Genomic DNA, 57,671 nt, shown 5'->3' on the forward strand with positions numbered 1-57,671 from the left:
TCAAGCTCTTATGATTCGCCTTCGCCCGAGAAGTGTTGAAACAGAAGGATAGCGGGGATAACCGGGATGGACCTTTTTGCAGTAGCGCCGCGTTGATTTCTATGGACACAACAAACTAAACTAGGCCCGACAGTAATGATCAATTTGGCACGTTCGTGGAGTTGTAATGTTTGTTTGAAAACGGACTCAGACTGTCACGAAACCGTCTTCAATGACACTACAGCTTGAGGCAGGAGGAATATATGGCCGAAGGAAAAAAGCCCGAACAGATGCGTGCGATTTCAATAGTTGCATCCGCAGCAGCTTATTGGAGTGATATCGAACTACAGCATCCGGCTGCGGAGTATTTAGCGGCTCAGCTTTCTGAAACACGAAAGGGTTATGCGGATGTGCGTGGAACAATGGCTTTTGAGGATGAGCCGTCAAGCTTTGTGGCAGCCATATTTGAAACCCGGGATACGGGCGAATGAGAGCTATGAATCCATCTAGGAGTGCTCTTTTAGACCTCACACTTGTCGAGGCGGCCAACGCTATTGCTACTGGGGCGGTGACTTCTGTCGCCCTTACCGAAGCCGCCTTGGACGCTTTTGAGATCTGGAACCCATCGATCAACGCCACAATCTGGCTTGACCGGGAAGAAGCGCTTGAAAAAGCTACAGCGCTCGACGCCAAGCGGGCAGCGGGCGAAACGCTCGGGCCCTTGCATGGCGTTCCCCTTGCGCATAAAGACATGTATTATCAAACCGGAAAATTATCTACCTGTGGCTCAAAGATCCGCGCAAATTTCAGACCGGATGTCACAGCAACGGTCATTGACCGCCTACACTCCGCCGGGTCAATCACTCTTGGTGGCTTGAACATGGCCGAGTTTGCGCAAAATCCGACTGGTCATAATACCCACTTTGGTGATTGCCATAATCCATGGAAGCGAGACTATTGCACTGGCGGTTCGTCCTCAGGGTCAGGTGCGGCGGTGAGCGCTCGGTGTGTTACGGCTGCCCTTGGGTCAGATACCGGCGGCTCAATCCGCCTGCCTGCAGGCATCTGTGGCGTAACCGGTATCAAAGCCACGCAGGGCCGTGTGTCACGTTACGGCGTAATGCCGTTGTCACATTCCTGTGACAACGTGGGACCCCTAGCACGTACGGCACGAGACTGCGCACGTGTGCTCAGTGTGATAGCCGGACCAGATCCAAGAGATCCGACAGCGCTCGCAGATCCACCGCCCGATTATGAGACCGCTCTTACCGGCGATATCAGAGGTCTGAAAGTTGGTGTGCCAACCAACTATTACCTCGAGGGTGTAAATGAGGAAGTGCAAGCGGCATTTGATGCTGCACTAGCTACAATGAAGGATCTTGGCGCGACAATCATTTCCGTCAAACTTCCATTAATGGATACCATTTCGACTTATGGCAACATACTTTCGCGCTGTGAAAGCGTGACAATTCATAGCGATTGGCTCCGCATACGGCCACAAGACTACTCAGTGCATGTAGGGTCACGAAACTTCCCTAGCGCAGCAATCCCCGCATCTTACTATCTGGAAGCATTGAACCGTCGCGGTCCGATACTACGCACTTTTGCAAAAGAGGTTTTTAGCAAGGTTGATGTGTTTGCCAGTCCAACTATTCGAACAAAAGTTCCGACACTGGATGCAACGCGCATGGACACTGGCGAACCAGAAAACATAAAAGCCTTCAGCGCAGTATCACTAAATACACGACCTGCAAACTATCTTGGTTTACCGGCGATAAGCACGCCTTGCGGTTTTGATAGCGATGGACTACCAATAGGTCTGATGATACACGGGCGCCCGTTGGGTGAAGCACGCACTCTAAGGGTAGCTGACGCTTTTCAAAAAGCCACTGAGTGGCACAAGCGACGGCCCAAGCCAACAGTGTAAACGAATCTTTCGGCATTTGCATAAGCTCTAATAATCCTGATAATACGTATTTAAACAAAAATGCACCGGGGAGTAAGCTAATGACTGATAACTGGCCCAATGTCTTGGCCCATGCAGACTTAGAAAAAACCTATGAACGATTCCCAGACGATGTGCGGGAGGCACTGGTCTCAGCACGGAAATTTACTGATCAAGTGCAGTTTGAATTGGGATACGGCGATGAGCCTTCACATGTGTTCCAAGCTAAGCTTGCCGCGAAACAATAATTAGGGAAGGTTTGATCATGGATGAAGATCTCTTCTTCTTAAGTGCGGCTGAAGCTGGTCGAAAAATTGCCTCTAAAGAATTATCCTCGACAGAATTGACCACAGCATTGTTGGCCCGGACCGATGCCATAGATGGAAATCTCCACGCCTATATTCGTTTACTCCGCGATGAAGCATTGGCGTCTGCGAAGGCCGCTGATGAAGCTTTAGCAAATGGTGATATAAAAGGGCCACTGCATGGTGTGCCGGTGGCCCTGAAAGATATAATTGATTTGCAAGGCGTGCATACGACCGCACATTCCAGACTGCTGCTGGACAACATTGCCACGGCTGATGCGTTTGTTACCAGCAAGCTAAAACATGCCGGTGCCGTGATTACTGGCAAGCTTGCAACCCATGAGTTTGCAATTGGTGGCCCAGCATTCGACTTACCCTTTCCACCTGCGCGTAACCCCTGGAATCGAGAACATCACCCAGGCGGATCTTCATCTGGCGCTGGTGCCAGCGTGGCAGCAGGCATGGTACCTGCCGCGCTCGGAAGCGATACGGGCGGCAGTGTACGTAATCCAGCCTCCTGCTGCGGAATTGTTGGTATCAAGCCAACTTATGGACGGGTCAGCCGACGGGGAGTGATCCCCCTATCTTTTTCGCTTGATAACGTTGGTCCATTGACCCGCACCGTTGAAGATAGTGCCCTCATTTTGTCTATCATCGCAGGACATGATCCGGCTGATCCCGCGAGCGCATCGAGACCCATTGATGATTATTTTAAAGAACTCAAAGATGGAGTGAGAGGTCTAAAAATTGGCTTGATCCGGCATTTTTACAATGAAGATATGATTGCGGATGCGGAGATGGCAGAGAGCATTGAAAGCGCCGCAAAACTACTTTCCAGCCTTGGGGCAGAGGTGAAAGAGATCCGGTTACCAAATCTAGAACAATACTCAGCATGTAGCCGCATTATTATGCTGAGTGAGGCCTACGCAATCCACCAAAAAGACCTAAAATTCAAGCCAGATAGTTATTCTGCTTCAAGTCGGCGCCGCATCTTACCGGGCGCCTTTTTTAGCGCAGCTGATTATGTCAACGCTACTCGCAAGCGCACGCAACTGATTGACGCGTTTCATGACGCAATGACAGGCATGGATGCGGCGATTACGGTTTCTAGCCACGAAACACCTGCAAACCTCTCGGATATGCAAGAGGTTGAGCGGACTTATGGCCGACAGGCGCGCACACCGTTCAACTTAATCGGGAACCCGGCGATTGCGATACCGAGCGGTTTTCATTCAAATGGCCTCCCATTAGCACTTCAGATTGTTAGCCGAGCTTTTGATGAGGCTATGTGCTTTCGAATTGCTTGGGCGATTGAGCAAGAACTCAACTTAGGAATGAAGCGGCCGCCTGTCTAAGTCCCCCTACCATTAATTAAAGTGCCAAATGCTTTTGAAGGAGAACTTTAATTATGAAATTCTCAAATCTTTCGCTTTTTGCGGTGGCTGTCACTTTATTTCTTTCAGGGGTTTTTATCTCAACAGAGACCCTAGCAGACCATGGACCTGAGAGGATGTGGCAACGGCAAATTAAGCCGTATTTCAAAGCGCATGAAACAGGGATGGTAGGACCATTTAAGGTGAACATGGAGAGTTTTGGAAGGGAACTACCGAGTACGGTAAAACAAATAAAAAAACAAAATTTCGACGAATTCTTTGACGATGAATACAATCTCGCCGCAATAGTTAGAAAAAATAACAAAGTTGTCTATGCACGATTTGACGATAATAGAAAAATCAATTCTCAAACGCCTATTCAGGGAATGTCGATGTCAAAAACAGCATTAGGTGCTGCGGTTGGTAGCCTTGTATGCGATGGGTCTATTAAATCACTTGACGATGAAATTGGTACTTATGCCGTTGGATTAAGAGAAACAGCTTATAATAAAATATCGATACGTAATGTTTTGCAGATGAATAGTGGTGTAACCCCGCTAGGGCGAAGAGACGTAAGACTGGCCAATCAAATGGCTATGGGAATGAAAAAATTTGCTGGGAACGCGGATGTTCTGGCGGCTGTACACCATTTCAAAGGTACATCTCGCAAACAAGGCGAACAGCATAATTATCATTCCGCAGACCCTTTTGCGCTCTCGGTACTTGTTTTTGAACTTACGGGTAAATCGGTTGCACAAATTTTTTATGAGACCGTCTTTAAACGATTTGGGCCTAATGGACAAATGCATTGGGTAGCGGACAACAAGGGCCGGACAGTTTCTCAAGCCAGGTTGGTAATGACCGCTCCTGACTGGAATTCATTTGGTCAGTTTATAATTGATGAGGTTAAGTCTGAGAGTTGTATGGGCAGATTTTTTAAGGAAGGAATTTCCTCTTCTGTATCCACACATCGTGAAAACGTAAGATATGGTTTTCAGTTTTGGGTTTATGATGTTGATGGTGAGAGCGCAATCACCATGACTGGTCACGGTGGTTTTTTCAATATCCTTAGCGTAGAAAAAAACACTGTGATTTCTATTTTTTCAGTAGATGAAGAATACGAAGCAGGTAATTTATTCAGTAACGGCGTTTTGGCAAAAATTGCTTCAGAGATTGTCAGATGATCATTGATCATCTTTATAAATACGCTTTAGTAACATTTAAAAGTTCTTACTCTTGAAGATGAGATACATCGAATGACAGACAGGACAAATCGCAAGCTTCAAAGTCTAAATTTAACAAGTGACCCTATACTGCGAGGATAGGCTCGCCTTGGAGAGAGATAGACTCCTTTCCATCCACGCCCACCGGCACGTCGCCAACAAGTGTCACTCGGTAAAACTGACGGTCGAAATCAGATGCAAATATGTCTTTCGGTGCCAAATGAGACACGGCCCGATTATCCCAAAATGCAACACTACCGGGTTCCCATTTAAAACGAACGGTAAATTCTGGCCGGACTATGTGTCCCCATAATATTTCGAGGACCCCTGCACTCTCCGTTGGCGTGAGATCGACAATATCCTTCAAGTGGGTTGGAGCAACATAAAGTGCTCGTTCACCGGTTTCCGGATGAACCCTTACCAATGGATGCTCGGATTCCAACGTTCGGTTTTTTATTTGTTCTGCATATTCCTTGGAAACGTTGGCGCCACCTGCCATACCATTTCTAAAAATGCCTCGCAAACCGCACACAAAGGCCTGCAACGCAGGTGATAAGGCGTTATAGGCAGCCATGAGATTCGTAAACTGTGTATCGCCTCCATAGGGCGGCACGATATCACCACGCAGGATTGAAGCCATCGGCGGGTTAATTGCTGCAGTAATGTCACAATGCCAGCCTGTCCAGGGACGTTGCCGAACCTGCTCGCGAAAATGATTAGCGCTGCGATTTTTAGAAATTGGATAAATTTCTGGATATTCACTATCGCTACCATACACAGCATGCCCTGGTGTGCATTCACCAAATTGTTTTGCAAAATCTATGTGTTGTGCATGTGTCATAGCTTGGTCACGGAAGAAAACTACGCGCCACTTAAGTAAAGCCGCTCGTATTTCATCGATTTGTTGCTGCGTTAGCGGACGCGTTAAATCAACACCGCTAATTTCTGCACCAATATGAATTGTTAGAGGTGATACTTCTATGGATTGCGATGCGACCTCAGCCGGTTCTTCGGAGATTTGTAAAGACACGATAAATTTTCCCTCGGATATATGATGTGGTGGTTAATTTGCACCACCACTAATAATCTTTTATCACCAATAAACCACAACGGTGCGCTCATAGATAGAGAGCAAGAGTCAAACACCATTATTAGTTTGCCGGGATAAAGGACATTACATAATAAGCAGGGCCCCTCTCCACTGCAACATTACCCGCTGCTGATATCTGAATTATTGTACATTTACATGCCCCTACAAAGCATTTTTGCTGTTATTTATCCGGATCAAGTTGCATGGAGTATGCTGGAGGACATTAGCAAAATATCCGGCTAGATTGGTAACTGTTCCAAAGAATGCCACGGGCCTGTTTTACCCTTTACGAGAAGATTACGCTTTTCAAGAAGCTTACTATCTTTCCAGGAGCATCCGCCAGACGGCCCTTCTCCAACATTATCTAATATTGGATTTAAGACAGTGCCCACTAAGTCTCTCTGAGACCAATTGCCTGGAGTACATTCTTGCCGTTCAAGCACACCGGACTTATCGACTGACCCCTCGCATTCTGCATCGCTTGATGAGTTATGATGTAAGCACATGAATGTTATATCTACAGTTGCGGAATAGCGTTTTCCGTCCTGGGAGTAGACAATAACCAGCTCGCAACGCAACGGACCATCTACACTACTATCGTCCGTCGTGGCCACTAAAGCCGCTTTATGGCCAGTCCAGTATGGTAATTTTGCGCTATCGTTGCGGTCTTCACCAAGTATCTATGAAGACAAAAACATAAACAAAAATCCGCCTATAATGGTTTTTTTCATTTTGAAACCTTGTTTGCCTGCGCCCCCGGAAAAGCTATCACCTAACACCGCATTATGACAAAAACTCCATATAAAAATTAGGTATTAGAAACTTTTATGGTAGAATGAGAACCAGACATCAATAACAATATCTACGAATTCCACCTCTGAATAATCGATGAAACCCACTGAGCAGTGGGTTTCTTCATTTAGACACTAGGGTTCGACAGTTTGCCTGAGATTCCACCCTAACCTCCCCGGCCAGCTGTCCGTACTACGCTCTATTGGAACTTAATTTAATGAAGCGCTGTCTTGTCCCAGTTTTTGTGCTATCTCTCTTGTTCCCCTCATTTGCGAGCGGTGAAACGCTGATTTGTAGAGTTACCGGATTGACCTGCTCCCGGATTGACTCTGAGGGCCTGGTTGAACGGGAGAACCTTTTCTACTATAGGCTTTCTGAGACACCCTTTACAGGGAAGGTGGCAGGCAAAGAGCGCGGGTCAATTAAGAACGGTAAGTGGGATGGCCCCTATATTCGTTACTATAACGATGGCGGGGTGCGGGTAAAGGGAACCTATTCGAATGGTCTATATCACGGCGTTTGGCTTTGGTATTTTCAGAGCGGGCAGTTGGAGACCAAACAAACCTATGAAAGGGACAGCAGGGATGGTCCCTATCTCAATTATTACGAAAATGGACAGTTACGTGCCAAAGGAAGTTTCAAAAGTGATAAGTATGACGGCCCTTTTGTTTGGTACTACCAAGATGGGCAACTGTGGTCTAAAGGAAACTATAAGGACGGTTTAAGATACGGTTCCTGGTTAAAGTATCACAAAAATGGACAATTACAGGAGAAGGGAAACTTTAAGGGTGGAATAAAAGACGGCTTGTGGAGTTTCTTTTTAAAGGATGGCACAAAACGAACTGCCCCATGCAGCCGCGGCTTTGATGAGGGTTCTGGCATGTACAAAGATGGAAAAAAAATTTCCAACTAACCCGTGCCGCCCATGTTAACTCACATTGCCGGCGTGCCAGAGAAATATATGGCAGCATAGGATGTCACGATCACTGTTGCCGCTCACCTACATCGTTCACGGTTGTGCCTATTTATTGAAAACATTATTCCAAATGGAGTTACCAGAAATGTCAAAAGCAGCTAACTTGATTTTCTTTCTTACGGACAATCATGCGCGGTCCATGCTCGGGTGTTACGGGCATCCAACCGTAAAGACGCCTAACCTAGACAAGATCGCTGAGATGGGTGTGCGTTTTGACAATGCCTATTGCGCTAGCCCGCTTTGCTGCCCATCGCGCGCTGCTATGGCGAGCGGTTTATATCCTCATCAGAGTGGCTATTGGGATAATTACTTTGCATATGATGGAGTTCAAACATCGTGGCATGGCCAGTTGCGTGACGAAGGACGTGCCGCAGTTGCGGTCGGCAAACTTCATTACCTTTCCAGTGAAATTGCCCAGGGGTTTAGCGACGAAGTCGTTACCATGCACATTCATAAGGCAACGGGGGACCTAGTTGGCTTGCTGCGGGGGACAGACGAGGGTGTTCCTGAACGAATTAGCTTTCGCAACATGTACGGTGAGTCGGGAGTTGGAGAAGCGCCGTATCAAAAGTATGACCTTGATGTCACCAAGTGTGCAATAGAGTGGTTGAACAATGAAGCTCCAAAAATTAAAGAGCCTTGGGTTCTACTTGTGTCCTACGCCAGCCCGCACCCACCGTTCACAGTTCCTGAGCGTTTCTTTGATATGTATCCACTCGATAAAGTACCTATGCCTGTACAATGGGACGAGCGCAGTCGGCCAGATCACCCTGCCCTGAATCATATACGTCGAGTAGATTGCCTTTCAGAGCCGGTCGATGAAAATTTCGTGCGCCGCACCGTGGCAGGCTACTGTGGTTTGGTATCACACATTGATGAGCAAATTGGTGAGGTTATTCGCGCAGCGCGTGAGGGGGGCATTCTAGAGACCACGCGTTTACTTTATACGAGTGATCATGGTGAAGCAGCTGGCAATCATGGTATGTTCGGAAAATCAACGTTGTATGAACACTCACTTGGCATCCCCCTAATGATGTGTGGCCCTGATATCCGGAAAGGAACAGTTGTTAATGAAATCGTATCTAATGTGGATCTGTTTGATACCATTATTGAAAGTGTCGGGTCTTCGGTAAGAGGAAGCAACAATGATCGCATGGGAGCATCTCTTTGGCCCCTTATCGATGGCGTTCCAAATCCTCGTCTAGGCTTTGCCGAAGTTCATGTGAAGTCAACTAAGGATGCAGCGTATATGTTGCGAGAGGACAATATAAAGTTGATATACCACGTTAATTCTCCATCACAAATGTTTGATCTTAAAGCTGATCCCTTTGAAACTAATGACCTAGTTAACGACCCCGCCTACTCCGATACTTTGGGTCGCTTGGAGCGCGAACTGCGGAAAATTATTGATCCAGAGGAAGTAGACACGCGCGCAAAAACTGCTCAATTAATTCACGCAGAACGTAATGGTGGCGTCGATGCCATACGCATTCAACAAAATATCACTATGACACCACCCCCAGCATAACACTATTCGGGTTACCACGATTTGATAAAAACAACCGAATTTTTTACTGAATGAAAATCATTTGCAGAAGGCAATCGAGGATATGCATATTCTGTTAGTGCTTTTCTATATTTATAATTGTGTTTAATCATCTAGTCACGATATTTAGAGAAAGATTGGTCCCGCGCTGCTTGCTTATTCTGCTTCGCGATTTCTTTTTTTCTCCAATTCGGGCCATCTTTTTCTACTGTAAAGATAGGCCCTCATTGCAGTTTTTATGTCAGATTTTAGAGCTTCACAGTAATTTTTACTGTCTGTTTTATCCATACCACTGCCAACATTTGGGAAAGTCACAAGAAATGCAACCATGCCAATAGTTAGACATTTTTTCGTGAACATATGGATCACCTTTATCTGTGAAAGTTCCGCCCCAGTCCTTTAGCAGCGGAACACTTCGGCTAAAAATTTATTACCCCTTATTTTAAGATCGGTAAAATAAATATCTCCGTGTCTACCAAGAAAATAATGAACCTGGGACGGCTTCAAATTCTAGGTCTTTCGGAATACGCTCAATCATCGCTTCAAGATGAGGCATAGCCTCTGTTAGGTTGGCTAGTTGCGGCTCGTCGAGTTGCATACCTTGAGACTCAATCCGTACTCGGTATTTCTCTAGCGCAGTTGGGTCAATCGTATCTAAACTAACGTCAGTAGTGATTGGATCGACATAACTCTCTGGATGTTTAAAAGCTGGACGTGTGTCGCGCCATTTCGTTGCACGCTCGTAGGCGTGACCTATGCGGAGAATAGTTGCTTCATCAAAGGGTTTTCCAACGATTTGCATTCCCAACGGTAGTCCCTCTGGCGCAAAGCCGTTGCACACACTTAACGCTGGTAGCTGTGCCGCATTGAACGCACCGGTGAGCGGAGGTTTCGCAAAATTTGCCTCCGCACGCATCTGTGACTGTACAGGCGCGGGTCCATAAGTTGTAGCCGTAAGAAGCGCATCAAGTGTTTCCATCGCGCGTACAGTCTTATTTGCGAGGACCCGCTGAAACCTGAGCGCATTAGTATATTCAACTGCAGACACTAATGCTCCGGGCATAATACGATAACGTGTCACTGCACTGTATAGTTCTGGCTTTGAGAGCAGGCTTTCGCGGTGAATGGCGAATGCCTCGCTCACAATAATAACACGCGTCACTGCTTGGTAGTCTGCTAGAGGTGGCAGGGTTACATCCACGACCGTTGCACCGAGCTCCTCTAGGGTCTGAGCAGCATCTTCCATTGCTGCCACTGTTGTATCATCGGCTGGTGTGTCCCTCTGATAGAAATGACGAACCATACCGATCCGCATACCCTTCAGATCCTCCTGTAACGCGCTTTTATAATTGGGAACCTCACGCTTCGCGGAACACGGATCAAGTGAGTCATGCCCCGCAATGATCTGCAGCATAATTGCTGAATCCTCTACCGTCCAAGTAAGAGGACCACAGGTATCCAGGGTCCAAGATAATGGCAGGACGCCACGTTTACTTACCCGACCGTAAGTCGGCTTTAATCCGGCGACACCGCAGAACGCTGCTGGCAGACGAATAGAACCTGCCGTATCGCTGCCAAGAGCGCCCGGGACCATACCTGTTGCCACAGCGGCGCCCGAACCACTGCTGGATCCGCCAGGAAAACGGTCCAATAGCCAAGGGTTTGATGCAGGCGGCCAGGGTAAGTCGTATGCTGGACCGCCTGTGGCAAACTCATGTGTAGCAAGCTTGCCTAAAAGCACAGCCCCTGCGCCGTAGAGACGCTCGGCACATGCCGAATCATGTACTGGAATACGGTTCTGATATAGAGCAGAGTTCCCCGTAGTAGCGATATGACGTGTGTCGTATATATCTTTAAGGGCAAAAGGTATGCCGTGCATAGGGCTGCGTGGACCGATGCGTCGGATCTCTTCCTCTGCGGCTCGAGCTTGGTCTAAAGCGAGATCGGCCGTTACCTCAAGGAAGGCATTTACATCCGGATTATATTTTTCAATCACATTCAGACATGCTTCCGTCAACTCAACCGGTGATAGTGCACCAGATGCTATTTCACGGGCGCACTCAGCTATATTCCGGAAATGTAAAGGTTTTTTCATTCGGGCAATCCTCCGACCTATGTAAACTGAAACACCAAGATAAACCTCTACCACGAGACTCAACTGCAGCAATATACTTGAGAATTATATATTTTTTATTGTGCCTGCAGTGCTATTTTCACGAGTCAGGGAAATTTTAAGCAACGGCGCTGACAGAGCGTTGGGCGAGAAAAAGTGCTACACGCACCTAGGTTTTATTCAAAAAGCAGGAGGTCGGTGCTTCAAGAGGTCATTATTGGTAACGTCGCTTTTGATAATTCAATTTGATGTTTTTGCTTTTAAAACCGCTCGGAGTAGTATCCCGACTTGGCCTGCTTTTACCTTCTTTTTTGTCCATTTCCAATCGCTGGTGTGAACTACCACTATGTCGAGACTAGGAGCCACAATAATGAATTGTCCTCCGTTGCCTCTCGCCGAAAATGCGTCATCACCGAGGTGGTTTTTAAAGTGGCGACGACCAGGACGCACTGTCCACCACATTAAACCATAACCTACACTTTTACTGTTTCGTCGGCTTGTTATTGAGTGAGTTCTAGTACTCTCCCTAATCCAAGCCTCTGGTATGATTTGTTTTCCACGCCACCGCCCTGAGCGGGCAAAAAGTAACCCAAACCTCGCCATATCGCGAGCAGTTACGCGAAATGGATAAGCCGGGTAGCGGGAAAGGTACTCTTTGTGAAAACGGCCATCTGAAATTTTAAAGTCCTGCATCCCAATAGGTGAAGCTATTTCATTGTAAAAGGCACTGAAGATATCGGTTTTGATTAGCTGATGGAAAATTGTTGCTAGCACATTAAAGTCCCAATTATTGTAAAACCAATATTCACCAGGTTTATAAGAACCTCTGTCGGGCCGCTGAATTATCTTTTTAAAGGATGTGTATGCCGCCGGATGGTAAACACCAGACCTAGATCGAAGTAAATCGATGATGCGGGCAGATTTTTCTGTTGCAGAAAGCTTATCATCCTCGTCAATACCCAGAGCTTCGAGGCTAGCATTTAAATCGATCTGGCCCGTTTCTGAAAAAACTCCGAACAATGAACTTAAAAAACTTTTACGCACCGAAAAAACATCGAGTTTTTCGTCTGTGTTGCCCCACGAAATAAGAAGCTTTCCGTTATAAACAACAATGAAAGCATTTGAATCCATACGTTCAAATATTCTTTTGGCCTGTTTCAACATGACACTTGAGAAACCAACAGATTCAGGTTCTTCAACCACATCCCATTTTTTGCCAGGGTAAATTTCACTCGCTGCCAAATCGCTTAATAACACCGTAAATAGAACAACAATGGCTAAACGTGACATGAATGGTCAACTTTCATTTAATGTTAGTCCCGCTTTATAAATTTTAGCTCGCCCTTCAGTTCTTCTGCTTTGATTGAGAAAATCAGAGCATTCGAAATCTTTAAGTACAGAGACCGAGTTTTTTGTTGGTGCTTTAATATCTGCTGCTGCTTTAATAATAGTAATTAGCTAATCTAACAATGTAGGTATTTACATAAGTATTGCTTTCCTTAGACAAAGCACTGCTATGCCTGAATGGTCAGCATATGCTTGTGAACAATTGATTGGTACGCCAGCTGTGCCTGATGATTGAAAAAATAGGCAGTAAACCATAGACTTTTAAAACAAGAATGCACAAACATTGTAAAAATTAAATATTAGTAACAATGCTCGATCTTAAACTCGCTACTAACACTTTTGATGCGTTGCATAAAAACTCGCTGAACCCACCCGGGGTAACTCGTGCGCCATATGGCAAGGGCGAGGATATGGCACACTCGTTGATCCACGAGATAGCTAGCAATCTTAATCTTGATATTTCTGTTGACTTCGCAGGCAACCAATACATGACCCTACCGGGACGAGACCGCAATTTGCCTGCGGTTTTCATCGGCTCGCACATGGATACAGTACCCCATGGTGGTAATTATGATGGAGCGGCTGGTGTAATAATGGGATTGACTGTTCTACAGCATTTTCGAAAGATTGCTTGGCAACCCCCTCAAGATATTACCGTAATGGCAATTAGGGCAGAAGAAGCATTATGGTTCTCAGCGCCATACATTGGCAGCCGAATGGCATTCGGACGCTTGCCAATCGAAGATTTTGATACCCTAGAGCGCTTTGATACGGGCTTAAGTCTCGGCAAACATATAGAAGAGGCAGGCTTTGATATGTCCCCACTAAGGTCTGGCAAGTCATGGCTAACTGCAGATCATATTCGTTGTTTTATTGAACCGCATATTGAACAAGGGCCTACTTTGGTCAACGCTGAAGTGCCAGTTGGAATAGTAACCGGCATTCGCGGTAATCTTCGTTATCGAGATTGTAAAGTCCAGGGAGTATATGGCCACGCCGGCGCAGTTCCGCGAAAAAATAGAGGTGACGCTCTATTTGCCGCTGTCGACTTCGCAAATGCTCTCGAGAGATATTGGGATGATTACGACGCGTCGGGCATTGATTTTGTATGTACAATTGGCGAGTTTTCTACGGACCCGGAGCATCACGGCATGACCAAGATTCCGGGTGACGTAAGGTTCACAATGGACATTCGTAGTCTTGATTCAAAAATACTGATTTCCACCGATAAGGCCCTTCAAAAAAAGGCTAAACAGATTGCATCGAGCCGAAATGTAAAAATTGAGCTTGGCCAATTTCGCGAAGCCAAGCCAGCAATAATGGATAAAAAGTTACGTGAAATTTTTTATCAATGCGCGGAAAAACTCGATATCGCTGTAATGCCAATTTCGAGTGGTGCGGGGCACGATTGTGCAACTTTTGCTAATGAGGGAATTCCCTGCGCAATGATTTTTATAAGAAACGAAAATGGCAGTCATAATCCAAATGAAAAGATGGAAATGTCAGATTTTGGTGAAGCAGCGCAACTGTTAACATCCTTTATTGAGTCACTCGATTAATGACGTGCTGTAGGCGAATTTATTCGGGTTCTCATTAGAAATAGATCAATCAAACCTTGGACTTGCAAAGCCAGGTCCGCAAGGTTCAGCTCGATTTACAATTTATAGAAAATGTTCTTGAAAATATGGACAGTTCTGCCACGCAAATAAAGGGGCGCAGGACGACAACTTAATAGCAGAATTATTCCCAGACACCTATTCTTAGGCAACGTGAATAACGTTCAACGCCTAACTTCACATTTTCTGGCATTGTATTTTTACATGTTTCGTTGGCGAATTCACATCGTTCGGAAAACGAACAATTACTCGGCGCATTTGACAGATTTGGGGGTGAGCCTGGGATGGCATGTAAACGCTTACCAGAACTATTAGCGTGGATTGTCGATGACAAAAGACCTTTCGTGTAGGGGTGTTTAGCATCGTTAATGACATCAGAAAGATTTCCGGTTTCGACGATCTGGCCGCCGTACATTACCGCAATGCGATCACCGATTTCGATTGAGACCCCGATATCATGAGTAACAAAAATAATACTGAGACCAAGTTCTTTTTGAATATCTTTCAAAAGTAAAAGTATCTGAATTTGCACTGTTGCATCAAGCGCTGTAGTCGGCTCATCCGCGAGCAGAATCATAGGATCACAGGACAATGCTAATGCGATCATCGCACGTTGCCGCATGCCTCCTGACATTTCGAATGGGTAATTTTTAATCCGATCTTTTGGGGATGGGATCCTGACGAGATCCAGTAACTCCAGAGCCTTTTTATTTGCTTCGTCCTTGCTACATCCAGTGTGATGCCTTATCCCTTCGGTGATTTGCTGACCGACAGTAAAAACAGGATCAAAGGATGTAGCAGGCTCCTGAAAGATCATAGCAATTTGTCCACCCCTTAGCCTATTTAATCGTTTAGCGGGCATGGTTAGAATTTCTTCATCATTTATTTTAATACTACCTGCAATGCTAGTAATGTTTTCCGGTAATAGACGCTGAATAGCGCTAAGCGTTACACTTTTTCCAGATCCTGACTCACCCAGCAAGGTAAGAACTTCTCCACGCTTTAAGTCGAATGAAACATTGTTAACTGCGTGCACAGAATAATCCGGTGTGACAAATTTAACGCTGAGGTCCTTTACTGTGAGGACTTTTGGGTCGCTAATGATTGAGTTTTTATTCAACTGTTAATACCTTTTGAACAATCAGCATTAGAGCTTCCTGTTGTGTTTTAAGCTAAATGACATGCCGATAAATGATTGCCCACATTTGTAGATTGGAGATTAGGATTTACGGTGCGACACATATCTGTCACCTTCGGACATCGGGTATGAAACTTACAACCTGAAGGCGGATTTATTGGATTGGGTGGATCGCCGGTAATGGGGACAGTGTCCAGCTTCCGAGATGGATCCATGGATGGCTGTGAAGCAAGTAAGGCCTCGGTGTAGGGATGTTTTGGAGAGTGGTACACTTCCTCTACTGTGCCGTACTCGACAACCTCGCCTAAATACATAACCATCACTTTGTCGGAAATATATTTAACTACGTTCAAGTCGTGGCTGATGAAGATATATGTCAATTTCAGATCTGATTTCAGGTCTGTCAATAAGTTTAAAACTTGCGCCTCTACCGATTTGTCTAAAGCAGATACCGCTTCATCTAAAATTATGACTTCTGGCCCCATTGCTAACGCTCGGGCTATATTGACTCGTTGTCTTTGTCCTCCTGACAATTCATGGGGATACCGATGTAGATAAATATTCGGGTCTAAACCAACTTGATCCATAACATGCTTGCTTTCGAGCATGGCTTCTGAGGGCTTTTTTCCATTAGATATGGGACCAAACGCGATGCTTTCTTCTATCGGCATACGGGGATTTAATGTTGCATAACTGTCTTGAAACACCATTTGCATTCGATGCCGCAGATCCCGGGTGGAGATACCTCCACGCTTTTCAACGGCTAAACCATCAATGATTATTTCTCCCGCATCTGGTTTTATTAGCTGAATCAGAAGGCGCGCGACGGTCGATTTTCCGCAACCAGATTCTCCTACGACACCAAGTGTTTCTCCTTTAAAGACATCAAAAGAGACGTTTTCAACTGCTTTAACAGCGGGGGAGGATTTCAAAAAAGGTATTTTGGTGCCGGTTTGGAAATACTTTTTAAGATTCCTAACTTTTACAAAACTTTTATCAATCTTTGCCATGCTTTTTTCCGCTATCCAGAAAATAATTTGAAAGATTTCTTGAACCTGTCCGATACTGGAAAAAAGCCCAAATCCACATTACAGGACATATTCACATCTTCACATCCATTGCACTTCTCAGCCCGTCACTCATTAGATTAAAGCAGAGAGACGTAGTAAATATCATGACGCCTGGAAGCGCACAGACCCATGGGTTCACATATATCGATTGTCTTAGTGTGCTCAACATGAGACCCCAATCCGCCTCCGGAGGACTTACACCCAAGCCCAAAAAACTTAATCCAGACGCTATAATAATGCTCACACTGACTAAACTTGTGCAGTAAATAAATATGGGGCCAAGCGCATTTACTATGATGTGGGATAGTATAATACGACTGGTGCTAGCCCCAGTTGCCCGCGCTGCATCAATAAAATCAAAGCTCTTAATTTGAACCGTAATGCTTTCAGAGACACGGGTGATGGGGGGTATAAAAACAAGTGTAAGGGATAGAAGTCCATTTTCTATTCCAGCACCAATAGCTCCTGAAATTGCAATCGCCAGCATTATCGACGGAAATGCATAGAATATATCCATTGTCCGCATTATCAGCATATTAGTTCTTCCACCAACATAGCCCGCGATAATTCCACAGCTTGCACCAATCAGTAATGCAAGAAATACTGGGAGTAAGCCCATAATTAGCGATATTCTCCCACCGTATATCAACCGCGAGAGCATATCGCGGCCAAGCTCATCGGCACCAAGAGGGTAGCCGGGTGAACCTATCGGTGCGAGCCTATTCAGCATATTTGTATCATAAGGGTTTGCCGGCGCAATCAGCGGAGCAAACATTGATAGAAGAACAATTCCTATGATAATCCCAGCGCAGGATAAGGTGACCGGATCCCTCCTGAGACGGGACCGCACCGACTGCCAATAGGTACGTGGCTTATTAGTATTTGCACTCATTACTTTTGCTTCATTATTCTAATTACCAAAACAAGAGCCTGCTTTACGTTCTGATTATCCGCTTATCTACAAAGGTCTGGCTAATATCAACAATAAGGTTCAGAATGACAAAAAACATCGCCAAAACTAAGATTGTTCCCTGTAAAACAGGCAAATCTCGGCGAAAAATAGCCTCGTTTAATAAAAAGCCGGTACCCGGCCACGAAAAAATTGTCTCGATTAAAATTGACCCGCCCATAAGGCTACCGATTTCCAGTCCCACTACTCCAAGAATTGACGGTAAGGCATTCTTCATGACGTGGTAAGCTATTCTACTTTCGGATAGACCTTTTGAGCGGAGAGCTCTTACGAACTCTTGGTTGAGAATTTCAGCAACAGCTGCTCGCATGCTTCGCGCAATGATACCCATGGAGATGATGGACCCGCCTATAACTGGAAGTATCAAATGCTTTGCATGAGCCCAATCTAAGGTCCAATCCTCGGAGCCGCCAGGCCCCATCCCCAGAGACGGGAGAATATTTAGTTCCACCGAAAAAACTATAACCAGAACAATTGCAAGCCAATAGTGAGGGACACTAACTCCAGTGATCGCAAAACCAGAGACTATTTTGTCTGCCCTTTGTCCGTGGTAATACCCTGCTAAAGTTCCCAGAAACACAGCAAAAGGAAACCCGGTTAAGGCAGAGCAAATTGCTAAAATTAATGTATTTACTATAGCCCTGCTAATTTCGTCAGCAACAGGTTGCCCTGTCCCGATAGAGGTTCCAAAATCTCCGGTTATTGCACGGCCTAACCATGTGATATATTGCACAGGCAAGGGTTTGTCGAAACCATAAATCTCTTTTATCTCTTGAACATCTGCCGCTGTTGCATCGTCAGGCAACACCGCATCCAGTGGGTCTCCACCTAGGTAAACGAGAGAAAACACAAATACGGTTACGCCAATAGCAATTGGCAAAGCGTAGAGTAATCGTTTTATGAAATAAACAAACATATTAAAATGAAGACCCGAAAGCCACAAGCCATTATGACTTTCGGGTCATACATCCTTGTCTCGAAGATTGTTATTTCTTGTGAACACCAGTTAAGTCGAGATACCAAGACTGGGCAGGAACCATGCCCTTGACATTCGCCGCTAGTGCGCGTGGGTTAAGGTCCTTAACAATCCAAATCCAAGCAGCTTCATCCACAAGTCTCTCGTGCAATTCAGCACAGAGCTTGTTTTGCTTCTCAATGTCAAATGTTACGAGAATCTTATCAATCATCTCGTCGGCCCACTTTGCTTTATAGTGGCCCCAGTTTCTGCCCTTCGGAGCAACACTTGATGAATGGAAGAAACGAACAAATGCGTTGAACGGATGAGTTGTCGAATAGCTATTGTTTATAGCATGGAAACCCTTCTGATCCGGAGTTGTTGCTCCAGCTCTTGAGATTGTCCTCATGCGTGCCCACTCAACAACTTCAAGTTGCAAATCAATACCAACTTTTTTCATGTTTTGTTGAATGTACTCGTTCATTGGTAACGGTTGCATTTGACCAGATCCACCTGTGGAAATGACTAGCTTCGCCTTCAGCGGTTTTTCCGGTGTGTAACCGACTTCTTTCATCAATCTACGAGCCTCGTCCGGATCGTACTTTATCTGAAATTTAGGATTTCCACGCCATGGATGCCCTTTTTCGACCGAGCCAGTCGATGGCTCAGCAAGGCCACCAAGCAACTTAACCAAACCGTCGCGATCGATAGCCAAGTTGGCCGCCTTCCTAACCCTTATGTCAAGCCAGGGAGAGTCTGGCAAATAGCTAAGGGTGTAAGGCCAAATGTGTGGGTAAGTATTGGTAACAATTTGCTTACCGGCCTTTTTCAATCTTGGTATTGCGTCCGGGGCAGGTGCCTCAATCCAGTCGGTTTGCCCAGATAACAACGCTGCAGTTCTTGCTGTTGCCTCCGGAATAGGCCTCAAGACTATAGTAGACTTTGCTACCCTTTTCTTGTCCCAATAATCTTTGAAAGGAACCATAACGGCCTTCTCTCGAGGGACTAATTTTGTGAGCTTAAACGGACCAGTACCAGAAGGTTTGAAAGCAAATTTTTTCCAATCCTTTCCGACCTTTTCCCATTGAGCCGGACTGGAAATCAAAAACCAAGTTAACTGGTAAGGAAGCATCGCGTCGGGCGCCGGTGTTGAAATCTCAACAGTGTATTCATCAATTTTTTTCCATGCTTTGACGCTTGGGATCCTTGCACGTATCTGGGCAGCACCCTTAGGGTCAAATTGTGGAGAATTTTTATCTTTAATTTTTGCCAGATTAAAAATAACGGCGTCCGCGTTGAACGTCGATCCATCATGGAATTTTACCCCCTTCCGTAGGGTAAAGATCCATTTTGTCTTATCTTTTGGATTAACTTTCCAACTTGTCGCTAACCCCGGCGTTAGTTGTGCCGGCACATCTGATCTGGTTAAATCCCAATTGATTAACCCATCATACATTGTGAAACCAGTAAACCGCAGACCTTCGCCACCCTGAGAAGGGGCACCTGTGGTCATCGGGATATCGGCAGCCGTCATTCCGATTGTAACAGTTGAAGCGGCGTTAGAGTTGCTACTGGAAAATGTGATCAACGCAGCCAGCGCTGTACCAACAACGGAAAGATGCCCTGACTTCCTGAATGACAAATAATTCTTGAATCTAAGGACTTCTGATAAACCCCTCATACATCCTTTTGATTTTTTCCAAGCCTGAAATTTCATATTAAACTTACTCCAAAACTTTATAGTTTTTACTCGAATTCGAGCTTTAAAAGCTCCCGACAAACACCGTAAGGTTTTATAATAACGACCTAATGGAAAGCTCGTGCTGCACTTCTTTCGTCACCCCACATGAGCATTCCAGTGTCCGGCGATAAAGCTACTCGTGTCTAACTCTGCCATATTCATGCCAAAAAAGAAAGGAGCCGTTGGAATGCACTAAATAACTAATATTATTAGGTAATTTTTTTCTCGAAAAAAAACGAACACCACAAGAACCGAAAAAACGCTCAATGTGTTAGCACCCGCCCTCAGCTTTGATTAAACTTTAATCAAACTAATTCGATTGCAAGTGCAAAAATCCATAAAGGCCTTACCACCGGAGCTCCTTTTCCAATCGTTTGATGCACGAAAGAATTTTTCAGCAGGTCCAGTCAAATGCTACTCATCGCACTGTGGAGCTGTTCTGTGTTTAGCTCATTTAGGTCTCAGTTATCTAGGCTTAAATCAGCACAGTTTTTCGCAGCGCCTAGTGCATCAACCGTTGCTTATCTTCAACAAGTATTCACTGAAAAAATATGATCATTGCCAAGTTACCAATGATCAAATAGAGGGAAAATAGAGACAGTACCCCCATGATTCCGGTCCATGTAAGTGCAAGGGCATGGTCTAACTTCCAAAGTTTGTTGTCGTCTGAAGGTTTTATGGACTGAGTTTTTGTCATAAACCGGTCTTTGATAAGAAACCAGCAAGGGATTACCGTTAGGGGCGGAAGCAATGATAGATGAGCGAATCTAACTTTTTGGAAGCCAATTAAATACCAAGGGGTGATTGACAGTGGTGGAATAATAAAAGGCCACAATAAAAAGACAAAGATCCCTCCTCCCTGGCTGTTAAGCACTTCATAGAAAGGTTGCCCAAGAGCTAATGAATAGGCGGTTGTGGTATACAAAACGGCTCGAAAACATATTTTATTAGAAATCTTCATTTTATCAAACCTTGTTCATCACGATTGCTAAATCTCATAATTCGTTGAGATAAATAAATAAAGCCGCCTACCAAAAAATGGTCACATTAGCTCATTTTAAACTTTCCTCTGGTGCCCAAAAATTAATCAACTTACAAATATCCAGTACATGCTAAAGATATTAATAATGGGGCATTTAGATTACTAGTTCTGTTAGAAAACGTACCCGAAATAGAAGCAGCATTGTGACATGGTGTTGGAATGACCAAATCTATCAAAATACTCTGTCTATCGTTTACCCTGGTAATTGGAAGCGTGGGGATGAGTGCCCGAGCTGACTACCAAAAAGGCGCCGCCGCCTATGGAAAAAAAGATTATGCAACCGCGCTTGAGCAGTGGACAATTGTCGCTGAACAGGGCGATGCTGTTGCTCAGTTTAATTTGGGCACGATGTACTACAGGGGAATAGGTACCCAAAAAAATCTTAAAATGGCAGCAAATTGGTATAATTTGGCTGCCGCACAAGGGTATGCCAAAGCGCAACACAGTTTGGGCATACTATACGAAAACGGGACAGGAGTTCCAAAGGATCCTGAGAGTGCGATTAACTGGTACAAACTTGCAGCGAAACAGGGAAATGCCGATGCCCCTCACAATCTGGGGGTCATGTACAGAACTGGCAATGGCGTTCCTCAAAATAATCAAACAGCACTGAAGTGGTATAGAGTTGCTACAGAGCACGGGAGCGCTAACTCTGCCTTTGCATTAGGTCTAATGCACAGCAAAGGAGATGGTATTCCACAAGATTATGACAAGGCGGTAAAGTGGTTCAGGCTGGGATCGGAAATGGGTCACATACCTTGCCAATTCAATCTCGGCAAAATGTATTATTTTGGGAACGGCATTCAAAAAGACTACATTCGCGCTTTTATGTGGTGGGATATTGTTGCAAGATCCGGCGATGAAGCTGGAATTAAGACTAGAGATGTAGTCGCCAAGAAAATGACTCCATCACAGATTGAAAAAGCTGAAAAACTGGCCCGCGAATGTATTTTCAAGAAGTACAAGGATTGTTACGCAAAGCCAGGGTCATCTTCACAAACCAAGCCTTTTGGCAGTGTGAGTTTAAGTGGGACCGCTCAACCTATTGCAGGTTTCTGTCTTTCGGGAACCAAGCATTCTCACTCACCCATTGCGTCTACCTGTTCCTCTGCTTATGAGAAAGGAAAGTATCAAACCGCGTTCGGCGAATTTCAACTTCCTGCTAAAGCGGGAGATGCTGATGCTCAATTTAATATTGGACAAATGTACCTCAGAGGACATGGCGTTCCTCAAGATTTGGAGACAGCGATAAGGTGGTACACCCTCGCTGCGAAACAGGGACACAGTAGTGCGGCTTACAATTTAGGGGTAATATTTAGAACCGGAAAGGGCGTTCCAAAGGATATTAAAACTGCTTTGAAGTGGTACAATGCTGCCGCAAAACTAGGGGATCCAGATTCCGCTTTTACACTAGGCCTGCTGTATCAGAAAGGAGATGGTGTTCCAAAGGATTATAAAGAAGCGGTGAAATGGTTTAGGCTCGGCGCAGAACAGGGACATACATCATCCTTGTTTAACCTCGGTAAATCGTATTTGTTGGGTCAAGGCGTTCAAAAAGACATTCTCTATTCATATATGTGGTTTGATGTTGCCGCAACATCGGCAGATAAAGCTGCAGTCGAGGCCCGCGATACTGCCGCGCAAAAGATGACAGCTGCACAAATTACGAGAGCAAAAAAACTTGCCCGTGAATGCAGCCTCAGGAAATATAGGGGATGCGAGGACCAGAATACTTTATTCTAGCACGAGTGTAAGTCTGGGGTTGCTGGTTTGTTACTTCAAAATAGTCAGTCCCCTAATCTTGAGGAGTTGTCGGGCCTCAATATATGACATTGTGGAGGGAGTGACGGAATTCGAACGAAATTAGATGAGTATCGTCATTTATTTACAAGTCCCAAAACCTCAATAAACCTGGCTTTTTCCTAACGCAGGTGTTTACAGTAGTATCAACTAATATCGGCTATTTTCGCTAACATTGGATACAATAAGGGTACAGAACTTGCCCGATAAATGGCATACATCGCAATAATCATTTGCAGAGAGCACCCCAGATGTTTGCCTCATCTTTTGATTGGTATTTAGTTTCTTTGGACTTCCCTTTTCATCAAACTCTGTCTTTTCCAATGGTAGATTTTTAACTTTTAATGAGGTAGCAACCTAACTGCCCGCGTAGCCGCAGCTCAAAAACCAACGACCCGATCACGGTGGCGAAAAGCGAATTAAACGGCCACGCGGCCCATCTTCCAGAACCCATAGTGCGCCGTCCGGCCCTTCTTCAACCTCACGCACCCGCCGCTTCCATCGAAAACGCTCGGCCTCACGCGCTTTGTCGCCGCGGAGCGTGACGCGGATTAATGCACGACTTCGCAATCCTCCAATGAAAGCCGCGCCAGCCCAGCTCGGAAACAGTTTGCCTGAATAAATGACCAAACCAGACGGAGCGATAGTGGGAACCCAAAAAGCCCGTGGCGCAGTAAAGTCGGGCCGCGTTCTGTGGGAAGGAATCGGCAAACCACTGTAATGGTTACCCTCGGAGACCAACGGCCAGCCATAATTTCGACCGCTCTCTATGAGGTTCAACTCATCGCCATGGGCCGGCCCCATTTCATGAGCCCACAGCCGGCCGGCACCGTCAAAGGCGATACCCAATGAGTTACGGTGACCGAGGGTCCAAAAACTACGAGCCAGCGCACCTCGACCTTTAAATGGATTGTCAAATGGTACCCGACCATCATCATGCAGGCGAATAATCTTACCCAAAGAATTATCCCAGCCTTGGGCCGAGGTCTGGGCTCGGCGATCGCCGGAGGTAATAAATATTTTGCCAGCGTGGGGCCCGCCCTTCGGGCCAAAGACTATTCGATGAGCGAAATGCCCGCTACCTGCCATCTTTGGTGACTGTGTCCACATTCGCTCGACATCGGTTAACACAGGGCTTTCAAGATCTCGCAGGCGGCCACGCACAACCGCTGCTCCCCGAGTTTTGCCGCCGTCATCGCTCTCCACATAAGACAGATAGATCCATTTGTTAGTGGCGTAATCAGGATGCGGCACAACATCCCCCATACCGCCCTGTCCCCCCACCGCGGCTACAGGCACCCCCGCGACTTTAATTTTCTGGCCATTTGTAGAAACCAGCCAAACCACGCCGGTCTTAGCGGTGACTAATAGGCGTTGCGGGGTAACGAAAGTCATTGCCCAAGGACTGCCGATGGATGCGATGACTTCTCCACGCAAGCGATTGCCGGCGGTGCCGTCGATTAAGCCCAGAGCACCTGTAGCAGTAGGCAGCAAAGTGGTCAGCGTAATGAGTAAAAATCTAAAGATTGGGGCGATAACTCCCTTTCGTGTGTCGTGCCACTATTATTGAAATTGCTGGTTTTGTGATCTTCAATAATCAATCCCCCAACCTTGAGGAAAGGCTCTTTCTAACCTTATAGATTACTTCTTCAATGGCGCCCACAGCAAATGTCCTCTTGCGTCGCCGACGAGAAGATGTGACTGAGGCTGATTGATTGCAATTGCTGTTACCTCGTTGCCGGTTGGACCCCTGAGCGCCATAACATCCTTAGAGTCTTCGATTTCCGATACAAGCACGGCGCCATCTTGAAAACCAACAAAGACAGCATTCAGCAGTGGGAATGCCTCTACACAAGTTGCTACATTTTCACCGTGTTGAGCGACACAAAGTGGTGGTCGTTCCATGGGGCCCTGCGGGCCGTCAAATGGCCAACAAATTGCTTCATAACCGCCAGAGGTGGCAAGGTAGGGGGTTTCACCTACCCAGGCAAAACTTTTGGCTTTAGCTGGGTAGCCTGTCATTGCGAGGTCAATTTTACCGCGCAGGCGCCAGCCGTGAAGTGCATTTTCCTGCATTGCCGTCACAATAAATTTGCCGTCCGGGCTGAAAGTTATTGCGCCATGGGACCCTTGCCAAAAAAGTTTTGACTTTTTCCATCTGTGTTTTTTCTGCTCCCAGACTGTTACTCCACCATAATGCGCAACTGCAAGGCGCCTACCGTTTGCATCGAAAGCCAGGCCACCAACAGTGCTTGAATGCTCTAGCTCTGCCGCTTCTGACCTGTCAGAGGTCCATATATAAGCTACTCGACCTGAGGAGCATGCAGCCAACCCGTTGCTTGCCGCAACACAATCAACCCACTTTGACCCGAAATTAGCGAGCTCATTGACAGTGCCATCGGGGGCAATTCTAAGAAACTGCCCATCATCTCCGCCAGTAAGCAGGTGATTTCTATCAGCCGCACAACAAAGAACAACACCATTGTGCGCATGCACTTCGGCAGGTGCATCCTCACTAGGATCAAAGAATCGAACAATGCCATCCCCAAAGGTCGAAGCAACTGTATCACCGATTGCAACAGCGCCTGTTACAGGTGCGCCGCTATCGAATTTGAGTGCCCTCTCCTCTAACGACGTTTTTCTATATCCTGGAGGTGGTTTAGTGGGTGGTTGATCCATTGTTACGCAGCCTTACAACTCTCAAACCCCTCCTTCAGCCCCATACTGTCCAGATTTCGCCCGATAAACACAACCCTGGAGTTACGCGGTTGCCCTTCTGGCCAAGCACCCATTGTAGATGCATCCATTAACATATGAACACCCTGGAACACATAACGATCATTCGTGTTCGAAAAATTTAGAATGCCTTTTGACCGAAGAATGTCTTGCCCTCGAGTCTGCAAAAGCTTGCCAAACCACTTCTGAAATTTCTCAATATCCAGTGGTGTTTCTGAAACAAAAGAAATGCTGGTGATATCATCATCATGCTCGTGGGCATGGTCTGACTCCAAAAAGTCCGGCTCAAATTCCATGACACGATCAAGGTTGAATGCATCCAGTCCAAGTACTGAATTGAGCTCGGCCTCACAATGCGTGGTTCTAATAATTTTACTATACGGGTTAATTTTTCGAATACGAGTTTCAACTGCATCAAGTCGCGCAGCATCCACCAGATCAGTCTTATTCAGAAGAACAACATCAGCGAAGGCTATTTGCTCTTCCGCCTCGTGATGCTCACCCAATTGTGCATCAAGGTGGACGGCATCGGCGACGGTAACAATAGCATCAAGTTTCGTGCGGCTTGCAACATCGTCATCCACGAAGAATGTCTGCGCTACAGGCGCAGGATCAGCAAGGCCTGTCGTCTCAACAATTATGGCATCAAGTTTATCTGCACGCTTCATAAGGCCACTTAATATCCTTATTAAGTCGCCACGAACAGTGCAGCAAATACAGCCATTGTTCATCTCAAATACTTCCTCGTCTGCATCCACTACCAGGTCGTTGTCTATACCCTCCTCCCCGAATTCATTGACAATTACAGCATACCGATGGCCATGCTGCTCTGTTAAAATGCGGTTCAAAAGGGTGGTTTTCCCTGCGCCTAAAAAACCTGTTAAGACTGTTACTGGAACCTGTTCAGTGCTAACCATTTCTGTAATTTCCTGGTTGTTTGTTTGCAAATGAAACCTGTCGAAGTATTACGGTTTAAGCTCTATCGACAAATGCTATAATATAACATTTATTGATGTATAAACCCAATGCTTAGTTTCAACCTTTTACGTAAAGCCGTTCTCTCTAGGATGCTGTCGAGAAAAAATTAGGCGAAGAAAGGAGCCATTTTACAGCATGTTCGAATTTACAAATAAACCCAAGGTTAATCATACACAACGCGTAAAAGATTTAGTGCGTAATACATGGGGTATAGATGATAATGTTGTAATCATGGTATCGGAACTGAAGTGTCACGAGGATGGATGTCCGGATGTAGAAACTGTGATTGCACTGATGCCTGAAGACCAAAATCCAACAAAAATTAAAATTGCAAGTCCGATTGCCGAAGTGGATTCTAATACAATAAAGAAACACAAACCCAAGTAATTTTAAAATTTTATGAAAATGACGAAGCTTACCGTGACGCCTACTCCATCAATTTCTGTTCTTTTTGAAAGCAGAGATCCAGAATTTAAATGCACTCTCTGCATGCCGCGGTATAAGCGTAGAAGCGTTGTGTACCAAGCATATGATTGAGGGGATAAGCGCCGTCACTTTCGCCACGCATGACATGAAGCGGGCAGTTCATTTTTACAAGAGTTTGGGTTTTGAACTCAAGTATGGTGGCGAGGATGCCTCTTTCAGTAGCTTTTTCGCTGGAGACGGTTTCGTCAATCTGACCGTTCAAGCGCCAGAAAAACAATGGTCATGGTGGGGGCGTGCTATATTTTATGTAGCTGATGTCGACGCTATTTATAATTTAGCGGTAAAATCTGGCTACACTCCAGATACCCCTCCGAAGGACGCTACTTGGGGGGAGCGCTTTTTTCACATCACAGATCCTGATGGACATGAATTAAGCTTTGCACGCCCTCTTTAAAAGGATAGGCGAAATGATTGCACACAGTTTGAATGCTACTAGCACCTCAGTTTGCCGACAAATATAGAATAAACACTGTTAGGGCCCATAAAGCAGCAATCCCCAGTATAACCGAAATTAAGGGGACAAACCATTTCTTCATCTACCAACCCTTTCTGCTAACCCCAAGCGGTGCTATCACTTTCCCCATGGATTACATCGTGGGTACCCTATAGGGCAAGGTGGACGTTAGTGAATGTACGGCAAGAGTATTCACTTATGAACTAACGATTTTAAGAAAGCTAAAATCTATGACTAAAAAAGGTATTATGATTTGTGGACACGGCAGTCGGTCTAAAAAAGCTGAAAAAGAGTTCGCGTTACTTGCGAAGGGCTTAAAAAAAAGGTTTCCAAAAACCCCAGTGAGATATGGATTCCTAGAATATTCTGCTCCTAATATCCATATGGGTCTTGATGAGCTACGAGATATGGGCGTCGAAGAAATCTTAGCCGTGCCGGGCATGCTCTTTGCTGCGACACACGCAAAAAATGATATTCCATCTGTTCTTACAACTTATCAGGAAAAGAATATTGGAATTAAAATAAAATATGGGCGTGAATTAGCATTACACCCAGAAATGATTGCTGCTTTTCAAGCCAGAATTCTGGAGGCTTTGGAGATTACTGATATCAACCAGAACACTTTTTACGATACAATGTTAGTGGTTGTGGGGAGAGGCACCTCAGATGCTCAGGCTAATGCCGAGGCTGCCAAGTTAACCAGAATAGTTGCAGAAAATATGGGTTTCGGATGGTCGGAAACCTTTTATTCAGGGGTGACTTTTCCATCCGTGGGTCAGGGTTTGGAAATTATAACCAAGCTTGGATACAAAAAAATTGTCGTGGCCCCTTATTTTCTTTTCACGGGGAGACTAATTGACCGTATTAACAAATACGTAGATATTATTGCGCAAAAACACTCGGATATTCAATTTTTTAAAGCAAAATATCTAGCCGATCAAAATCACGTGATCGATACTTTTGTAGAGAGAATAAAAGAAGCCGAAACCGGTATCTTTTCAGATAACAACGATCTGATGTCATCGTTCAAGAAACGCTTGAAAAAGGGCATGGTGTCGGTCCATCATCATCACGCAGAATACAAACAAATTGTGGATCCTGAAGATGATGATGCGATTGAGTCAGATAGCGATTCTCATGACCACGGGCACTCTCATGACCACGGGCACTCTCATGGCTTTTATAAGCATATTGCTCATCCAAATGGCCCTAGAACTATGATTGATGAGGGAGTTTGCTGCTGCTTTATGAGCCAATTTCCTCCAGAGGTAATTGAGGATGAACGGAAGCTAAGACGCAACAAAAAGTAAAATTCGTCATTCATGTACCGAAAATTCTTTTCAGGATACCTTGCCAGTGAACACAGCAAACTGCGGCAATGCGGGCTCCATAAATTTTTTGAAGTTTTGATTGTAATAATTTTAGTTCGAAAAAATCTGTGTCCACTTGGACTGGCGCTAACAATATTATTCTTAGTAACAATAATCCCAGTTCCGTCGAATGCAGAATGGACAAAAGTTGTAAAGAATGAAAATGGAAATACAGTTTTTGTCGACTTTGAGCGAATTCGGAAAAAGAACGATTATATATTTTTCTGGTCGTTAATAGACAGACAAATACAAATCATCTCGGGTATCTATCAACTCAAGTATATCGCCAAGCGGATTGTAAGATGACTCGGTACAAAATATTAAAATACATTTTCCACGAGAAGCGGATGGGTAATGAAAGTGGCACTTCTATTGATCCAATAAAACCAAATTGGGAGTTTCCTTCACCTCTATCAGAGGAGGAATTACTCCTAAACGTAGTATGTAGCCGCTGAAATTTGGAAGACTATGAGCCTGATATCTTGCACCGACCATACATTGATTTCTATTACGGTGGCCCTTTAAAATAAAAAACAATATAACTGTCGTGTGCAGAAACTAGATTGTAAGTCGGAGGATTGCGATGTTGAAAAAACTTGCTAGCGTGATAATTGCGATTGTAGTTTTTTATGGGCTTTCCCCCGTGGACGCTAAAGCGGGAATTAAAACACAAACTGTTGCGTATACGGTAGGTAATGAAAAATTTACCGGCTATCTCGCCTATAATGATGCAACTTCAGACAAACGACCTGGTATCATTGTTGTACATGAATGGTGGGGCCATGATGCTTACGCTCGAAAGCGCGCAGAAATGCTGGCGAAACTTGGATATACCGCACTTGCGCTTGATATGTATGGTACTGGAAAATTGGCTAGCCATCCAAAGGATGCCCAAAGTTTTATGACAGCGGCAACTAAATCCGTTGATCAAATGAAATCTAGGTTTCTCGCAGCTTATGACCTTTTAAAAAAACACAATACGGTAGAAACAACAAAAATAGCAGCCATTGGTTATTGTTTCGGCGGCAACGTGGCTATTAACATGGCGCTCGCTGGTGTCGACTTAAATGCTGTCGTCGCCTACCACAGCACGCTAACACAGTGGGTGAAGAAAACACCTAAGGATCTCAAAACGAAGGTCCGCGTATTTAACGGGGCAGACGACCCATTCCTTAACAAATCCACAATAGATGCTTTTGATGCTGTTATGAAAGCTTCAGGAGCCGACTACAAACATATTTATTATCCCGGCGTCGTTCATAGCTTCACTAATCCGGGTGCTACTGAAAAGGGGAAAAAGTTCAAATTACCGCTCGCGTATAACGCGAAGGCGGACAAGGATTCGTGGCTAGAAACACTAAAGCTGTTTCGTGAGGTTTTCAACTAGCCGTTTCATAACGCTTCAGCCGTTACCAACATTTAAAACTTCAGTATCATATCCTTACACAAGATGATTAGTCGCACAATAAAACGAGCTAATGCACAGAGACAATGAGCGGAAACAAAGCTACTTAGGATAGTGGAAAGCTCTAGGCCATGCTTTAGATCAGAAATTCTTTGTAATTGGGCCCAATAGTGACCCCAAAGGATGTTATGCCAGAAACTCAAAAGGCCAATAATGTTACGAAACCCCAGGACCATTATACCCACCCAAATCGCCTGATATTCTGCTCGCCGGCATCCTTGTGTAGGTTAACGCATTCTTGACAGCACTTAAGTATTCTTACAGATATTCAGTTTGATTATCTGGCGCCGGTGATAGTTTCCGACGATTTTAGAGCAAATATTTGCTATAAGAAATCTGTATCCATACTTTTGGCGCAAAAGGTTAAAAGCTGCATCTATTTCATTATTTTTATCAACTAAAAATGCATCCCCGCTAAACCATTCACTACTTAGTTTTCCAATAGCATTGCAGCTCGCCAATCGTACTCTCTTAAAATTCCGTATTCTTTTTACTTTGCCTGAATTTTGTACCGAATAAACATAAAGAGTTGATGGATTAGCATGTGCAAACCATACTGGTGTATTAACATAAGTCCCGTCGCGCTTTTTGGTCGAGAGATTTATGTAGTGTTGCTGTGAGGAAAACATGCAGTTGATCTTTCACAAAAACATTCTTTATTACTGTTTTTTAGAAATGCAAAACAATAGAAATTCATGAATACATGCCCAGTTTAACCAAAGTTGGACGCTACAAAAAGGAGAACTTCAATGGCAAAACAAAGCAAAACACCCCGCTGGATATTTTATTATTATGCCGCCGCCTATATTTTGCTAGTAACTACGGTTCTTTACATCGCACCGTAGTTGATTACCTTTCTGAATGTAAAATTAGGTCGGTGCTGTTTATCCAAAATTCATCCAGATCAACAGGCTTATCGCCAGTTATATCGATCCAGTTTTGAATCAACCGACGATATCCATGAAACACCATCCACAATCCACCAACCTCATTCAAACCTTTTGCAAATCTCCACAATTGTCTAATTTGTTTGGGTTTTAACTCTTCAATCCTTTGGACCTTAAAGTGATTTAGCACCAGATCTTGTAACGGATGCGAGTATTTATCTGTCATAAGCTCTCCATAAAGAGCAAACTGCGTAAGTTGTTTTTCGATGTCGCGGTAAATGAGTAAGCGGTGTTGAATATTAGGATCGTTTTGAGTGTCTACAGGATCGAAATTCATTGCAGTTACTTTTGTGATAAATTCAGATGATAGTTAAAATATCATTACTGCGTTCAGAAAATACTTGCTACCAAAGAATTGAGTTATGCGAGATGATTCACAAGTACACCGAGGAAGTCATTTTGCATTTTGATAGTTTCAGAGGAATAAATTGGACGCTACCATAGAGCTTACGGATCTCCAACTAAGTGTGTGCATTGGCAAACATAGCGCTGCGAAGATTTTACCTGAAATACAGGTGTTGGACCTCGTGTTAACCGTAAATCCAAGACTAGTATGCACCGAAACTGACACAATGGCTGATGTCTTTGATTACGATCCCATATTAGATTTTGTACACGAATCCACAAAAGACAAACGATACGAAACACAGGAGTGTTTGATATCCCGGCTGGCGCGTCACTGCGCACAATTTGAAGAAGTCACTCAGATTGATATTACAATCAGAAAAGAGAGCAAGGGCAAGGCTACAGGAAAACTTGGTGTCAGGTTGGTTCTAAATGAAGAAGACGTAAGAAAATTTCGCGGTGTTCCCGTTTAACTAACTTTGGGTTGCGAAAATATATACTCTGATAATGGGTGCTTTGCAGGCTCACAAGAAATCATTATCTGATGTGCGTCAATTTATTTACCTTCGAAAGGGTAGAAAAACTTCAAATGTGACTTACATCTTATGCTTATGATTTTCCGCATTGAATGGCATTAGGGTTGGAGATTATGATGAAGAAATTTATTGCAAGTCTGACTTTTGTGATAGCTTTAACAGAGTTTACTAATGCACAAGAGCTACTGACGCCAAACCCTGATATCTCGGCAAAGCGTGTAGTTGAAATACAATTGACAGCGCTCCAACAAAACGACAGCCCGTCAGTCGATGCCGGCATCGTGCAGACATGGAAGTTCGCCCATCCCGACAATAAAAAGTATACCGGACCGCTTGCACGCTTCGCCGCTATGGTAAAGGGTCCTTATTATAGAGATATGATAAACCATTCTGAACACACCATAAAGTCAATTGTGACAACTAATCAGTATGCTTTATTCAGGGTGATAATTGTTTCAAAAGATAACGTCAGGTCGACGTTTAAATGGGAACTAATGAAAGCAAAAACGGGAACGCTAAACGGGGCATGGATGACTACGTCAGTTTCACCTCCGCTGCGTGCGGAGGGGTCTGTTTAACCGGCATAGCACAAAGTTATTAAATCAAACGATAGGAAGTCCATCCTTATTAAATTCGCCAATCCTGCAGGTACCTTCTTCATTACCATTACCGTTATAGCGGAAGTACTGCACGTGTGTTGTGGGTAAGCCATAACTCCTTGTTACAGGGTTGCCGTCTTCATCGATTTGGTTTTGCCACATATCCATCCACTTTGCGATTTCTGCTCCTTTTAATATCTCCCCTGCCTTATCAGACTTGTGTAAATCCAACGAGGACATCCAAGTGTAATCCTCCTCTGCATGATCAAGTAGAATTGCTGAGGATAGCATGCGGTGCCCATACACTCTACATCTACTCTCCTTCTCTTCATCGTTGTTGCTCGTCTTGCTGACGATATCTGTCAGCCAACTCAGCCAAGGCAGCTTCAAACCAAAGCGATCTTTGAAATGGTTCATTACCGAACCCATCACGTTACAAGCGTCTAAAATACTGGCTCCATCATCCTCTTTAGCATCGCATTTCGGCAGTTGCCATTTACCAGCATTGTTTCTAATCAAAAGGATTTTAGCATTACGGTCTTCAATAAGTATCTGTGCTTCCTCAATGCAGTTGACAGGTTTTTGTTGGATAGCGGCAAATCTGCCATCTCCACGATGATACGGGATCACATGCTTATTACCTGCAGACAGAAAGTCGTGCACTGAAGAAGGATAAATTGTTGGGCCGCAGGCAGGAGGAGAAGATTTTGCGTGAAATTTCATATAAAGCCCACACCGATCAGAATTACCATAGTTTGGTCGAGGCTCATGCCAAAGGAACCCATCCATCAGAACGACATCACCCTTTTTTAATACCGGATCAACTAATTCAATCTGGCTGGGCACTGGAACCTTCGCTGCATCAACTTGATGAACGCGACCGTCCGAAGGCAATACAATTGATTTTCGATGGGAACCGGGCGCGACAGTTAAAGGCCCAACGGCTTCGGTATAATCAACGAATGGTATAACCGCAAACATCCAATTTATATTCGATCCGACGCATCGCCAGGGTTTATAGTCATAATGGGCCCCACTACCGTTAACGAAAGGCCTATCACCAATACCTGCACCGGGAGGCCGCATAATAGACCAGTATTGCGCTAATATGGCAGGCTCACCAAAAAGTTCTTCAACCGCTGCTAAGATGGCTGGATGAGCCAAGCTAACTTCCGCTATCTCAGGGTGTTTATCTAACACACGTGGACCCATGGAATGTATTCCAGGAGCAGGATACGCTGGGCCTTTATGGAACGTGTCGTAATCACCTTTGCAAAATGCTGCACGTATCGGCGTAGACAGACGCTCTACGTCTTGATTGGTCAACACCCCCCTAAGGACATGGAACCCATTTTTCTCAAAATCTTCTTTCATAGCCCCCGCCTTGTTGATTCAATAGTAGCAAACCAAGATACCATTATGGCAACGTTGCCTTACCTATCCCCAATAATGCTGTTCTAAACCGGTCCTTCAAATAACTACCACTACTTGATGGAAGGACGAATTTCAGCTTTTCATATTTTATTTTGGCGACAGCCACGACTGGTCCGGGTTCATTAAAGAGAAAGGATTTAAGGTCTTCAACTTCTTCCAAATTATTAACAGAGCGGACAGATTTGATCCCTGAGGCCTCTGCAATCGCCGCAAGGTCGGTTGGTCCCGCTGTATGAGTGAATTGAGCACCGGTCTCGCCAAAACGGCTATTATCTAAAACCAAAATAGCTAAATTGGGAGTTGGCTTCCATGCTATGGTTGAGAAAGCACCCATACCCATTAACATTTCACCATCACCGGTAATAACTAGGACCCGTCTTTCTTTTTGGGCCTGCGCTAGCCCATAGCCGATCATTGCAGCCCCGCCCATAGCTCCCCAAATATACATGTTATGGTCGTGATCGCCCGCTGCCGCCACATCCCAACATGGAGAACCGAGGCCTGCAACAACCGCTAAACCACTTGGACGCGCATCAAGAAGTGATTTAACGAATGGGCGTCGGGAGATCTCATTCGTCATTTAGCCAACTCCCTAAAATCTTTTGCTCCTAAAAGTTCTTGCGACAGCAAAACCGCGCACAGTTGCTGTGAATCATATGCTAGCCGTGCCATATTCTCCACTGCTGGCGCAACTTGCCCAGGCTCTTCAGCGCGATACAGACGCACCCCCATAGCTTCCAAGCAAGCCGGCGTTCCCTGCCCCATAGGCACCTGCCACGGGTTAAATTCTCCATATTCACCACGCATCGTAACAATAATAAGAATAGGAATACGGCACGTGTTGGGCATTGCGAGGGCATTTATAATGTTTCCTACACCACTTGATTGAAGCAACATTACACCCTTGCGACCTCCAAGCCACGCACCAGAAAGCATGTGAATACCTTCTTCCTCGCTGGTACACGTTATGCAATCCACCTCATTATCTGCTTCACACATTTCTATCACTTTAGCATGACCTGCATCCGGTACATGACACACTAAATCAATACCTTGGCGCCTTAACGCCGTGAAGGTCTGTTTCTGCCACACATTATCTTCCATATCTATGGTCTCTAAAATTTAAATTACGCGCCAATACAGCAAATTTTGACCACGAAATCTAGCTAGACCAAAAAATATGTATTTTTTTGGACATATTGAATCGTACTGAGTGGTTTTTGAATTATATGAAAAATAGAGCTGTACTGCTTAGTGATAGAAGCATTGCACCCCGGAAAACGATCTTAAAGGTTACAATGCCTTAGTCTATGAGATAACGTTAACACCTAAAGAATTTGCATATGCTTCCAACATCTCCCATGTCGTCACCTGCATGCATTTTGTCTTTAACGACTGCCGTACCTAAATACGTAATAGAGCAATCAGAATTCGAAGAGTTAGGACGAACTATCTTTAAAGAAAGACCGAGTACTTTTGCACGACTATCAAAAACATATGAAAATGCCGGGATCACTCGTCGCTATTCTTGCGTGCCAATTGAATGGTACACCACAGCCACTGGCTGGAAAAATCGAACCGAGCTTTTTGTAGAGAATGCTACTACCCTCCTTAATGAGATTGCCATACAGGCGCTCCACGATGCTAAACTAAGCCCGGCGGATATAGACGGTATGGTAACAGTCTCATCGACTGGCCTTTCGGTACCTAGCCTCGATGCCTTGTTAATGGATAAGATCCCGTTTAGACGCAATATTGAACGCCTTCCCATTTTCGGTCTTGGCTGTGCCGGAGGAATTATGGGCCTGAACCGGGTTTCAGCATTAGCGCGGGCCGCTCCTGGCAGTAAATGGCTTTTATTGGTTGTAGAACTGTGTGGCCTAACGTTTCGCAGCTCAGACCTATCCAAAAGTAATATTATAGCAACCGCACTTTTCGGTGACGGTGCAGCAGGTGGAGTCATTTCAACCGATGGTAACAGATATAGATTAATAGCCGGTGGAGAATACTGCTGGCCAAACACCAAAGAGATTATGGGTTGGACAATAGAAGAAGATGGTTTTGGCGTTCAGTTTAGTCGTGATGTGCCAACGCTTGTACGAAAGAATCTGAGAATCGCTGCCGAAGAATTTCTTATGTCAAAACATATATCTCCTTCCTCGATACAGAACTACATATTCCACCCTGGAGGAGCAAAAGTTTTAGATGCTTTGGAAAAAGCATTAAAACTGGATAAAACTCGGCTAGCAACTGCTCGCGCTGTCCTAAAAGAATATGGCAATATGTCTGCGCCGACTGTACTCTTTGTTTTAAAGAAATCTATGGAGCGCGGCCTTAAAGACAAGAGTTTGTTAGGTGCGCTTGGGCCCGGTTTTTCCGCTGGCTTTACAGTTTTGGAGCGATAACGAGATTGTCTGTTTTGCATTTAATTTTAGTATCTGTAGTGATACTTCGCCTTTTTGAATTAATACATTCCCACAGAAATGCGAAACGTCTCCTCGAAAATGGTGGGGTCGAGTACGGCAGCAAACATTATCCATTACTAGTTCTAATTCATGTGAGTTGGTTGATCTCGATTTGGTGGGTTGTTCCATCTGCTACAGAACCGAGTTTAAAGTTACTTTCTGTGTTCATTCTACTTCAAATATCCAGGTTTTGGATTATCGCAAGTCTCGGCCCCTTTTGGACTACACGAGTTATTTCATCAAATGACTTTCCAATTATCAACCGGGGGCCATACCGCTTTATGAAACACCCAAATTATTTAGTGGTTTGCGCAGAAATAGCAGTGTTACCGATGGTTTTTGGGGCTTTAGAGATAGCAATAATATTCAGTATTTTAAACGCCGCAGCACTCGCTTGGCGGATTAAAATTGAGGAGAATGCATTGGAAACACGTCGCAATAAGAAGATACCCAATCATTCCGGTTCATTGTGACGATATCATCAAACGGTAATCGCTGCATTAAGACTAAAAGTACTCGGCGTTTAGATCTCGATCACGCTAATAGGTGTCCCGAAAAATCTCTAAAAGCCTTCGTGCCTCCGAATTGTGATCGGCATATTGCATTAGACCTTTGGTGATGTAGGAGGAAAAACCCATAGCCTCAATTTTGCCTCGGAGCCTGTAGCGCCCTGCATTTTCTACCAAATCATCATGCACAAACCTTCGTGCCGTCAAATTCAACTGAGATTTTACGAAGCAGTTTTTTTGACCGCCAGCGGTTTTGCGGGCTTGCCGTCGCCATCTACGCCTCCACTACGGCGATCATTATTTAATTATGTTTTATTTTCCTTATCCATGATCACAAAACAAGTAACCTTGGCAAATTATCATTAGACGAATTTCTTAGGTTTGAAATATAAACAGCATTACAAACCAAGGTCCAACGGAGCTGGCAAATAGGATACAGTTGCATAATGAGTAATAAAATCAAAAAATTGCTAAGCGTTATGAGACAGCTCCGTCACCCGGAAACCGGTTGCCCATGGGACCGAAAACAGACTTATGAGTCGATTGCCCCTTACACCATAGAGGAGGCGTATGAGGTTGAAGACGCTGTTGAACGAAAGGATATAGATGCGCTTAAATCAGAATTAGGCGATCTTCTATTTCAGGTCGTATTTTACTCGCAAATTGCTAATGAAGACGGTGAGTTTTCTTTCGATGATGTTGTTGAAACTATCACAGAAAAGATGGTCGAACGCCATCCTCATGTATTTTCCAATGAAACTTTTCATAATGCAGAGGGACAAACTAATAATTGGGAGGCACACAAGCAGGAGGAACGAAGCAGAAAAGCAGCTTTAGAAAAACGTTCTATCAGTATTTTAGATGATGTTCCTAAAAACCTTCCAGCACTAGTACGAGCAAAAAAACTTACCAAAAGAGCTGCAACAGTAGGTTTTGACTGGTCACAAACGGACCAGGTCGTTGCAAAAATTGACGAAGAACTGGCTGAAGTAAAAGCCGAAATAAATGCCAACACATCACAAACCTGTCTGGAAGATGAAATTGGAGATCTTCTCTTTACAGTTGCTAATTTAGCACGGCATTACAAAATTGACCCTGAAACTGCGCTCAAAAAAACAAACCGAAAATTTATTGATCGCTTTCATTTTATCGAACGAAAGCTGGAAGCTGCCGATATGAGCTTTGAAGATGCTAGCTTAGAATTAATGGAAGAGCATTGGCAAACAGCTAAAACTGTACCTCTAAAAATAGACTAGCACTTTGTGATTAATCGTTTTTAAGTAAATGCATAAGACTGGATGTGTCCCAACGTTCTCCACCACGACTTTGAACGGCAGCATAAAATTGGTCTACTAAAGCCGCTACAGGAAGCCTCGCGCCGTTACTATGCGCCTCTTGAAGGGCAATACCGAGATCCTTTCTCATCCAATCTACAGCAAAGCCAAAGTCATATTCATCCTTACACATGGTTTTAGCTCGGTTTTCCATTTGCCAAGACCCGGCTGCACCTTTTGAAATCGTTGATATAACTTTTTCCATATCAAGGCCGGCTTTTATACCAAAGTTCATACCTTCTGCCAGACCTTGTACAAGGCCGGCAATGCATATTTGATTCACCATTTTTGTGAGTTGGCCACTTCCCGGTGGCCCAATAAGGGTCACTTGGCGCGCAAAACAGTTAAGAACTGGCTCGGCTTTTTCAAATATATCTGTATCACCACCACACATTACTGTAAGAATTCCATTTTCTGCACCGGCTTGACCACCCGAGACGGGCGCATCAATGAACCCGATCCCTTTATCTTTTGCAATTTTATGTAATTCGACTGCGAGGGTTGCCGAAGCTGTTGTATTGTCAACCAAGACAGAGCCGGGTTGCATACCCTCAAGTGCGCCGTTTTTGCCCAAAAGAACACTACGAACGTCTGCATCATTGCCAACACATGAAAAAACAAAGTCTGCCCCTGAGGCCGCCTCGTTTGGCGTCGCTGCACCTCTCCCCTCGAATTCTTTTACCCATTTTTCTGCCTTACTCTTAGTGCGATTATAAACGGAAATATCATGCCCACCCTTTTGAAGATGGCCAGCCATCGAGTAGCCCATCACACCTAAACCGATAAAAGCAATCTTACTCATCGAAAGTCCTCATTTTTGTTAGTGATACAAATAAATTCCTATGGTCAGGAAACTTTAATGTGGCCGTAGGAAGGCATTAATCGAGTTCCAGACTTCTTCATTAGGAGCAGTTAATAGACCATACACTTTATCAGCACTGCTATAAACATCACCGTTCAATAAAGCCGAGTAACCGCCTGCTTCCTTATGTAAGAGAACTCCAGCAGCGTGGTCCCAGGGGTGTAACGTCCGATAAAGAGAAAAATGCTTATCACCACAGGCCAAACGCAAAAAATCAAACCCAGCACAGTGATAATTAACCATTTTGGCAAAGCCCTCGAATTTAGCCCGAACAATATCTCGAAATTCACGCCCCCAAGCACTGGCATGGGCCGACCCAAAAGATTTTTCTAAAGAAACAGAAGAAGCAACACGAATAGGCGTCCCATTGCAAAAGGCACCCTCGCCTTTTGAAGCAATAGCCATCTCGTGGGTCTTCGGAGAATATATTAAGCCGAATATGCTTTCACGTTTCATTATCAGGCTCACAAGTACGGTAAATGGTTCCTTGCCAGCCGCAAAATTTGATGTTCCATCTACAGGGTCGATTAACCACACAGGTGCCTCTTCGTCTAATACCTTTAAAATTGATGGATCGTTCTCAATTGTCTCTTCACCAATTGCTACAGTGCCGGGGAATGATATTTGTAATTCACGGATTAATATCTTTTCTGCTTGTATGTCCGCTGTGGTAACCAAATTACCAGCATTACCCGGCCTTTTCTCAATTATATCAGCACTTTCAAGAGAACCAAACCGTGTAAGAATTTCATCTTCAGCTACTTTCTTTACGATAGTAGCTACTTTTTCCGGGTCTATAATATGTGACACATATCCTCCTAATAAGAAGGGCCGCACACAGTGCGGCCCTTACAGAAATCGATCTTGGCAAAATTTACATCATGCCGCCCATACCACCCATGTCAGGCATTGGTGGTGCTGCAGGAGCAGCAGGCTCCGGCTTTTCAGCTATCATCGCTTCCGTAGTAATTAGAAGACCAGCAACAGACGCTGCATCTTGAAGAGCAGTCCGCACAACCTTAGCTGGGTCAATGATGCCCTTAGCAACCATATCAACATATTTACCTGTTTGGGCGTCGAAACCACTAGTGCTGCCCTTTGCCTCCAATACCTTACCAGAAACAACAGCACCATCTTCACCCGAATTTTCAGCAATTTGACGGATTGGGGCTAAAATGGCCTCCTTAATAATGTCGATGCCTCTACGTTGATCGTCATTAGCAGGATTAAGAGAGTTAAGAGCCTTTTGCGACTTGAGAAGGGCCGTGCCACCACCAGCGACAATACCCTCTTCAACTGCGGCTCGTGTGGCGTGCATTGCGTCGTCCACACGATCTTTTTTCTCTTTAACTTCAACTTCTGTGGCTCCGCCAACGCGGATTACTGCAACACCACCCGCTAGTTTTGCCAACCGTTCCTGCAGCTTTTCACGATCATAATCCGAGGTGGTTTCTTCGACTTGTGCACGGATTTGATTACAGCGACCTGTAATGTCGGACTTTTTGCCGGATCCTTCAACAATCGTAGTGTTGTCTTTGTCTATAGAAACACGCTTCGCACTTCCCATCATGTCCAGTGTAACGTTTTCAAGCTTAATACCTAAATCTTCAGAAACCACCTGTCCTCCGGTGAGGATGGCAATGTCTTGAAGCATTGCTTTGCGGCGATCACCGAAACCAGGAGCTTTGACAGCAGCAACCTTAAGCCCACCACGAAGCTTATTCACTACCAAAGTAGCCAGAGCCTCGCCTTCAACGTCTTCAGCAATGATTATAAGTGGACGCCCGGATTGAACCACGGATTCAAGAACAGGCAACATCGCTTGGAGGCTGGAAAGTTTGCTCTCGTGCAACAGAATGTAAGGATTTTCCATTTCACAGATCATTTTCTCTGCGTTGGTAATGAAATACGGAGACAGGTACCCTCTATCGAATTGCATCCCCTCAACAACGTCTAATTCAGTTTCTAGGCCTTTGGCCTCTTCCACCGTAATAACGCCCTCATTTCCAACTTTTTCCATTGCTTGACTGATCATTCGCCCTACATCTGCGTCACCGTTCGCTGATATAGTTCCCACTTGTGAGATCTCTTCGTTGGTTTTAACTTTTTTTGCACTTTTGCCAATATTGGCGACAACTGCCTCCACCGCAAGATCAATACCGCGCTTGAGATCCATCGGATTCATACCCGCAGCTACCGCCTTCGAACCTTCGCGGACGATCGCTTGTGCTAAAACAGTCGCGGTAGTCGTTCCATCACCGGCAATATCGTTGGTTTTGGACGCAACTTCACGAACCATTTGTGCGCCCATGTTCTCGAACTTGTCTTTAAGTTCGATTTCCTTGGCAACTGTGACGCCGTCTTTGGAAATTCGGGGTGCCCCAAAAGCCTTATCCAAAACGACATTGCGCCCCTTTGGACCAAGCGTCACCTTGACCGCATCGGCCAAAATGTCGACGCCCGCAAGCATTTTAGTGCGCGCGTCAGTTGAAAATTTTACTTCTTTAGCAGCCATTGTATTTAACCTTCCCTTAAGATCCTTACTCGATGATGCCCATAACGTCTGTTTCGCGAACTATCAACAAATCCTCGCCGTCAACCTTCACTTCGGTTCCCGACCACTTGCCATATAGCACGCGATTACCTTTTTTAACGTCGAGGGGGGTAATTTTCCCGTCGTCACCCTTCGTGCCAGATCCGGCGGCGACTACTTCGCCCTCCATCGGCTTTTCTTTGGCGGTGTCTGGAATAATGATCCCCCCAGCAGTCTTCTCTTCCGCATCCAAAGGACGGATTAAAAGACGATCGTGCAGCGGCCTTAGTTTCATTTAGTTTTCTCCTACAAATGTCAAAAGTTTCTCTGAACATATGTTATTAACGCCAGCCTCGCGGTTGTACGTTTCGATTATTGGCACTCTAATAAAACGAGTGCCAGCCGTGATGTAAGTATCGCAAGGTTCTCTGTCAACCAGTCCGTGCTATTTTTTTTTATTTTGTATTGACTAAACTTGGAAAAAGACTGCTAAACCTCTGATAATCAATAGGATTTAGTGTTACAGCTATATGCGCATATGTATCGTCATCTTTGCGCTCAAGAACCTGACCATTACGATAAAGCCATGCTAATGCGGCACCATCAGTAAGAGCTACTTTAATATGGTGACATGCATGAGCCTTATCCAACACACCTTCTATCACACTAATCAGGTTGTTCAGTCCCTCGCCCGACATTGCAGAAACGGGAATTTGCTCTCTGAGCAAACTGTTGTTACGTTGTAGCGTAATCCTCCGGGCTTCATCAAGTAAATCAATTTTATTCAGCACTTCTATCGGAGGTTGTGCATCAGGCCTTACCAATCCTGCAAGCACCCCCATCACATCTTCACATTGAGCCTCTGTATCCGCATGCGAAACATCGCGTACATGTATTAGAATATCGGCCTCACTTACTTCCTCAAGAGTAGCCCTAAACGCAGCTACAAGCTCAGTTGGCAGATCCGAAATAAAACCAACTGTATCTGTCAGCACTACTTGTCTCCCCGAGGGCAATTTTAGGGCACGGTGTGTTGGATCGAGAGTTGCAAAAAGCTGATCCTGTGCAACAACGCTCGACTTAGTTAGACGGTTAAATAGTGTTGATTTTCCTGCGTTTGTGTATCCCACTAATGAAATGATTTCATATGGTTCACGTTTACGAGCTTTGCGATGAATACGTCGTGTTTTACGAATTTTATCGAGTTCACGTTTCAACCTACCCATCCGTTCGTCTATAAGCCGGCGATCAATTTCTAATTGGCTTTCACCCGGACCACCTAAGAAACCAAGCCCTCCACGTTGACGTTCAAGATGCGTCCAACTCCTCACCAAGCGTGATCTTTGATAACTCAGCGAAGCTAATTCTACTTGGGTTCTGCCCTCTCTTGTTTTGGCTCTAGCTCCGAAAATTTCTAATATTAACCCGGTACGATCTATGACTTTTGTATTCCAGATACGCTCCAGATTTCTTTGTTGCACAGGTGATAATGCGCAGTTCATTATCACTAACGACGGACGATTGAGCTCATCCAACATGTTACCGATTCGCTCAGCATGCCCCGAACCGATATATTTGCCGGGATTAATCTTGTTAATTGAGATTATTTCAGCGCCAATAACATGGAGCAGTATTGCTGTCGCAAGCCCGTCAGCCTCATCAAGACACGCCTCTGGGGAACGCCGCACTATACCGTTTTTCAATTTCGGCTGAACTAAGAAACAACGTCCATTTGTATGGCGGTCGGGACGTTCAAATTGGAAACCCGACATGGAGGCCCTATCTATAATTAGTCGTCGGCATCTTCATTAGTATCTTCGCTGGCACCATCACCATCGAATAATTGTACCGGTTGTGATGGCATAACCGTGGAAATCGCATGCTTATAAACCAGCTGAGAGTGAGAGTCTCGACGCAAAAGCACACAGAAATTGTCGAACCAAGTAATAATGCCCTGAAGTTTTACTCCGTTTACCAAAAACACTGTAACAGGCATTTTAGCTTTTCGAACTGAGTTTAAAAAAACATCCTGGAGATTGTGATGCTTATCCGCATTCTTCATCTTACATGCCCCTTTTTATACCATCCTGATCAAGACGGTTATTTTACTTGTTAAGCAAATTAATTTGTTAAGCCTGTATAGAGCCACAGTACCCCACACTAATCAAACAAAAGTAACCATTTTTAAAGACATAGTTATATCGTCTCGAGAAAAGTTGCCAATTCTTTGCAACTGGCTAGCGAGATTTGATTGTGATTCTTTTCAATCTTTGTGAGTTTCTCTTTTTGCCCATTTATTAATACCGGTATACACCCACTATTTTTAGCGGTTTCGATATCAATATCAGAATCTCCGACGTACCAAATGACAGCATCAAACGCTATGGCATTTTTCTGCATAAACAAATTTACAGGAGCTGCATTAGGCTTATCGAAATCTGCGTCACCGGCACCGATGACGTCAAAGAAGTACTTGTCCCAATCAAGGTGTTTAACTTCTTTTCGTAAATATTTCCCTGTCTTATTACTGATAACACCCAGAACATCCACTAACTGCGACGCTCTCGCGAGCATTTCAGAAGCGAACGGCATAGGTTTTAAATTCTGTATATGGAGCTTTTCAAAAGACTCATAAAATACATCTGCTGCATCATGCCATTTTTCTCCAAAAAGCGCAGGAAAGGAATCCCGCAAAGACTTTTGAACTCGCTGCTTTGTCTCCTCAAGATCCCAAGGCTTTTTGCCCATAGCTATAAAGGTTTCAACTAATGCCGCGTGTATAACTTGCCAGCTATCAATCAGTGTATTGTCCCAATCAAATAGAATTACCGCAGGTTTTTCGATGTGTGCTGGCCTCATATTATTCTTTGTGGACTATTTGCAAACTTTATGTACATCGCCTGTATTTTTTTGGTGATAGGGCCCACCTTACCATTTCCAATTTTTTTCCCATTAATAGACAATACCGGCGTAGCTAGAGATGTTGCCGAAGTGAAAAAAGCCTCAGACGCTTTCAATACGTCGTCCGTCGTAAACCCTCTTTCATGAAAATCTAGACGTTCCTCCTCTGCGAGTGCAATAATTGTACGGCGCGTAATGCCATTCAAAATCTCATTGGACGGAGGGCGTGTTAAAAGCTCTCCATTCGCAGTTACAATCCAAGCGTTTGAGGAAGACCCTTCCGTTATGGAGCCACTTTCATCGACCATCCAAGCCTCTCCTGCTCCAGCTTTTACCGCATCGGATTTTGCCAAACAATTGGCGATTAGCTGAGTGGTCTTAATATCACGACGGCGCCATCTTAGGTCAGGTACCGTTATTACCGAAACCCCGTCTCTTATGGTAGGTTTTGCGATAAGATTTGAAGAGCGAGCCATAATAACCAGCGTAGGCGCAATGTTGTCAGGAATGAGATGGTCACGGGGAGCAACTCCTCGCGAAACCTGAAGATAAATGAAGCCGTTTTTGATTCTGTTTAGTCGCACAACCTCTCGAACAAGAAGCGATAAAACTCGGCGAGATTTGGGCAAGGGGATGTCGAGCTCCGAAAGGGAATATTCAAGCCGGTCGAGGTGTTCACTTTCGTCAACGAGACTACCGTTGTTTAGGAAAATAACCTCGTAAACAGCGTCACCAAAATTAAAGCCGCGATCCTCAATGTCAATCGCCGCATTACGACGTTGCAAAAATTTACCATTAACATAGACGCATTTTGCCATTATAGAAAAATCCTTTGATCCCTAATTAATGCATCTGTTTTTTTATTCAATTGTTCTTACATAAAATCCAATCGCACGGCGAATAATTTTTCTACTTCCCGAATGGTACCAGTGGCAGCAAGCAATATCACTCGATCGCCTATACGAATATCAGTATCTACCCTTGGTATCAGCACCTTACTATCGCGTACTATCGCACCGATTATAACACCACGGGGTAGTTTCTTGTCGCCCAGCGTCGCGCCGACCAAAGAAGACGTCTCCATAACCTCCGCTTCTATAATTTCTCCAAAACCCTCCCATAACGAATAAACGCTACGTATTTTACCTTGCCTTACATGACGTAGAATTTGTGACACAATTATTGATCGAGGATTTACGAGTATATCTACGCCCAGTTTGGTAACCAAGGATGCATAACTATCTCGCTTAACTAGTGCTATAGCTTGCTTCACCCCGATTTGTTTTGCCAGCAAAGATCCGAGCACATTTGTTTCGTCATCGTCGGTCGCCGCTACTATTGTGTCGGCAGATGCAATGTTAGACTCCGCGAGTATCTCTTGATCGAATATATCGCCCTGCAACACTGTGGTTTCTGGAACGGTTTCGGCAATTTTTCTTGCTCGTTCACGATCCATTTCAATAATTTTAGCTGTGACGCCCTCACGTTCCTCTATCATCTTGGCGAGATTTTTACCCACGTGACCGCCACCGACAATCACAAGCCTACTGGCCTCTATTTCCTCATACCCGAAAATTTCCATAACTCGACTGACATGCTCAGTTTCACTAACAAAATACACTTCATCACCAGGTAGCATTTGGTCCCTTGATGTAGGTATCCAAACATCGCCATCTCGTGAAATGCCCACAACCACTACGTTTAAGTCTGGGAATAATTCAGTCAATTGTCGAAGGGGGGTATTTACAATGGGGCATTTCTCAGAGCAGCGGACGCCAATGACGCGCACATTGTCTTCAGCAAGAGGAATCATATCGAATGCCCCAGGTACGGCAAGCCTCCTATCTATTGCCCTTGCCACCTCTACCTCGGGCGAAATGATAACATCAATTGGCATATGATCCCGGCTAAATAAGTCCGCCCAAACTGGGTCCAAGAAACTTTGTTGGCGAATCCTCGCAATCTTTGTTGGAACATTGAATAATGAATGCGCAACCTGGCATGCTACCATATTGACCTCGTCAGCATAGGTTACAGCAATAATCATATCTGCCTCATCCGCATTTGCTGCGGCAAGAATTGCAGGTTCGGAGGCATTACCCACCATCGCTTGCACATCAAGTGCTTCGTTAACGCGTCCAATGAGTTCCGGGGCACGATCAATAACCGTAATGTCGTTACCCTCAATAGAAAGATAACGTGCTATGCTGAAACCAACTTGCCCGGCACCACAGACTATGACGTTCATTGACTATCTCACAATTCAGAATTGATAGATTAACCCTTACTACGCACGGTTTTCTCATTACCGTGCAGGCCGAGGCTTTTCAACTTTCTATGAAGCGCTGCGCGGTCCATACCCACGTAGCTAGCAGTTTTACTAATGTTGCCCCCGAAACGTATCAATTGGAAATTCAAATATTGCCTTTCAAAAGCTTCACGCGCCTGTCGCAGAGAGACGTTCATTAGTTCGAAAGAAAGGTCCTCATTCTTTTCGTTCTCATCCACGCCTATCGCCTTAAGAACATCGCTAGCCAAAATAGCAGCCGTGACATCAACTTCCGTTAAAAGCAAGAGACGCTGAATTACATTTACCAGTTCCCATACGTTACCCGGCCATTTGTGAGCCTGAAGTGCAGCAAGTGCATCCGGTGAAAACTTTCTAGGCGGACGATTAGTCGATTGCGCAGTTCGCCGCATTATATCTTCTGCGAGTTCTGGTAAATCTTCAAGCCTGTTGCAGAGCGGCGGCAATTGAAGGGGTACAACGCTAAGCCGGTAAAAAAGGTCTTCACGAAAGGCCCCATCGACAATGGCAACCTTAAGGTCACGGTTAGTTGACGCAAGCACCCTCACATCCACATTTACGATTGAAGTGCCGCCAATACGTGTGAATTCTGGTTTATGCAGAACACGGACGAGTTTTGCTTGAGTTTCATAGGGAATATCACCAACTTCGTCCAAAAGTAATGTACCACGATGAGCCTTTTCGAGTGCCCCGACACGACGAGCAACTCCATCATTTGCCTCATGACCAAACAGCTCTCTTTCAAGGTCTTCTGGGTCGAGGCCGGCGCAAGATAGGGTAACGAAGGGCCCTTTATTGCGGGGAGATTTGGAATGCAACACGGCCGCGGTGACCCCTTTACCACTGCCTGGGGGACCGCTTATCAACACTCTGCTATCTGTTAGCGCAACCTTATTCAAAGAGCTCCGCAGTTGGGACATCACAGCAGACTTACCCACAAGTTCTGCTTGCTGTTCGACAGAGCGGGCCCGCAATTCTTCATTTTCGTTTCTTAGTCTGATATCCTCTACGGCGCGCCCTACAGTGTGGATAAGAACATCTGTTTTGAAAGGCTTTGTAAGAAAATCATATGCTCCCATCTTGGTCGCATTTACAGCCATATCGAAAGTAGCATGTCCGCTTATCATCAACACCTGTTGGTCAGGATTTTCTTGGCGTATTTGTTCCAGCATTTGGAGGCCATCAAGCTTGCTGTTCTGCAGCCAAACATCCAAAATTATGAGGCTTGGTTGGCGGCTGGCAAAAGCGGCGAAGGCGTCTTGACTCGTGGCTGCTTCACGAGTTTCATATCCTTCGTCTTGCAGAATACCCGCGATAAGATTGCGAATGTCGCTCTCATCATCAACTATTAAAATATCGTGTGCCAACGGCTTAGTCTCGATTCCTATTCACTAACTTGTTCCATTGTTGGCTGTGGAGCCTCTGACGAACCTCCCAGCGTCGTTTCATCATCGGTTTTTTCAATTCTTGGACCACTCATACACAAAGTGACGCAAGCGCCACCCATTTTCCCGTCGCGTAATTGCAAACTACCTTTGTGATCTTCCATAATCTTTCGAACTATCGCCAGCCCTAATCCAGTCCCCTTTGAGCGAGTTGTGAAATATGGCTCCGTCAAACGATCACGTTGTTTATTGGGCAAACCTTTTCCGTTATCTTCTACCTCAATTTTAACAAAATGATCAGAATGACTTAACCGTAAATGTATCTCCCCCTTTTTTGCCCCTAAATTGGGGCAGGCCTCAATAGCCTCCGCCGCATTTAAAAGGAGGTTTGTCAGCGCTTGACTTATCTGCCGACCATCGCAACGAAAATAAAGAGGCTGGTCCGGTAATTCGGTTCTAAAACTGAGCTCGCGATGCGCACTTCTTTGCAAAAATTCCGCCTGGCGAACAAGTTCAGATAAGTTTTCACAACGCATTACCGGTAATGGCATTCTGGCAAAGCTCGAAAATTCATCGACCATGCGGCCAATATCCTCAACGTGACGGATAATTGTGTCGGTGCAGGTTTCAAACGTTTCACGGTCTGAGCTTATTTCATTCATATATTTGCGCTTTAAGCGTTCAGCCGACAACTGTATTGGAGTGAGCGGATTCCTAATTTCATGGGCAATTCGTCTAGCTACATCTGCCCAGGCAGCTTTTCGTTGAGCCGACATTAACTGCGAAATATCGTCGAATGTAACCACGAAGCCACGAACCTGCCCATCAACGTGCTCCGTCCCAATACGAACGATTAAAGTACAGGGTTCACGTTCTCGTGTGATTCGGATTTGACGTTCGATAAACCGGCCAGTTGATGAATTTTTCACCTCGTCAAGCATGTTTCCCATTTCGGGAACTACCGCACCCAAAAGCTCGCCGAGCCTTTGTTCTAAATTTTGCCCTGTCAAAGTTGACGCTGATCTATTAGGAAGGTTTATTCGCCCCTCTTCATCCAATCCAATAACTCCGGCAGATACACCAGAAAGAACTGTTTCAGTAAACCGCCGCCTTTCATCCAATTGCTGATTAGCTTCAACTAATTCTCCACGGCTTCTTCCAAGTTCACCAGTCATTCGGTTAAAAGCCCGGCTCAAAAGACCAAGTTCCTTTGTCTCAGCCTCCTCGGGCACTCGTACGGCGAGATCCCCTGAGCGCACCCTTTCAGTTGCGTCAATCAAAGCACTTATTGGACCAGAGAATTGGGTGGCAACAATAAGCCCGAACCAAGACGCCGCCAATAAGAGAATAAGTGCCAGACCAATAAACAATAATGCGAACGAGATTTCTATATTCTCCCGTTTGAGTTCTAAATTTTCAAACCGTTCAACTGAAAGTTGTGTGCGCTTTGTCTGCGCTAAAACCTTCGGTTCAACAAACCGGCCGACGTAGAGATAATGGTCAATGTAATTGTCCAAGCGCACTAGTGCCCTTACCCTGTCATCGTTTTTACTTGTTAATATTGCCACTTCACCTTTACGCGCCAAATTAAATTTTTCAGGTGGTATTCCCTCAAACTCCAAAACGTAGGTAAGTCCTGCTCTGGCTAAAACTTCTCCCGTGCTTGAGATGAAGACAATCGCCTCAGTCAAGCCGCGTAGATTAGATTGAATATTCAGCGCATAATTCAGAAGTTTAGGATTTCCCTGCAAAGCATTCGTTTCAAGGTTAAGCGACTTTGCCACAGCAAGCACATCTGCGCGCAAATTATTTTTGTGTTCTGCCATGTAAGCTTCAGCAACGGCGACGGATTGGTTCAGTGCTGTTCGAACTTCACTCGAAAACCAGGTTTCCACGCCAAATTTGAAGAAAAGCACGGACGCACCCGCAACCAAAAGAGCTGGAACAATAGAGATGAAGCCAAAAAGAGTTGCAAGGCGCACATGTAGTCTTGATCCGGCTGAGCCTCGTAACCGGGCTGTCCAAACACGAGCAACTCGCCAACCAATAAAAATAACAAGTATCAGTAATAGGGCGAGGTCTGTAACTAAAAGCCGCGACACCCATATTGAATCGGGCCCGAAAGGATCCATCCCTCGAATGGCCATATACGTCGCGATTACGGAAAAACATGCCAAAACACCTAGCACCACAGCAACCCAGCGCCCAGCCAAGTGCCTTTTGAGTGCCGTTTCTGCGACCCTAGGGGTACTGATCGGAATGTAAGTGTTGCCTCTTGTCCCAGTCATAAAGTGTTCCCAGGCTTTGGTAATCTCAAAGTTATAATTCAATTACAACAATAAGTCGCTAGTTCTAGGTGTACAAATTTTATGACGGTTTTGGTCGATAGTTTATAAATATTTTCAGCGGGGACGCCTTATTACCTCTATTCCTAACTCACGTATTTTTTTTCGCAGGGTATTCCTGTTAAGCCCGAGCATTTCCGCAGCACGCACCTGATTTCCTCGCACGGAACTCAGCGAAATATTCAAGAGGGGCTTCTCTATCTCACTAATAATTTTTTCGTATAATCCATTCGGAGGTAGAGCGTCTCCGTATTTTGCAAAATATTCTATTAGATGACGTTCAACCGCTTCAGACAAACTTTCCGAATTTGATTCCACACTTTCTGATATTTCTGCCAATTCGCGTTCCACAACATCAATGGTGATATTTTGCTGTGAGTATAAGGCTGCCAGTCGGCGAATCATGTTCTCTAATTCACGAACATTGCCAGGCCAACGATGTGCTTGAAGTCGCAATAAGGCCTCACCATCAATTGATTTAGCGGGTAATCCCTCAGAAGAAAGTTGGTTTAAAAAGTACCTCGCTAGATCGGGAATATCTTCTGACCGTTCACGTAGGGGTGGTAGCCTCATTGGCACGACATTGAGCCGGTAATAAAGATCTTCCCTAAAATTACCTCCCCGAACTAATTGGGCAAGGTCATGGTGGGTGGCCGCCACAATTCTCACATTGGCCTTGATTGGAGTGCGGCCTCCAACTGTTGTAAACTCTCCCTCTTGCAACACTCGAAGAAGCCTAGTTTGCGTGTCAATGGGCATATCACCGATTTCATCCAAGAATAAAGTACCCCCCTCGGCTTGCTCAAAGCGTCCAATAAAGCGGTTTTCTGCGCCGGTGAATGCACCTTTTTCGTGACCAAAAAGCTCGCTCTCTATAAGGTCATGGGGTATTGCAGCCATATTTATAGCAACAAATGGCGCATGCTTTCGTTTGCCATAATCATGCAGTGCACGTGCAGCGAGCTCTTTCCCAGTTCCGGACTCCCCGTTGATTAGCACGGTGAGGTCAGTCCCCATTAGTCGGGCGAGTATACGATAAATCTCCTGCATAGCTGGCGATCTGCCAATTAATGGAAGACGTTCGTCACCTTCGGTGGCTCCTCCCTCCACAATATCTTTATCCTTCAAAGTCGGCTCTTCAAGCGCACGGTTAATCAAATTAAACAATTCGGCGAGATCAAAGGGTTTTGGCAAGTACTCAAAAGCGCCTCGTTCAGTTGCCTTAACAGCAGTCAACAATGTGTTCTGAGCACTCATTGCGATAACTCGAAGTTCTGGGCGCATCTTTCGTATTCTAGGTATCAAATCCAAAGCATTTTGATCTGGTAGCACAATATCAGTAAGCACTACGTCGCCATCGCCATCTGTAATCCAACGCCACAGGGTTGCAGCATTGCTAGTAGATCGCACGTCATAACCTTGCCTAAATAATGCCTGTCCTAAGACTGTCCGTATTGAGTGGTCGTCATCAGCAACTAGTATAACGGGTTGTGGTTTATTCACGATTATCGCTCCGTGCCATAGGCATCATCACTTTGAAGGTTGTTTTATCAGATCCATTTAAAACATCGATCATACCTCCGTGATCACCGACAAGTTTAGCTACCAAAGCCAACCCTAGCCCCGCACTTTGGGCTTTCGTGCTGACAAAAGGATCAAAGATTTGTCGTACCATTTCGTCTGGAATACCACCGCCATTATCCTCTATAGACACGATGAGAGGGAGATCTACCCGCGAGTGCGACCCCGGTGTTGCTAGTCGCATTCCATATTGAAATGCAGTGTGTACTCTTATGACCGGCTGATGAACACCAGCTAAAGCTTCAGCGGCATTCTTTGTTAAATTAAGGAACACCTGAATTAGGTGATCTCTATCTCCAAAAACTTTTGGCAAAGAGGGATCGTAAGCCTTTGCAATTGATATTCCTTTAGCGAAACCCGTGCTAGCTATGTGAATCACGTGGTCCAGCACTTCATGCAAATTTACCGCATATTTCTCAATTCTTGGTCTGTCAGAAAATGCTTCAATTCGGTCTATCAATCTACAGATACGATCACTTTCATCTATTATTAAACGGGCAAGAGGCCTCTCATCAGACGGCGCGGATTGTTCAAGCAATTGAGCAGCGCCTCGTACTCCAGAGAGCGGGTTTTTAATCTCATGAGCAAGCACCGCAGACATAGCCGAAACGGAGCGCGACACATCCCGATGAACCAGGGAAGTATCAATCCGTTCCGCCACGGTAATTTCGTTGAGAACGAGTGCAATAAAAGTTTCATTACTGCTGAGTATTGCCGCAGTCACACTTACTGATTTATCTCCTATTCTTGGTGTCACCAACCGGATACAAAATTCTTGCATGCTGTTTCCAGTTCGCCGGACCTTGTTAGTAAGACTCATCAAAGGGCTATCGGGTGGAATCAGATCTTGCAAATTTCGGTTTGTGAGCCCCGTAATGCTCAATTGAAAAAAGTTTTCCGCAGCGGGATTTGCATACACAATTTCGTCTGATCCATCCGCCACCAACACTGGCAAAGGGATTGCGGAGAGAAGCTCTCCAGAAAAATCCCGTGCAAAAGTGTTTTTAACAGGCATATTGATTGTCATGCCGCCAATGCCGCTTGCTGATCGCAGAAAAATGACGCTAACAAATCAACCACCTGGTCAGGGTTGTCGCTTTTACTGATACGTGCGCGCACATCATTTGAATTTGCAAAATTTTGGATATACCAGCACAAGTGTTTGCGCGCTATCCTTAGACCCTGTTCGGTTCCATAATGCGACAAAATTTTGGTGTAATGCGAGAGCACAGATGACAAAATAGTCTCTAAATGCGGATCTGAGGATTGTTCCCCAGTTTTAAGAAATGATTTTATCTGGCTTAATAACCATGGCTTCCCCTGGCTTCCTCGGCCAACCATCACCCCATCGGCCCCGGATAAGGAAAGGCATTCCGCTGCATCCCCGGGACTTAGGATATCTCCGTTGGCTATAACAGGAATCTTAACAGCCTCTTTAACCTCTCTTATGAATTTCCAGTCAGCGGTTCCCTTAAAAAATTGACATCGCGTTCTGCCATGCACCGTAACCATGTGTACGCCTTGTTCTTCCGCAATGCGAGCGAGGTAAGGTGCGTTACGATTTGTTTCATCCCACCCAGTGCGCATTTTCAAAGTCACCGGAACTGTGACAGCTTTAACGACTGCGCTTATGATACGACCGGCCAAACTCTCTTCTCTCATAAGTGCAGATCCGCATGCTTTATTTGTTACTTTCCGAGCGGGACATCCGAAGTTTATATCAATTGCGGCAGCCCCCCTGTCTTCATTAATACGCGCTGCCTCGGCCATTAACGCAGGGTCTCGCCCTGCAATCTGCACCGATATAGGAAATTCAGCCAAACAATCGTTGGGAATTTTCTTCATCTCCGAGCGCACTTGACGAAGAACAGCATCGCTTGCAATCATCTCCGAAACGACAAGATCAGCGCCAAAAGCTCTCACAGTCTGACGGAAGGGGTAGTCACTGACCCCAGATAATGGTGCTAATATTACCAATGGGTGTTTTTTACTGGAAAACATTATGCCACTTTAATGGGCAGTTAAAAATTATGCACAACATATAATCAAAAAAGTGTATTGGCAATCTGAATTTTTACTCAAACTAAAAGGAGACCGGAGGTAATTTTGCACCACCTCCTGCCGAGGCACACGATCAACCTCAAAACGCTCAGTAAATGTAAAATAAATTTGCCAAATATGCGTGCGTGGGAAGATAAACCTAAAAAAAAGCGCCCCATTTTAGGCATCGAAACATTGACTATAAAAGCGAACCCTTGGCATATGCCATTCAGCATTTCCATTGCTGAGTTTATTGAAGAAAGAATGGTTGATGGGAAAAATTGCAGCATTGGTGCTAGCGGGCGGACGAGGAAGCCGTGCTGGCCAGGGCATGCCAAAGCAGTACCGAGAGATTAGCGGACTGTCATTACTTCGGCGATCGCTTATTGCTTTTTGCGAACATCCTGAAATCGATTTGGTTCGCGCAGTTATCCATCCGGAGGACCAGCATTTATATGACATGGTTGCCCGTGATTTACCCCTTGAACCGCCGGTTTTCGGAGGCGATACCCGACAGAAGTCAGGCTTTAACGGCCTCCAAAGCTTCATTGAACACAGCCCAAGTAAAATATTGATTCATGATGCGGCAAGGCCTTTTGTAGCAGCAGATACCATCACGCGAATACTTAGGTCACTAGACAGATGCACAGCAGCATTGGCTGCATTGAAAATCACTGATACGATTAAAAAACAGGACAAGGCAGGCTTTGTGCGCGAGACAATAGCTAGAGACGAACTTTGGCGCGCTCAGACACCGCAAGGATTTCGGTTTGAGGAAATACTGGCCGCACACATCCAATTTCGGGATGCAAGCTATACAGATGATGCTGCAATCGCCGAAGCAGCCGGCCACAAGGTTCTCCTTGTCGGCGGCAATGAAGAAAACTTTAAAGTAACCAACCCTGAGGATTTTGTGAGAGGTGAAGTTGTGTCTGGTTCAGAGGAAAAGGTAACCCACAATATTACTGATTTATCGGGTATCAGAATGGGGATTGGCTATGATGTTCATCGTTTTGGGCCAGGAAATCATGTCATTCTCTGCGGTATACCGATCCCACACACCAATGGACTTTTGGCCCATTCAGACGCTGACGTTGCAATGCATGCTATTACAGACGCACTTCTAGGAGGGATTTGTGCTGGCGATATAGGAACCCACTTCCCCCCGAGCGACATGAAATGGAAAGGCGCCTCTTCAGACATATTCCTCACTGAAGCAGCAAAGATGGTTACGCAGAAAAATGGCGTTATCAACCATATTGATTTAACAATAGTCTGCGAGGCACCAAAGATAGGACCACACCGAGAGGCCATGCAATTACGATTAGGGGAGATTCTAAGCTTGCCATCTGAACTCATAAGCATAAAGGGAACAACCTCGGAAAGGCTTGGGTTCACAGGGAGGCGTGAAGGGATCGCGGCACAGGCCGCGGCAACAATCTGGATAAAGTAAAGCCTAAGGAAAATGCTGCAGACTGTTGTTTTTAATGAATTATAAATCATTTTCAACTCTGTGTGGTTTGGGTTATCAAACACCCGCGCCCGGAACGATCGCCTCACTTATTGGCGTAGGAACCGCATGGCCAATACACTTTTACGGCCCGCCATATTTTTTAGCAGCGGCGGCATTGATCGCCTTTTGCATTGGATGCTGGTCAGCAGAAAAGTATCAGAAATCAACAAAGCGGTCCGATCCCCCAGAAATTGTGATAGACGAATTGTCGGGCCAGTGGTTTTCCTTAGCTTTTCTACCTCCCGATTTGCTTTACTTTGGGGTCGGTTTTTTGTTGTTTAGGTTGTATGATATTACAAAACCTTGGCCAATTAATTTCGTCGATAGATATGTAAAGGGCGGCTTCGGAGTGATGGCGGATGATATTTTAGCCGCAATATATGTATATCTGACTTTTGGTATCTTTTTTATCTGGCAAAACTATGAGTTTGAATGAATTTTGATCAGGAAATATTGCTGCAAGGGTCTCAGTTTCTGCAAACCTGCAGATTAAAAAAACTTAAGCTGGCAACTGCTGAGTCATGCACTGGAGGCCTCATTGCTTCGCTAATAACGGCTATTGTGGGGTCGTCTGATGTTTTTGATAGAGGATTCGTCACCTATTCAAACGCTGCCAAAGCTGATTGCCTTGGAGTGCCTATTTCTTTGATTAACAAATTTGGAGCAGTGAGTGCGCAAGTTGCCAAAGCAATGGCTGAAGGTGCACTCGCCAACTCCAGCGCACATTTGTCTCTATCAGTTACTGGGATTGCTGGCCCGGGCGGCGGTACCGAAAAGAAAGCGGTTGGTTTAGTGTTTATAGGAAGCGCTCTCATTCGGTCCGAGCCCATTGTTGAGAAGAATATTTTTTCAGGGGACCGCGACGCTGTCCGCAATAAAACTGTAGCTCAAGCAATTACTATATTGGATCGCCAGGCTCGAACTTACTAACCAGTTCGTTTAGATCGACCAAGGGATGCCCGGGATGGCTGACATAACGTACAACCAAATCGTCCCAATTCGAGAATGAATCAATGAACTCCTTTGGGTGCCGCATTGAATACCATTTTTCTGCACGCAATCTGCTCAATGCATCAATATCATCTAGGGTTGTAGTGTCATCTAGGATATTTGCTATGTATGCTACATGGTTCCGGTGAAGAGCAAAGGCTGCCAGCATAACGCCTGCTGTTTCCGCAGCCCGTGCCACATTTTCAACACTCAGATTAATTTTATCAAACAGAAGATTTCGATCTTTCGACCGCACCAGAAGGCATATTCTTACCCCTTCCACATCGTCGTATGAGCCTTCGCCACATCGACGAACGAAAAATACTATCTGGTCTGCAGCGTTTAACGAATTAGGGCCCAATATCTTGAGAATTTTTTGGCTTGCTAAAAGCGTCTCATATATTTTAGGGCGATACAAAACATTTAGCGTCACGGTTTCGGTGCAAGAATCCCCTCCTATTGAGACACCTGCATCATTGAGAGCCCCTTCAATCGCTCCCAAAGTGCTAGCCCGAGGGTCCCCGATACCACGTT

Annotated in this window: 55 protein-coding genes (1 of these 55 running past the window's edge); 22 read left to right on the plus strand and 33 right to left on the minus strand. The window is 45.0% G+C overall.

Going from position 1 to position 57,671, the window contains the following annotated elements; all coding sequences use genetic code 11:
• Window positions 1–242: 242 nt before the first annotated feature.
• The 5 genes from VX941_06080 (at window position 243) to VX941_06100 (ending at window position 4,786) form a co-directional block, all read left to right on the plus strand.
• Window positions 243–470, plus strand: coding sequence for a hypothetical protein (locus VX941_06080; GenBank protein ID MEE2932974.1), 228 nt, complete (start codon window positions 243–245; stop codon window positions 468–470).
• Window positions 467–1,906, plus strand: a complete 1,440-nt coding sequence (locus tag VX941_06085; protein ID MEE2932975.1) for an amidase — start codon at window positions 467–469, stop codon at window positions 1,904–1,906. The genes VX941_06080 and VX941_06085 overlap by 4 nt, the downstream gene beginning before the upstream one ends.
• An 80-nt stretch (window positions 1,907–1,986) precedes the next feature.
• The gene (locus tag VX941_06090; protein MEE2932976.1) at window positions 1,987–2,172 is read left to right on the plus strand and encodes a hypothetical protein; all 186 of its coding nucleotides are present in this window, start codon (window positions 1,987–1,989) and stop codon (window positions 2,170–2,172) included.
• Window positions 2,173–2,189: 17 nt separating this feature from the next.
• On the plus strand, window positions 2,190–3,584 hold the full coding sequence (locus VX941_06095; GenBank protein MEE2932977.1) for an amidase: 1,395 nt from the start codon (window positions 2,190–2,192) through the stop codon (window positions 3,582–3,584).
• A 53-nt stretch (window positions 3,585–3,637) separates the two neighbouring features.
• Window positions 3,638–4,786: a serine hydrolase gene (locus VX941_06100; protein ID MEE2932978.1), complete on the plus strand. Its 1,149-nt coding sequence runs from the start codon at window positions 3,638–3,640 to the stop codon at window positions 4,784–4,786.
• Between the two features lie 124 nt (window positions 4,787–4,910).
• Here VX941_06100 and VX941_06105 read toward each other — a convergent pair whose 3' ends face one another.
• Both VX941_06105 and VX941_06110 read right to left on the minus strand, forming a co-directional pair.
• Window positions 4,911–5,855 (minus strand): TauD/TfdA family dioxygenase, encoded by a 945-nt coding sequence (locus VX941_06105; GenBank protein MEE2932979.1) that lies wholly within the window; start codon window positions 5,853–5,855, stop codon window positions 4,911–4,913.
• A 299-nt stretch (window positions 5,856–6,154) separates the two neighbouring features.
• Window positions 6,155–6,529 (minus strand): hypothetical protein, encoded by a 375-nt coding sequence (locus VX941_06110; protein MEE2932980.1) that lies wholly within the window; start codon window positions 6,527–6,529, stop codon window positions 6,155–6,157.
• A 395-nt stretch (window positions 6,530–6,924) separates the two neighbouring features.
• On the opposite strand from VX941_06110, the gene VX941_06115 reads away from it, so the two are divergent.
• Both VX941_06115 and VX941_06120 read left to right on the plus strand, forming a co-directional pair.
• Entirely contained in the window at window positions 6,925–7,620 is a 696-nt protein-coding gene (locus VX941_06115; GenBank protein ID MEE2932981.1) for a toxin-antitoxin system YwqK family antitoxin, read from the plus strand.
• 61 nt (window positions 7,621–7,681) lie between these two features.
• Complete coding sequence (locus VX941_06120; GenBank protein ID MEE2932982.1) at window positions 7,682–9,211, plus strand: sulfatase-like hydrolase/transferase; 1,530 nt, start codon at window positions 7,682–7,684, stop codon at window positions 9,209–9,211.
• 174 nt (window positions 9,212–9,385) lie between these two features.
• Here VX941_06120 and VX941_06125 read toward each other — a convergent pair whose 3' ends face one another.
• The 3 genes from VX941_06125 to VX941_06135 all read right to left on the minus strand — a co-directional run bounded on the left by VX941_06125 (window position 9,386) and on the right by VX941_06135 (window position 12,632).
• The gene (locus tag VX941_06125; GenBank protein MEE2932983.1) at window positions 9,386–9,589 is read right to left on the minus strand and encodes a hypothetical protein; all 204 of its coding nucleotides are present in this window, start codon (window positions 9,587–9,589) and stop codon (window positions 9,386–9,388) included.
• Window positions 9,590–9,701: 112 nt separating this feature from the next.
• A complete protein-coding gene (locus VX941_06130; GenBank protein ID MEE2932984.1) occupies window positions 9,702–11,324 on the minus strand; it encodes an amidase in 1,623 nt (540 codons plus the stop codon).
• A gap of 258 nt (window positions 11,325–11,582) precedes the next feature.
• The gene (locus VX941_06135) at window positions 11,583–12,632 is read right to left on the minus strand and encodes a serine hydrolase (GenBank protein ID MEE2932985.1); all 1,050 of its coding nucleotides are present in this window, start codon (window positions 12,630–12,632) and stop codon (window positions 11,583–11,585) included.
• 365 nt (window positions 12,633–12,997) lie between these two features.
• On the opposite strand from VX941_06135, the gene VX941_06140 reads away from it, so the two are divergent.
• Window positions 12,998–14,248 (plus strand): hydantoinase/carbamoylase family amidase, encoded by a 1,251-nt coding sequence (locus VX941_06140; GenBank protein MEE2932986.1) that lies wholly within the window; start codon window positions 12,998–13,000, stop codon window positions 14,246–14,248.
• 181 nt (window positions 14,249–14,429) lie between these two features.
• On the opposite strand, the gene VX941_06145 is transcribed toward VX941_06140, so the two are convergent.
• The 5 genes from VX941_06145 to VX941_06165 form a co-directional block, all read right to left on the minus strand.
• Window positions 14,430–15,425 carry an ABC transporter ATP-binding protein gene (locus VX941_06145; GenBank protein ID MEE2932987.1) on the minus strand — a complete coding sequence of 332 codons (996 nt, stop codon included), beginning with the start codon at window positions 15,423–15,425 and terminating at the stop codon, window positions 14,430–14,432.
• Between the two features lie 47 nt (window positions 15,426–15,472).
• Window positions 15,473–16,453, minus strand: coding sequence for an oligopeptide/dipeptide ABC transporter ATP-binding protein (locus VX941_06150; protein MEE2932988.1), 981 nt, complete (start codon window positions 16,451–16,453; stop codon window positions 15,473–15,475).
• A 91-nt stretch (window positions 16,454–16,544) separates the two neighbouring features.
• Window positions 16,545–17,405, minus strand: coding sequence for an ABC transporter permease (locus VX941_06155; protein ID MEE2932989.1), 861 nt, complete (start codon window positions 17,403–17,405; stop codon window positions 16,545–16,547).
• A gap of 43 nt (window positions 17,406–17,448) precedes the next feature.
• Window positions 17,449–18,399: an ABC transporter permease gene (locus VX941_06160; GenBank protein MEE2932990.1), complete on the minus strand. Its 951-nt coding sequence runs from the start codon at window positions 18,397–18,399 to the stop codon at window positions 17,449–17,451.
• A gap of 70 nt (window positions 18,400–18,469) precedes the next feature.
• Window positions 18,470–20,155, minus strand: a complete 1,686-nt coding sequence (locus tag VX941_06165) for an ABC transporter substrate-binding protein (protein ID MEE2932991.1) — start codon at window positions 20,153–20,155, stop codon at window positions 18,470–18,472.
• Between the two features lie 1,225 nt (window positions 20,156–21,380).
• Between VX941_06165 and VX941_06170 the strand changes: the two genes are divergently transcribed.
• The gene (locus tag VX941_06170; GenBank protein ID MEE2932992.1) at window positions 21,381–22,964 is read left to right on the plus strand and encodes an SEL1-like repeat protein; all 1,584 of its coding nucleotides are present in this window, start codon (window positions 21,381–21,383) and stop codon (window positions 22,962–22,964) included.
• 456 nt (window positions 22,965–23,420) lie between these two features.
• Here the strand turns inward: VX941_06170 and VX941_06175 are convergent, their stop codons facing one another.
• From VX941_06175 to VX941_06185, 3 genes are all read right to left on the minus strand, one after another.
• Complete coding sequence (locus VX941_06175; GenBank protein MEE2932993.1) at window positions 23,421–24,515, minus strand: PQQ-dependent sugar dehydrogenase; 1,095 nt, start codon at window positions 24,513–24,515, stop codon at window positions 23,421–23,423.
• Window positions 24,516–24,662: 147 nt separating this feature from the next.
• Window positions 24,663–25,700: a WD40 repeat domain-containing protein gene (locus tag VX941_06180; protein MEE2932994.1), complete on the minus strand. Its 1,038-nt coding sequence runs from the start codon at window positions 25,698–25,700 to the stop codon at window positions 24,663–24,665.
• 2 nt (window positions 25,701–25,702) lie between these two features.
• Window positions 25,703–26,674, minus strand: coding sequence for a GTP-binding protein (locus VX941_06185; protein MEE2932995.1), 972 nt, complete (start codon window positions 26,672–26,674; stop codon window positions 25,703–25,705).
• A gap of 196 nt (window positions 26,675–26,870) precedes the next feature.
• Here VX941_06185 and VX941_06190 point away from each other — a divergent pair, with 196 nt between their 5' ends.
• The 5 genes from VX941_06190 (at window position 26,871) to VX941_06210 (ending at window position 30,432) form a co-directional block, all read left to right on the plus strand.
• A complete protein-coding gene (locus VX941_06190; protein ID MEE2932996.1) occupies window positions 26,871–27,122 on the plus strand; it encodes a nitrate reductase in 252 nt (83 codons plus the stop codon).
• A gap of 142 nt (window positions 27,123–27,264) precedes the next feature.
• Window positions 27,265–27,615 (plus strand): VOC family protein, encoded by a 351-nt coding sequence (locus VX941_06195; GenBank protein MEE2932997.1) that lies wholly within the window; start codon window positions 27,265–27,267, stop codon window positions 27,613–27,615.
• A 290-nt stretch (window positions 27,616–27,905) separates the two neighbouring features.
• A complete protein-coding gene (locus VX941_06200; GenBank protein MEE2932998.1) occupies window positions 27,906–28,985 on the plus strand; it encodes a sirohydrochlorin chelatase in 1,080 nt (359 codons plus the stop codon).
• A 284-nt stretch (window positions 28,986–29,269) separates the two neighbouring features.
• Window positions 29,270–29,500 (plus strand): surface-adhesin E family protein, encoded by a 231-nt coding sequence (locus tag VX941_06205; protein ID MEE2932999.1) that lies wholly within the window; start codon window positions 29,270–29,272, stop codon window positions 29,498–29,500.
• A 128-nt stretch (window positions 29,501–29,628) separates the two neighbouring features.
• Window positions 29,629–30,432: a dienelactone hydrolase family protein gene (locus VX941_06210; GenBank protein ID MEE2933000.1), complete on the plus strand. Its 804-nt coding sequence runs from the start codon at window positions 29,629–29,631 to the stop codon at window positions 30,430–30,432.
• A 927-nt stretch (window positions 30,433–31,359) separates the two neighbouring features.
• Here the strand turns inward: VX941_06210 and VX941_06215 are convergent.
• The gene (locus tag VX941_06215; protein ID MEE2933001.1) at window positions 31,360–31,734 is read right to left on the minus strand and encodes a hypothetical protein; all 375 of its coding nucleotides are present in this window, start codon (window positions 31,732–31,734) and stop codon (window positions 31,360–31,362) included.
• 151 nt (window positions 31,735–31,885) lie between these two features.
• On the opposite strand from VX941_06215, the gene VX941_06220 reads away from it, so the two are divergent.
• Both VX941_06220 and VX941_06225 read left to right on the plus strand, forming a co-directional pair.
• Window positions 31,886–32,275 carry a dihydroneopterin aldolase gene (locus VX941_06220; GenBank protein MEE2933002.1) on the plus strand — a complete coding sequence of 130 codons (390 nt, stop codon included), beginning with the start codon at window positions 31,886–31,888 and terminating at the stop codon, window positions 32,273–32,275.
• Between the two features lie 179 nt (window positions 32,276–32,454).
• A complete protein-coding gene (locus VX941_06225; GenBank protein ID MEE2933003.1) occupies window positions 32,455–32,916 on the plus strand; it encodes a DUF4864 domain-containing protein in 462 nt (153 codons plus the stop codon).
• A gap of 24 nt (window positions 32,917–32,940) precedes the next feature.
• Here VX941_06225 and VX941_06230 read toward each other — a convergent pair whose 3' ends face one another.
• The 3 genes from VX941_06230 to VX941_06240 are packed head-to-tail and all read right to left on the minus strand — an operon-like array spanning window position 32,941 to window position 35,475.
• Entirely contained in the window at window positions 32,941–34,311 is a 1,371-nt protein-coding gene (locus tag VX941_06230) for a phytanoyl-CoA dioxygenase family protein (protein ID MEE2933004.1), read from the minus strand.
• A 43-nt stretch (window positions 34,312–34,354) separates the two neighbouring features.
• On the minus strand, window positions 34,355–34,951 hold the full coding sequence (locus VX941_06235) for a thiamine pyrophosphate-dependent enzyme (protein ID MEE2933005.1): 597 nt from the start codon (window positions 34,949–34,951) through the stop codon (window positions 34,355–34,357).
• A complete protein-coding gene (locus VX941_06240) occupies window positions 34,948–35,475 on the minus strand; it encodes a thiamine pyrophosphate-binding protein (protein ID MEE2933006.1) in 528 nt (175 codons plus the stop codon). Before VX941_06240 ends, VX941_06235 begins: the two co-directional genes overlap by 4 nt.
• Before the next feature lie 239 nt (window positions 35,476–35,714).
• On the opposite strand from VX941_06240, the gene VX941_06245 reads away from it, so the two are divergent.
• On the plus strand, window positions 35,715–36,776 hold the full coding sequence (locus VX941_06245) for a 3-oxoacyl-[acyl-carrier-protein] synthase III C-terminal domain-containing protein (GenBank protein ID MEE2933007.1): 1,062 nt from the start codon (window positions 35,715–35,717) through the stop codon (window positions 36,774–36,776).
• A gap of 5 nt (window positions 36,777–36,781) precedes the next feature.
• Entirely contained in the window at window positions 36,782–37,309 is a 528-nt protein-coding gene (locus VX941_06250) for an isoprenylcysteine carboxylmethyltransferase family protein (protein MEE2933008.1), read from the plus strand.
• A gap of 66 nt (window positions 37,310–37,375) precedes the next feature.
• On the opposite strand, the gene VX941_06255 is transcribed toward VX941_06250, so the two are convergent.
• Window positions 37,376–37,534: a hypothetical protein gene (locus VX941_06255; GenBank protein MEE2933009.1), complete on the minus strand. Its 159-nt coding sequence runs from the start codon at window positions 37,532–37,534 to the stop codon at window positions 37,376–37,378.
• Between the two features lie 257 nt (window positions 37,535–37,791).
• Here VX941_06255 and mazG point away from each other — a divergent pair, with 257 nt between their 5' ends.
• The gene (gene mazG / locus VX941_06260) at window positions 37,792–38,601 is read left to right on the plus strand and encodes a nucleoside triphosphate pyrophosphohydrolase (protein ID MEE2933010.1); all 810 of its coding nucleotides are present in this window, start codon (window positions 37,792–37,794) and stop codon (window positions 38,599–38,601) included.
• Between the two features lie 10 nt (window positions 38,602–38,611).
• On the opposite strand, the gene VX941_06265 is transcribed toward mazG, so the two are convergent.
• From VX941_06265 to dusB, 14 genes are all read right to left on the minus strand, one after another.
• Window positions 38,612–39,481, minus strand: a complete 870-nt coding sequence (locus VX941_06265; protein MEE2933011.1) for an NAD(P)-dependent oxidoreductase — start codon at window positions 39,479–39,481, stop codon at window positions 38,612–38,614.
• Window positions 39,482–39,535: 54 nt separating this feature from the next.
• The gene (locus tag VX941_06270) at window positions 39,536–40,351 is read right to left on the minus strand and encodes an inositol monophosphatase (protein ID MEE2933012.1); all 816 of its coding nucleotides are present in this window, start codon (window positions 40,349–40,351) and stop codon (window positions 39,536–39,538) included.
• 64 nt (window positions 40,352–40,415) lie between these two features.
• Window positions 40,416–42,056, minus strand: coding sequence for a chaperonin GroEL (gene groL / locus VX941_06275; protein MEE2933013.1), 1,641 nt, complete (start codon window positions 42,054–42,056; stop codon window positions 40,416–40,418).
• 25 nt (window positions 42,057–42,081) lie between these two features.
• Entirely contained in the window at window positions 42,082–42,369 is a 288-nt protein-coding gene (locus tag VX941_06280; protein ID MEE2933014.1) for a co-chaperone GroES, read from the minus strand.
• Between the two features lie 160 nt (window positions 42,370–42,529).
• On the minus strand, window positions 42,530–43,846 hold the full coding sequence (gene hflX, locus VX941_06285; GenBank protein ID MEE2933015.1) for a GTPase HflX: 1,317 nt from the start codon (window positions 43,844–43,846) through the stop codon (window positions 42,530–42,532).
• Window positions 43,847–43,863: 17 nt separating this feature from the next.
• Window positions 43,864–44,136, minus strand: coding sequence for an RNA chaperone Hfq (gene hfq / locus VX941_06290; GenBank protein MEE2933016.1), 273 nt, complete (start codon window positions 44,134–44,136; stop codon window positions 43,864–43,866).
• 134 nt (window positions 44,137–44,270) lie between these two features.
• Window positions 44,271–44,933, minus strand: coding sequence for an HAD family hydrolase (locus VX941_06295; protein MEE2933017.1), 663 nt, complete (start codon window positions 44,931–44,933; stop codon window positions 44,271–44,273).
• A complete protein-coding gene (locus VX941_06300; protein ID MEE2933018.1) occupies window positions 44,930–45,793 on the minus strand; it encodes a D-amino-acid transaminase in 864 nt (287 codons plus the stop codon). Before VX941_06300 ends, VX941_06295 begins: the two co-directional genes overlap by 4 nt.
• Before the next feature lie 56 nt (window positions 45,794–45,849).
• Window positions 45,850–47,223, minus strand: coding sequence for a Trk system potassium transporter TrkA (gene trkA, locus VX941_06305; protein MEE2933019.1), 1,374 nt, complete (start codon window positions 47,221–47,223; stop codon window positions 45,850–45,852).
• A gap of 29 nt (window positions 47,224–47,252) precedes the next feature.
• A complete protein-coding gene (locus tag VX941_06310; protein ID MEE2933020.1) occupies window positions 47,253–48,650 on the minus strand; it encodes a sigma-54 dependent transcriptional regulator in 1,398 nt (465 codons plus the stop codon).
• A gap of 17 nt (window positions 48,651–48,667) precedes the next feature.
• Window positions 48,668–50,956 (minus strand): PAS domain-containing sensor histidine kinase, encoded by a 2,289-nt coding sequence (locus tag VX941_06315; protein MEE2933021.1) that lies wholly within the window; start codon window positions 50,954–50,956, stop codon window positions 48,668–48,670.
• Window positions 50,957–51,070: 114 nt separating this feature from the next.
• Window positions 51,071–52,516, minus strand: a complete 1,446-nt coding sequence (gene ntrC, locus VX941_06320) for a nitrogen regulation protein NR(I) (GenBank protein MEE2933022.1) — start codon at window positions 52,514–52,516, stop codon at window positions 51,071–51,073.
• Window positions 52,509–53,609, minus strand: a complete 1,101-nt coding sequence (locus VX941_06325) for an ATP-binding protein (GenBank protein MEE2933023.1) — start codon at window positions 53,607–53,609, stop codon at window positions 52,509–52,511. Before VX941_06325 ends, ntrC begins: the two co-directional genes overlap by 8 nt.
• Window positions 53,610–53,617: 8 nt before the next feature.
• Complete coding sequence (dusB, locus tag VX941_06330; protein MEE2933024.1) at window positions 53,618–54,595, minus strand: tRNA dihydrouridine synthase DusB; 978 nt, start codon at window positions 54,593–54,595, stop codon at window positions 53,618–53,620.
• A gap of 310 nt (window positions 54,596–54,905) precedes the next feature.
• Between dusB and VX941_06335 the strand changes: the two genes are divergently transcribed.
• Genes VX941_06335 through VX941_06345 form a run of 3 tightly spaced genes read left to right on the plus strand, consistent with a single transcriptional unit; the run spans window position 54,906 to window position 57,077 of the window.
• Window positions 54,906–56,087: a bifunctional 2-C-methyl-D-erythritol 4-phosphate cytidylyltransferase/2-C-methyl-D-erythritol 2,4-cyclodiphosphate synthase gene (locus VX941_06335; protein ID MEE2933025.1), complete on the plus strand. Its 1,182-nt coding sequence runs from the start codon at window positions 54,906–54,908 to the stop codon at window positions 56,085–56,087.
• 34 nt (window positions 56,088–56,121) lie between these two features.
• Window positions 56,122–56,583 (plus strand): phosphatidylglycerophosphatase A, encoded by a 462-nt coding sequence (locus VX941_06340; GenBank protein MEE2933026.1) that lies wholly within the window; start codon window positions 56,122–56,124, stop codon window positions 56,581–56,583.
• Complete coding sequence (locus VX941_06345) at window positions 56,580–57,077, plus strand: CinA family protein (GenBank protein MEE2933027.1); 498 nt, start codon at window positions 56,580–56,582, stop codon at window positions 57,075–57,077. The genes VX941_06340 and VX941_06345 overlap by 4 nt, the downstream gene beginning before the upstream one ends.
• Here VX941_06345 and VX941_06350 read toward each other — a convergent pair.
• A protein-coding gene (locus VX941_06350) for a helix-turn-helix transcriptional regulator (GenBank protein ID MEE2933028.1) crosses the window boundary here: on the minus strand, window positions 57,046–57,671 show its 3' portion. The gene runs 106 nt beyond the window's last position; the window shows 626 of its 732 coding nt (coding positions 107–732); its start codon lies beyond the right edge, outside the window — the gene reads right to left on this strand; its stop codon occupies window positions 57,046–57,048. The two genes, VX941_06345 and VX941_06350, sit on opposite strands and share 32 nt — an antisense overlap.

The sequence above is a fragment of the Pseudomonadota bacterium genome, from assembly GCA_036339585.1.
In the GTDB taxonomy this organism is placed as follows: domain Bacteria; phylum Pseudomonadota; class Alphaproteobacteria; order UBA8366; family UBA8366; genus UBA8366.

Coding starts and splice junctions, on each gene's coding strand:
- VX941_06080 (MEE2932974.1), top strand. CDS start 243: ATGGCCGAAGGAAAAAAGCCCGAACAGATGCGTGCGATTTCAATAGTT.
- VX941_06085 (MEE2932975.1), top strand. CDS start 467: ATGAGAGCTATGAATCCATCTAGGAGTGCTCTTTTAGACCTCACACTT.
- VX941_06090 (MEE2932976.1), top strand. CDS start 1,987: ATGACTGATAACTGGCCCAATGTCTTGGCCCATGCAGACTTAGAAAAA.
- VX941_06095 (MEE2932977.1), top strand. CDS start 2,190: ATGGATGAAGATCTCTTCTTCTTAAGTGCGGCTGAAGCTGGTCGAAAA.
- VX941_06100 (MEE2932978.1), top strand. CDS start 3,638: ATGAAATTCTCAAATCTTTCGCTTTTTGCGGTGGCTGTCACTTTATTT.
- VX941_06115 (MEE2932981.1), top strand. CDS start 6,925: ATGAAGCGCTGTCTTGTCCCAGTTTTTGTGCTATCTCTCTTGTTCCCC.
- VX941_06120 (MEE2932982.1), top strand. CDS start 7,682: ATGTCACGATCACTGTTGCCGCTCACCTACATCGTTCACGGTTGTGCC.
- VX941_06125 (MEE2932983.1), bottom strand. CDS start 9,589: ATGTTCACGAAAAAATGTCTAACTATTGGCATGGTTGCATTTCTTGTG.
- VX941_06130 (MEE2932984.1), bottom strand. CDS start 11,324: ATGAAAAAACCTTTACATTTCCGGAATATAGCTGAGTGCGCCCGTGAA.
- VX941_06135 (MEE2932985.1), bottom strand. CDS start 12,632: ATGTCACGTTTAGCCATTGTTGTTCTATTTACGGTGTTATTAAGCGAT.
- VX941_06140 (MEE2932986.1), top strand. CDS start 12,998: ATGCTCGATCTTAAACTCGCTACTAACACTTTTGATGCGTTGCATAAA.
- VX941_06150 (MEE2932988.1), bottom strand. CDS start 16,453: ATGGCAAAGATTGATAAAAGTTTTGTAAAAGTTAGGAATCTTAAAAAG.
- VX941_06155 (MEE2932989.1), bottom strand. CDS start 17,405: ATGAGTGCAAATACTAATAAGCCACGTACCTATTGGCAGTCGGTGCGG.
- VX941_06160 (MEE2932990.1), bottom strand. CDS start 18,399: ATGTTTGTTTATTTCATAAAACGATTACTCTACGCTTTGCCAATTGCT.
- VX941_06165 (MEE2932991.1), bottom strand. CDS start 20,155: ATGAAATTTCAGGCTTGGAAAAAATCAAAAGGATGTATGAGGGGTTTA.
- VX941_06170 (MEE2932992.1), top strand. CDS start 21,381: ATGACCAAATCTATCAAAATACTCTGTCTATCGTTTACCCTGGTAATT.
- VX941_06180 (MEE2932994.1), bottom strand. CDS start 25,700: ATGGATCAACCACCCACTAAACCACCTCCAGGATATAGAAAAACGTCG.
- VX941_06185 (MEE2932995.1), bottom strand. CDS start 26,674: ATGGTTAGCACTGAACAGGTTCCAGTAACAGTCTTAACAGGTTTTTTA.
- VX941_06190 (MEE2932996.1), top strand. CDS start 26,871: ATGTTCGAATTTACAAATAAACCCAAGGTTAATCATACACAACGCGTA.
- VX941_06195 (MEE2932997.1), top strand. CDS start 27,265: ATGATTGAGGGGATAAGCGCCGTCACTTTCGCCACGCATGACATGAAG.
- VX941_06200 (MEE2932998.1), top strand. CDS start 27,906: ATGACTAAAAAAGGTATTATGATTTGTGGACACGGCAGTCGGTCTAAA.
- VX941_06210 (MEE2933000.1), top strand. CDS start 29,629: ATGTTGAAAAAACTTGCTAGCGTGATAATTGCGATTGTAGTTTTTTAT.
- VX941_06215 (MEE2933001.1), bottom strand. CDS start 31,734: ATGAATTTCGATCCTGTAGACACTCAAAACGATCCTAATATTCAACAC.
- VX941_06225 (MEE2933003.1), top strand. CDS start 32,455: ATGAAGAAATTTATTGCAAGTCTGACTTTTGTGATAGCTTTAACAGAG.
- VX941_06230 (MEE2933004.1), bottom strand. CDS start 34,311: ATGAAAGAAGATTTTGAGAAAAATGGGTTCCATGTCCTTAGGGGGGTG.
- VX941_06235 (MEE2933005.1), bottom strand. CDS start 34,951: ATGACGAATGAGATCTCCCGACGCCCATTCGTTAAATCACTTCTTGAT.
- VX941_06240 (MEE2933006.1), bottom strand. CDS start 35,475: ATGGAAGATAATGTGTGGCAGAAACAGACCTTCACGGCGTTAAGGCGC.
- VX941_06245 (MEE2933007.1), top strand. CDS start 35,715: ATGCTTCCAACATCTCCCATGTCGTCACCTGCATGCATTTTGTCTTTA.
- mazG (MEE2933010.1), top strand. CDS start 37,792: ATGAGTAATAAAATCAAAAAATTGCTAAGCGTTATGAGACAGCTCCGT.
- VX941_06265 (MEE2933011.1), bottom strand. CDS start 39,481: ATGAGTAAGATTGCTTTTATCGGTTTAGGTGTGATGGGCTACTCGATG.
- groL (MEE2933013.1), bottom strand. CDS start 42,056: ATGGCTGCTAAAGAAGTAAAATTTTCAACTGACGCGCGCACTAAAATG.
- VX941_06280 (MEE2933014.1), bottom strand. CDS start 42,369: ATGAAACTAAGGCCGCTGCACGATCGTCTTTTAATCCGTCCTTTGGAT.
- hflX (MEE2933015.1), bottom strand. CDS start 43,846: ATGTCGGGTTTCCAATTTGAACGTCCCGACCGCCATACAAATGGACGT.
- hfq (MEE2933016.1), bottom strand. CDS start 44,136: ATGAAGAATGCGGATAAGCATCACAATCTCCAGGATGTTTTTTTAAAC.
- VX941_06295 (MEE2933017.1), bottom strand. CDS start 44,933: ATGAGGCCAGCACACATCGAAAAACCTGCGGTAATTCTATTTGATTGG.
- VX941_06300 (MEE2933018.1), bottom strand. CDS start 45,793: ATGGCAAAATGCGTCTATGTTAATGGTAAATTTTTGCAACGTCGTAAT.
- trkA (MEE2933019.1), bottom strand. CDS start 47,223: ATGAACGTCATAGTCTGTGGTGCCGGGCAAGTTGGTTTCAGCATAGCA.
- VX941_06315 (MEE2933021.1), bottom strand. CDS start 50,956: ATGACTGGGACAAGAGGCAACACTTACATTCCGATCAGTACCCCTAGG.
- VX941_06325 (MEE2933023.1), bottom strand. CDS start 53,609: ATGCCTGTTAAAAACACTTTTGCACGGGATTTTTCTGGAGAGCTTCTC.
- dusB (MEE2933024.1), bottom strand. CDS start 54,595: ATGTTTTCCAGTAAAAAACACCCATTGGTAATATTAGCACCATTATCT.
- VX941_06335 (MEE2933025.1), top strand. CDS start 54,906: ATGGGAAAAATTGCAGCATTGGTGCTAGCGGGCGGACGAGGAAGCCGT.
- VX941_06340 (MEE2933026.1), top strand. CDS start 56,122: ATGAATTATAAATCATTTTCAACTCTGTGTGGTTTGGGTTATCAAACA.
- VX941_06345 (MEE2933027.1), top strand. CDS start 56,580: ATGAATTTTGATCAGGAAATATTGCTGCAAGGGTCTCAGTTTCTGCAA.